General features: G+C 71.8%; 46 protein-coding genes and 1 pseudogene (1 of these 47 running past the window's edge). 25 read left to right on the top strand and 22 right to left on the bottom strand.

The features are described from left to right. The 3 genes in view from NMK44_RS36760 to NMK44_RS36750 are tightly spaced (at most 49 nt apart) and all read left to right on the top strand, a layout consistent with a single transcriptional unit that may run on beyond the window. A protein-coding gene (locus NMK44_RS36760; protein ID WP_254751552.1) for a carbohydrate ABC transporter permease crosses the window boundary here: on the top strand, positions 1–177 show its 3' end. 687 nt of this gene lie to the left of the window's left edge; 177 of the gene's 864 nt are visible here — the last part of the coding sequence; its start codon lies beyond the left edge, outside the window; its stop codon occupies positions 175–177. Continuing rightward, a complete protein-coding gene (locus NMK44_RS36755) occupies positions 174–1,229 on the top strand; it encodes an NAD(P)-dependent alcohol dehydrogenase (RefSeq protein WP_254751550.1) in 1,056 nt (351 codons plus the stop codon). The genes NMK44_RS36760 and NMK44_RS36755 overlap by 4 nt, the downstream gene beginning before the upstream one ends. 49 nt (positions 1,230–1,278) lie before the next feature. Next, positions 1,279–2,436: a hypothetical protein gene (locus NMK44_RS36750; RefSeq protein WP_254751545.1), complete on the top strand. Its 1,158-nt coding sequence runs from the start codon at positions 1,279–1,281 to the stop codon at positions 2,434–2,436. Here NMK44_RS36750 and NMK44_RS36745 read toward each other — a convergent pair. Then, positions 2,400–3,053 carry a TetR/AcrR family transcriptional regulator gene (locus NMK44_RS36745; RefSeq protein WP_254751540.1) on the bottom strand — a complete coding sequence of 218 codons (654 nt, stop codon included), beginning with the start codon at positions 3,051–3,053 and terminating at the stop codon, positions 2,400–2,402. The two genes, NMK44_RS36750 and NMK44_RS36745, sit on opposite strands and share 37 nt — an antisense overlap. A gap of 108 nt (positions 3,054–3,161) precedes the next feature. Between NMK44_RS36745 and NMK44_RS36740 the strand changes: the two genes are divergently transcribed. Next, on the top strand, positions 3,162–4,112 hold the full coding sequence (locus tag NMK44_RS36740) for a serine/threonine dehydratase (RefSeq protein WP_374215395.1): 951 nt from the start codon (positions 3,162–3,164) through the stop codon (positions 4,110–4,112). Between the two features lie 66 nt (positions 4,113–4,178). Here the strand turns inward: NMK44_RS36740 and NMK44_RS36735 are convergent, their stop codons facing one another. After that, positions 4,179–4,661, bottom strand: a complete 483-nt coding sequence (locus tag NMK44_RS36735; protein WP_254751533.1) for a VOC family protein — start codon at positions 4,659–4,661, stop codon at positions 4,179–4,181. Between the two features lie 57 nt (positions 4,662–4,718). Then, complete coding sequence (locus NMK44_RS36730; RefSeq protein ID WP_254751531.1) at positions 4,719–5,450, bottom strand: MerR family transcriptional regulator; 732 nt, start codon at positions 5,448–5,450, stop codon at positions 4,719–4,721. Positions 5,451–5,584: 134 nt separating this feature from the next. On the opposite strand from NMK44_RS36730, the gene NMK44_RS36725 reads away from it, so the two are divergent. Further along, entirely contained in the window at positions 5,585–7,924 is a 2,340-nt protein-coding gene (locus tag NMK44_RS36725; RefSeq protein ID WP_254751529.1) for an ATP-binding cassette domain-containing protein, read from the top strand. 49 nt (positions 7,925–7,973) lie between these two features. Here the strand turns inward: NMK44_RS36725 and NMK44_RS36720 are convergent, their stop codons facing one another. Continuing rightward, entirely contained in the window at positions 7,974–9,239 is a 1,266-nt protein-coding gene (locus tag NMK44_RS36720) for an MFS transporter (protein ID WP_254751527.1), read from the bottom strand. A 57-nt stretch (positions 9,240–9,296) separates the two neighbouring features. Here NMK44_RS36720 and NMK44_RS36715 point away from each other — a divergent pair, with 57 nt between their 5' ends. From NMK44_RS36715 to NMK44_RS36695, 5 genes are all read left to right on the top strand, one after another. After that, a complete protein-coding gene (locus tag NMK44_RS36715; protein ID WP_254751525.1) occupies positions 9,297–9,851 on the top strand; it encodes a CGNR zinc finger domain-containing protein in 555 nt (184 codons plus the stop codon). Between the two features lie 92 nt (positions 9,852–9,943). Further along, positions 9,944–12,502: a LuxR C-terminal-related transcriptional regulator gene (locus tag NMK44_RS36710; RefSeq protein ID WP_254751523.1), complete on the top strand. Its 2,559-nt coding sequence runs from the start codon at positions 9,944–9,946 to the stop codon at positions 12,500–12,502. Positions 12,503–12,675: 173 nt separating this feature from the next. Continuing rightward, positions 12,676–13,110, top strand: a complete 435-nt coding sequence (locus NMK44_RS36705) for an acyl-CoA thioesterase (RefSeq protein ID WP_254751521.1) — start codon at positions 12,676–12,678, stop codon at positions 13,108–13,110. A 268-nt stretch (positions 13,111–13,378) separates the two neighbouring features. Beyond that, positions 13,379–14,611, top strand: a complete 1,233-nt coding sequence (locus NMK44_RS36700) for an acyl-CoA dehydrogenase family protein (protein ID WP_254751519.1) — start codon at positions 13,379–13,381, stop codon at positions 14,609–14,611. Beyond that, on the top strand, positions 14,608–15,735 hold the full coding sequence (locus NMK44_RS36695) for an acyl-CoA dehydrogenase family protein (RefSeq protein WP_254751514.1): 1,128 nt from the start codon (positions 14,608–14,610) through the stop codon (positions 15,733–15,735). The genes NMK44_RS36700 and NMK44_RS36695 overlap by 4 nt, the downstream gene beginning before the upstream one ends. A gap of 99 nt (positions 15,736–15,834) precedes the next feature. Here NMK44_RS36695 and NMK44_RS36690 read toward each other — a convergent pair whose 3' ends face one another. The 4 genes from NMK44_RS36690 to NMK44_RS36675 all read right to left on the bottom strand — a co-directional run bounded on the left by NMK44_RS36690 (position 15,835) and on the right by NMK44_RS36675 (position 23,445). Beyond that, entirely contained in the window at positions 15,835–18,636 is a 2,802-nt protein-coding gene (locus NMK44_RS36690) for an AAA family ATPase (protein WP_254751512.1), read from the bottom strand. Between the two features lie 121 nt (positions 18,637–18,757). Continuing rightward, complete coding sequence (locus tag NMK44_RS36685; RefSeq protein WP_254751510.1) at positions 18,758–20,941, bottom strand: 3-hydroxyacyl-CoA dehydrogenase NAD-binding domain-containing protein; 2,184 nt, start codon at positions 20,939–20,941, stop codon at positions 18,758–18,760. A gap of 88 nt (positions 20,942–21,029) precedes the next feature. Continuing rightward, positions 21,030–22,235 carry an acetyl-CoA C-acetyltransferase gene (locus NMK44_RS36680; protein WP_254751508.1) on the bottom strand — a complete coding sequence of 402 codons (1,206 nt, stop codon included), beginning with the start codon at positions 22,233–22,235 and terminating at the stop codon, positions 21,030–21,032. Positions 22,236–22,296: 61 nt separating this feature from the next. Further along, on the bottom strand, positions 22,297–23,445 hold the full coding sequence (locus NMK44_RS36675) for a CaiB/BaiF CoA transferase family protein (protein ID WP_254751504.1): 1,149 nt from the start codon (positions 23,443–23,445) through the stop codon (positions 22,297–22,299). Positions 23,446–23,943: 498 nt separating this feature from the next. On the opposite strand from NMK44_RS36675, the gene fabG reads away from it, so the two are divergent. Then, positions 23,944–24,705 (top strand): 3-oxoacyl-ACP reductase FabG, encoded by a 762-nt coding sequence (gene fabG, locus NMK44_RS36670; RefSeq protein WP_254751496.1) that lies wholly within the window; start codon positions 23,944–23,946, stop codon positions 24,703–24,705. A gap of 58 nt (positions 24,706–24,763) precedes the next feature. After that, on the top strand, positions 24,764–26,683 hold the full coding sequence (locus NMK44_RS36665) for an AMP-dependent synthetase/ligase (RefSeq protein ID WP_254751585.1): 1,920 nt from the start codon (positions 24,764–24,766) through the stop codon (positions 26,681–26,683). An 89-nt stretch (positions 26,684–26,772) separates the two neighbouring features. Here the strand turns inward: NMK44_RS36665 and NMK44_RS36660 are convergent, their stop codons facing one another. From NMK44_RS36660 to NMK44_RS36640, 5 genes are all read right to left on the bottom strand, one after another. Beyond that, positions 26,773–27,915 (bottom strand): serine hydrolase domain-containing protein, encoded by a 1,143-nt coding sequence (locus NMK44_RS36660; RefSeq protein WP_254751491.1) that lies wholly within the window; start codon positions 27,913–27,915, stop codon positions 26,773–26,775. A gap of 163 nt (positions 27,916–28,078) precedes the next feature. After that, complete coding sequence (locus NMK44_RS36655; protein WP_254751489.1) at positions 28,079–29,668, bottom strand: sodium:solute symporter family transporter; 1,590 nt, start codon at positions 29,666–29,668, stop codon at positions 28,079–28,081. Then, positions 29,665–29,916: a hypothetical protein gene (locus NMK44_RS36650; protein ID WP_254751487.1), complete on the bottom strand. Its 252-nt coding sequence runs from the start codon at positions 29,914–29,916 to the stop codon at positions 29,665–29,667. The genes NMK44_RS36655 and NMK44_RS36650 overlap by 4 nt, the downstream gene beginning before the upstream one ends. A 474-nt stretch (positions 29,917–30,390) precedes the next feature. After that, positions 30,391–31,701 (bottom strand): PucR family transcriptional regulator, encoded by a 1,311-nt coding sequence (locus NMK44_RS36645; RefSeq protein WP_254751485.1) that lies wholly within the window; start codon positions 31,699–31,701, stop codon positions 30,391–30,393. Between the two features lie 287 nt (positions 31,702–31,988). Continuing rightward, a complete protein-coding gene (locus NMK44_RS36640) occupies positions 31,989–32,435 on the bottom strand; it encodes a spore-associated protein A (protein WP_254751483.1) in 447 nt (148 codons plus the stop codon). Between the two features lie 219 nt (positions 32,436–32,654). On the opposite strand from NMK44_RS36640, the gene NMK44_RS36635 reads away from it, so the two are divergent. From NMK44_RS36635 to NMK44_RS36625, 3 genes are all read left to right on the top strand, one after another. Further along, on the top strand, positions 32,655–33,509 hold the full coding sequence (locus tag NMK44_RS36635) for a lytic polysaccharide monooxygenase (RefSeq protein ID WP_254751481.1): 855 nt from the start codon (positions 32,655–32,657) through the stop codon (positions 33,507–33,509). Between the two features lie 167 nt (positions 33,510–33,676). Continuing rightward, a complete protein-coding gene (locus tag NMK44_RS36630) occupies positions 33,677–34,573 on the top strand; it encodes an endonuclease/exonuclease/phosphatase family protein (protein WP_254751479.1) in 897 nt (298 codons plus the stop codon). A gap of 587 nt (positions 34,574–35,160) precedes the next feature. Further along, positions 35,161–36,393: a cytochrome P450 gene (locus NMK44_RS36625; RefSeq protein WP_254751477.1), complete on the top strand. Its 1,233-nt coding sequence runs from the start codon at positions 35,161–35,163 to the stop codon at positions 36,391–36,393. Positions 36,394–36,436: 43 nt separating this feature from the next. Here NMK44_RS36625 and NMK44_RS36620 read toward each other — a convergent pair whose 3' ends face one another. Then, positions 36,437–37,648, bottom strand: coding sequence for an MFS transporter (locus NMK44_RS36620; protein WP_254751475.1), 1,212 nt, complete (start codon positions 37,646–37,648; stop codon positions 36,437–36,439). A 254-nt stretch (positions 37,649–37,902) separates the two neighbouring features. On the opposite strand from NMK44_RS36620, the gene NMK44_RS36615 reads away from it, so the two are divergent. From NMK44_RS36615 to NMK44_RS36590, 6 genes are all read left to right on the top strand, one after another. Then, positions 37,903–38,976, top strand: coding sequence for a mechanosensitive ion channel family protein (locus tag NMK44_RS36615; protein ID WP_254751473.1), 1,074 nt, complete (start codon positions 37,903–37,905; stop codon positions 38,974–38,976). Positions 38,977–39,190: 214 nt separating this feature from the next. Next, positions 39,191–39,385: a putative ATP-grasp-modified RiPP gene (gene tgmA, locus NMK44_RS36610; RefSeq protein WP_254751583.1), complete on the top strand. Its 195-nt coding sequence runs from the start codon at positions 39,191–39,193 to the stop codon at positions 39,383–39,385. Positions 39,386–39,400: 15 nt separating this feature from the next. Beyond that, complete coding sequence (gene tgmB / locus NMK44_RS36605; protein WP_254751468.1) at positions 39,401–40,342, top strand: ATP-grasp ribosomal peptide maturase; 942 nt, start codon at positions 39,401–39,403, stop codon at positions 40,340–40,342. 118 nt (positions 40,343–40,460) lie between these two features. Continuing rightward, complete coding sequence (locus NMK44_RS36600) at positions 40,461–42,299, top strand: glycoside hydrolase family 15 protein (RefSeq protein ID WP_254751466.1); 1,839 nt, start codon at positions 40,461–40,463, stop codon at positions 42,297–42,299. A 61-nt stretch (positions 42,300–42,360) separates the two neighbouring features. Next, entirely contained in the window at positions 42,361–42,981 is a 621-nt protein-coding gene (locus NMK44_RS36595; protein WP_254751463.1) for a hypothetical protein, read from the top strand. A gap of 15 nt (positions 42,982–42,996) precedes the next feature. Continuing rightward, entirely contained in the window at positions 42,997–44,271 is a 1,275-nt protein-coding gene (locus tag NMK44_RS36590; protein WP_254751458.1) for a DUF1266 domain-containing protein, read from the top strand. Positions 44,272–44,307: 36 nt separating this feature from the next. Here the strand turns inward: NMK44_RS36590 and NMK44_RS36585 are convergent, their stop codons facing one another. The 5 genes from NMK44_RS36585 to NMK44_RS36565 form a co-directional block, all read right to left on the bottom strand. Then, on the bottom strand, positions 44,308–44,934 hold the full coding sequence (locus NMK44_RS36585) for a hypothetical protein (protein WP_254751456.1): 627 nt from the start codon (positions 44,932–44,934) through the stop codon (positions 44,308–44,310). A gap of 75 nt (positions 44,935–45,009) precedes the next feature. Continuing rightward, complete coding sequence (locus tag NMK44_RS36580) at positions 45,010–46,623, bottom strand: GMC oxidoreductase (RefSeq protein ID WP_254751453.1); 1,614 nt, start codon at positions 46,621–46,623, stop codon at positions 45,010–45,012. 122 nt (positions 46,624–46,745) lie between these two features. Then, entirely contained in the window at positions 46,746–47,405 is a 660-nt protein-coding gene (locus NMK44_RS36575) for an NADPH-dependent FMN reductase (protein ID WP_254751449.1), read from the bottom strand. Between the two features lie 128 nt (positions 47,406–47,533). Further along, on the bottom strand, positions 47,534–47,866 hold the full coding sequence (locus NMK44_RS36570) for a putative quinol monooxygenase (protein ID WP_254751447.1): 333 nt from the start codon (positions 47,864–47,866) through the stop codon (positions 47,534–47,536). A 151-nt stretch (positions 47,867–48,017) separates the two neighbouring features. Next, positions 48,018–48,788, bottom strand: coding sequence for an IclR family transcriptional regulator (locus NMK44_RS36565; protein ID WP_254751445.1), 771 nt, complete (start codon positions 48,786–48,788; stop codon positions 48,018–48,020). 253 nt (positions 48,789–49,041) lie between these two features. Between NMK44_RS36565 and NMK44_RS36560 the strand changes: the two genes are divergently transcribed. Next, positions 49,042–52,419 (top strand): pyruvate carboxylase, encoded by a 3,378-nt coding sequence (locus NMK44_RS36560; RefSeq protein WP_254751443.1) that lies wholly within the window; start codon positions 49,042–49,044, stop codon positions 52,417–52,419. A 46-nt stretch (positions 52,420–52,465) separates the two neighbouring features. After that, positions 52,466–53,413 carry a hypothetical protein gene (locus NMK44_RS36555; protein ID WP_254751441.1) on the top strand — a complete coding sequence of 316 codons (948 nt, stop codon included), beginning with the start codon at positions 52,466–52,468 and terminating at the stop codon, positions 53,411–53,413. Between the two features lie 211 nt (positions 53,414–53,624). On the opposite strand, the gene NMK44_RS36550 is transcribed toward NMK44_RS36555, so the two are convergent. Together NMK44_RS36550 and NMK44_RS36545 are read right to left on the bottom strand one after the other, a co-directional pair. Then, positions 53,625–55,103, bottom strand: a complete 1,479-nt coding sequence (locus NMK44_RS36550) for an MFS transporter (RefSeq protein WP_254751439.1) — start codon at positions 55,101–55,103, stop codon at positions 53,625–53,627. Continuing rightward, positions 55,100–55,684 carry a TetR/AcrR family transcriptional regulator gene (locus NMK44_RS36545; protein ID WP_254751438.1) on the bottom strand — a complete coding sequence of 195 codons (585 nt, stop codon included), beginning with the start codon at positions 55,682–55,684 and terminating at the stop codon, positions 55,100–55,102. Before NMK44_RS36545 ends, NMK44_RS36550 begins: the two co-directional genes overlap by 4 nt. Before the next feature lie 170 nt (positions 55,685–55,854). On the opposite strand from NMK44_RS36545, the gene NMK44_RS36540 reads away from it, so the two are divergent. Both NMK44_RS36540 and NMK44_RS36535 read left to right on the top strand, forming a co-directional pair. After that, positions 55,855–56,991 (top strand): epoxide hydrolase family protein, encoded by a 1,137-nt coding sequence (locus tag NMK44_RS36540; protein WP_254751436.1) that lies wholly within the window; start codon positions 55,855–55,857, stop codon positions 56,989–56,991. A 104-nt stretch (positions 56,992–57,095) separates the two neighbouring features. Further along, positions 57,096–57,548 (top strand): DUF3662 domain-containing protein, encoded by a 453-nt coding sequence (locus NMK44_RS36535; RefSeq protein ID WP_254751430.1) that lies wholly within the window; start codon positions 57,096–57,098, stop codon positions 57,546–57,548. Between the two features lie 15 nt (positions 57,549–57,563). On the opposite strand, the pseudogene NMK44_RS36530 reads toward NMK44_RS36535, so the two are convergent. Next, positions 57,564–57,671 (bottom strand): annotated as a pseudogene (locus NMK44_RS36530) (IS5/IS1182 family transposase); the annotation flags it as partial.

Genomic DNA, 57,671 nt, shown 5'->3' with positions numbered 1-57,671 from the left:
CCACGCACCCAGACCCTGCCCATCGCCGCCAGCCAGCTGGTCACCCAGACCGGTATCGACTGGGGCCAGCTGACCGCCATCGGCACTGTCGTGGTGGTCCCGATGATGCTCGTCGGCCTTGCCGTACGCCGGTGGCTGGTCACCGGCCTGACCATGGGAGCCGTGACCGGAGAATGACCGCCGACACCCTGCCCCCCGACATCCCCGACACCATGCGCGCCGCGGTGCTGTGCGCGCCGAGGCGGCTGGAGATCCAGCGGCGCCCGGTGCCCCGGCCCGGCCCCGGTCAGGTCCTGGTCCGCGTCGAAGCGGTCGGCATCTGCGGTTCGGATGTGCACTACTACGAACACGGCAGGATCGGCGACTTCGTCGTCCGCGCCCCCATGGTGCTGGGCCATGAGCCCAGCGGCACCGTGGTGGCCGTCGGCCCCGGGGCCCGGCGGCTGGCACCCGGCCAACTGGTGTCCCTGGAACCGGGGGTCCCGTGCGGCCGGTGCGCCCAGTGCCGCCACGGCCGCTACAACCTCTGTCCCGAGGTGTCCTTCTACGCCACCCCGCCGGTGGACGGCGCCCTGTGCGAATACGTGGCCGTCGACGAGGACTTCGCCCATCCGGTGCCCGAGGCGCTCGGCGCGGACGCGGCGGCGCTGCTGGAACCGCTGTCCGTCGGGGTGTGGGCCTGCCGCAAGGGCCGGGTCAGCGTCGGCTCCCGGGTGCTGGTCACCGGCGCCGGGCCGATCGGTCTGATCGCCGCCCAGACGGCGCGGGCGTTCGGTGCCACCGAGGTCGTGGTCACCGATGTGGAGCCCCATCGGCTGGCCGCCGCCCGGGAGTTGGGAGCCACCGCCACCGTGGACGTGACCACCACCCCGCTCGCCGACACCGGTTTCACCCCTGATGTGCTGGTGGAGTGCTCCGGGGTCCCGGCGGTGGCCGACGAGGCAATCCGCACCCTGGGCCGATCCGGACGGGCGGTGCTGGTCGGGATGGGCGGGGACTCCGTACCCCTGCCACTGGCGCATGTGCAGAACTTCGAGATCGAGGTCACCGGCACCTTCCGGTACGCCAACACCTGGCCGACCGCGATCGCGCTGGCGGCCTCCGGTGAGGTGCGGCTCGATCCGCTCGCCACCCATCACTACGATCTCGCGGAGTCGGAACGGGCCCTGACCGTGGGCGCCCAGGATCCGACGGCGCTCAAGGCGGTGGTGCGTCCGCACACCGTCTGAGCCCCTCCACCACCCCGTTGTCCGGGCCCTGAGCTGCTAATCTCCGCGGATGCGGCGCAAGGTGACCCGGATAGCGGGTGTGGTGGCACTGGTTCTGGCAGTGGCGGCGGGGTGGCTGTTCCTGAGCGGTACCTTCGGCCGCTGGCAGGACGACCGCGCCCTGGACGAGGCCTGCGGCGGGACGGTGGACCCCGGCGAGGCGAAGGACCTGCTGGGAGCTGACCGGTTGAAGACCGCGACCCGGTACGGCCGCCACGGAGAGCACAACACCTCGGGCGCCCCGGTGATCTGCTGGCTGGACGTGGACGACGGCTACCGCAAGCGCGCCGTCGTGCGGATGGAGTGGCGCTCCCGGGCGTGGGCCCCGCACACCGAGGCCAAACGGGACCAGAACAACTACCTCGCGCTGATGTCCACCCCCATCGGCCACGGCTGGTCGGGGATGATGAACCACTGGCGGGACGGCGACCGGGACGAGGGCAACGCCACCGTCGTGATGGACTGCCGCAACACCTCGGGGCCGCGCAAGGGGGACAGCCTGACCACATCGGTGGTCGGCTGGACCGACCGCTCCTACGAGACGGCCGCCCACCGTACCCATCTCGCCCGGCTCACCACCGGTATCGCCGAGCGGGCGGCCCGCTCCTGGGGCTGCGACGCCCGTCCCGGCCGTGCCGTGACGGCCATGGCTCCGCTGGTCTCACCGGAAGCGGCGCGGCCGGAACAGACCGCGCCGCCGGCGGAGGCGAAGGGCACCTGTGCGGGGATCCCCGGCACCCCGTCCCTCCCCCGGAGTCTGGGCACCGCGGCGGACCGCGCCCCGATCGAGGACTGCTTCCTGCTGGCGAAGGCGTCGGGGAAGAAGACGAGCGAGCCGGTCTACCGGCTGTCCGCGTTCTACGGCACCTTCGCCGACGACCAGCGCGGGCTGACCTCGTCGAAGGAGCGCCGCGGCGCCGACGACCCCCTGCTGACGAGCTTCGCCGACCGGGCGACGGCCCGCTGTCCCGGCACCCCGGCCACCGCGGTCTACGCCATCAGCAGGATGAACACCCTCCACAGGAGCGAACCGCACCGCTACACCCGCGCGGCGCTCACGGCGTTCGCCGAGCGGTCCGCGAAGCGGCACGGCTGTACGGACGTCCGGGTCCACCAGGGCGCTTCCGGCGCTCACAGATGGTCGGCCACCGCGGCGTCGATGAGCTGACGCAGTCCGTCCCGGTAGACCCCGGGGTCGGTCAGCGCCGGGAGAATCACGTCCAGATGGCCGGTGAGTACGGGGAAGTCCTCGGGGTCCAGCGCGGCGAACGCGGTGCGGGCGGTGGCCGCCGCGCTCCTGTCGTCACCGTGGTCCACGAAGGCGACGGCGCCGAGGGTGAACAGGTACATCCGCCGATAGGTCTCGATCGCGGCCTTCGGCGCCATCCCGGCGGCGAGGCTGTGGGCGAGCTGCGGTTCGACGAGACGGCCGAGCAGCCGCGGGCCGAACCAGGCGTGGCCCGCGCGCAGCGCCGCGAGCCCCGGATGTGCGCAGAGCAGCGCGTGGAGTGCCTGGAACCGGGTCTCGGTGGCGGTGGCCCAGTCGGTGTCCGCGGCCACCTCGGGCAGCTTCTCGGCGAGCCGGTCGGCGCAGGCGGCCAGCAGTCCGTCCAGATCGCCGCAGCGCCGGAAGACGGTGGCGTGGGAGACACCGAGGCGCTGCGCCACGGCGCGGAAGCTCAGGGCCTCGGGCCCGTCCTCGTCGATCACCGCCAGGGCGGTGTCCGCGATGGTGTCCAGGGTCGGCCGCTCGGCTTCCCGGGGTCTGCTGCGTGCGCTCCTCACGGGGCAAGCGTAGCGAACGTACGGAACGACGGAACATACACTGTTCGATACAGTGTTTCAGCGGCAGGTGTCCGTGTGTTCCAGTGGCCAGGAGGTGCCCCGGTGACCGTGAGCTTTCAGGACGTACGGGCGGCGGCGCAGCGGGTGGCGGGGCACATCCGGCCCGTCGCCCTCGCCCCGCTGGAGGAGGGTGCCCTCGGCGCGGCGCGGGGCTGGCTGGCGCTGGAGTTCCTCCAGCACACCGGCTCCTTCAAGGCGCGCGGCGCGTTCACCTTCCTCCGTGGCCACGCCGAGGCGGGCACCCTCCCGGAGGCGGGCGTGGTGATCGCCTCCGGCGGGAACGCCGGTCTCGCGTGCGCCTGGGCCGCCGCCCGCCATGCGGTGCCCGCCGCGGTGTTCGTGCCCGAGACCGCGCCCGCGGTGAAGGTGGCCAGGCTGCGCGGACTGGGCGCGGAGGTCCACCAGGTGGGCACCGAGTACGCGGACGCGCTGGACGCCTCACGGACGTACGCGGCCAGGACCGGGGCGCTCGCGTCCCACGCCTATGACCATCCGCTGATCGCCGCCGGGGCGGGCACGCTGATGGAAGAGATCCACGAGCTGCTGCCGGACCTGGACACGGTCGTGGTGTCGGTCGGTGGCGGTGGCCTGTTCACCGGGGTCGCGGTGTCGGCGCTGGAGCACGGTGTCCGGGTGGTCGCGGTGGAGCCGGAGCGCTGCCGTGCGCTCAACGCGGCGCTGGAGGCGGATGAAGTGGTCGACGTACCGGTCGACTCGGTCGCGGCGGACTCCCTCGGGGCGCGGCGGGCGTCCGCGACGGCGCTGGACTGGGCCCGCGCGGACGGGGTGCGGTCCGTGCTGGTGTCCGACGAGGCGATCGTGGCGGTGCGGCAGGCGCTGTGGGACGACCGCAGACTCGCGGTGGAGCACGCCGCGGCCACCGCGCTGGCGGCCGTCACCTCCGGTGTGTATGTCCCCCGCCCCGGGGAGCGGATCGCGGTGGTGCTGTGCGGTGCCAACACCGATCCGGGTGATCTGGTGCGCGGCGCCGCCCGCTGACGGCACCCGGCTCCGGTCCGGAACGCTGCGGGACCGGCCCGGAGCCGAACGGGGTGGGCGGTGCGGTCATCCGCCCGCGTGGGCCTTCTTCAGCGCGGCGATGTCCAGCTTCTTCATCGAGAGCATGGCCTCGGTGGCGCGCCTGGCCTTCTGCGGATCCTCGTCGGTGACCAGGTCGAGCAGCACGGAGGGCACGACCTGCCATGACACTCCGAACCTGTCCCTGACCCAGCCGCAGGCGACCTCCTCGCCACCGCCCTCGGTGAGCCTGGCCCAGTAGTGGTCCACCTCGTCCTGGTCGGCGCAGTGGATCTGGAACGACACGGCCTCGTTGAAGGTGAACTCGGGGCCGCCGTTGAGCGCGACGAACTTCTGGCCGTTGGCCTCGAATTCGACGGTCAGCACCGAACCGGCGGGGCCGGGCCCGGCCTCGGTGTAGTGGCTGATCCGGCCGATCCGGGAGTTCTTGAAGACCGAGACGTAGTACCGGGCCGCCTCCTCGGCCCGGCCGTCGAACCACAGGCATGTGGTGAATCCGTCAGTGGCCATCGGTGCCTCCTGCACGTTGGAGTGTTTACCTGTACCGACCGCCGTCGCCGGACAAACTCATCGCTCCTCGGGCGCCTCATGCGCCGTGATGTAGTCGTGCAGCCGCCCGGAGCCCTTGAGCATGGCCGTGGCCCGCAGCGTCAGCTCCTCGTGGCGCCGGGCGATGGCGGCGCGCAGCGCCTCGCTGCTGCCCGTCCGGCGCAGTCCGTCCAGGACGGGCCGGATCTGGGGCAGCGGATAGCGGCCCTGGCGCAGCAGGCTGACCATCCGCGCGTCCCGTACGTCGACCGGGGAGTAGCGGCGGTACTCGGTGATGGGCTCGCGCTGCGGGGTGAGCAGTCCGAAGGACTCCCACACCCGCAGGGCGGAGGTGCGGACCCCGAGCCGGGCGGCGACCTCCCCGATCCGCAGCCCCGAGCGGGGGACCGAGGTGGTGTCCGGGGACTGCTCGGCGATCGTCTCCAGCGCCTCGCCCGCGGCCTGGAGGGAGAGCCGCTGTTCGTGGAGGGCGGCGTGGGCGGCGTTGACGAGGGTGAGGGCCCGCGGCAGGTCGTCCTCGTGGACGGCGCGCATCACGGCCCGGGCGGTGTCCGCGCCGTACCCCTTCATCAGGGCCCGGTGGGTGAGCAGCGCCCTGCGGTGCCGGGTGTCGAACCTGCGGTAGCCGGAGTCGGTGCGCTCGGTCGGGGGCAGGATGCCCGCGTCGACGTAGTTGCGGATCTGCTGGGTGGAGACACCCACCAGACGCGCCAGGTCGATCGGGCGCAGGGCGGTGTGCTGGACGCTCATGGACACGGTCTCCCGGCGGGACTCTTCTGTACGGGCTTCACGGTGAGTTGAAGGTTATCGCCCCACTCCCCCGGCCCGTGGTGGCGGACCGCGGCCCAACCTTCTACGAGCTCTTCAATGAAACACTTGAAGCCATGGAGCTCAGCCACGACCACTCCGCTCTGTCCCCCTGCCCTCAGCCGATTTCGGCTCCGGTGCCCCCTGCCCCGGACCGCACCGCCGCGGACACCCACGATGTGATCCAGGTGCGCGGCGCCCGGGAGAACAACCTCACCGGTGTCTCCCTCGACCTGCCCAAGCGACGGCTCACCGTGTTCACCGGGGTCTCCGGATCCGGTAAGTCCTCGCTGGTGTTCGACACCATCGCCGCCGAGTCACGGCGGCTGATCAATGAGACCTACGCGGCGTTCGTCCAGAACTTCATGCCGTCCCAGTCCCGGCCCGATGTGGACGCGCTGCGCAACCTGAGTGCGGCGATCATCGTGGACCAGGAGCGGATGGGCGCCAACTCCCGTTCCACCGTGGGCACCGCCACCGATGCCCACACCCTGCTGCGGATCCTGTACAGCCGGCTCGGCTCCCCCGCGGCCGGAGCGCCGATGGCGTTCAGCTTCAACACGGCCGAGGGGATGTGTCCCTCGTGCGAGGGCCTGGGCCGGGTGTCCGAGATCGACGTCGATCAACTCGTGGACCGTGAGCTGTCGTTGAAGGAGGGCGCGATCACCGCTCCCGGCTTCGCGGTGGACAGCTGGCACTGGCAGGTGATGGCGAACTCCGGGCTCTTCGACCCCGACCGCAAGCTCAAGGACTACACCCCCGAGGAGTGGCAGGACTTCCTCCACAAACCCGCCACCAAGATCAAGACCGGTGGGCAGCAGCTCACCTACGAGGGTCTGGTCACCAAGGTGCGCAGGCTGTATCTGGCCAAGGACCGGGAGACGATGCAGCCCCAGGCGCGGGCGTTCGCCGACCGGGCGGTCGCGCTCACCGGCTGCCCGGACTGCCGGGGAACCCGGCTCAACGAGGCGGCCCGGTCCTGTCTGATCGACGGGCGCTCGATCACGGACTGTTCATCACTCCAGATCAGCGATCTGGCCGCGTTCGTACGGTCACTCGACGACGAATCCGTCGGACCGGTCCTGGAGACCCTTCAGGAGACGCTGGACTCCCTGGTGGAGATCGGTCTGGGCTATCTGAGCCTGGACCGGGAGTCCGGCACGCTCTCCGGCGGTGAGGCCCAGCGGGTCCGGATGGTCCGCCATCTCGGTTCGGCGCTCACCGATGTCACCTACGTGTTCGACGAGCCCACGGTGGGTCTGCACCCGCATGACATCGAGCGGATGAACGGGTTGCTGCTGCGGCTGCGCGACAAGGGCAACACGGTGCTGGTGGTGGAGCACAAACCGGAGACCATCCGGATCGCCGACCATGTGGTGGACCTCGGTCCCGGGGCGGGCGCCGCCGGAGGGCGTCTCACCTACACGGGAGACCTGGCCGGACTGCGCGCCTCGGACACCTCGACCGGGCGCGCTCTGGACCGCCGGGTCCCGCTGCGGGAGAAGGCGCGGCAGCCGGTGGGACACCTCCCCATCCGGGGCGCGCGCACGCACAACCTGCGCGATGTGAGCGTGGACATCCCGCTGGGGGTGCTCACCGTGGTCACCGGGGTCGCCGGATCCGGCAAGAGCTCGCTCATCCATGGCTCGCTCACGGGGCGCGAGGGGGTGGTGGTGGCGGACCAGTCGGCGATCCGCGGTTCGCGCCGCAGCAACCCCGCCACCTACACCGGGCTGCTGGATCCGGTCCGCGCGGCGTTCGCCAAGGCCAACCGGGTCCGGCCGGGGCTGTTCAGCGCCAACTCCGAGGGCGCCTGCCCCGCCTGCAAGGGCATCGGGCTGATCTACACCGATCTCGGCATGATGGCCGAGGTGGCGTCGGTGTGCGAGGAGTGCGGGGGCGAACGGTTCCGGCCGGAGGTACTGGCGTACCGGCTGCGCGGGAAGAACATCGGCGAGGTCCTCGCGATGCCCGTCACCGACGCCCGTGACTTCTTCACCACCGGCCACGCCCGGGTGATCCTGGACCGGCTGCTCGCGGTGGGGCTCGGCTACCTCGGGCTCGGCCAGCCGCTGTCCACCCTCTCCGGTGGCGAGCGCCAACGGCTCAAGCTGGCCATCCACATGGCCAGGAACGGGACGACCTACATCCTGGACGAGCCGACCACCGGACTCCACCTGGCCGATGTGGACCAGTTGCTGGAGCTGATGGACCGGCTGGTGGACGACGGGAACACGGTGATCGTGATCGAGCACCACCAGGCGGTGATGGCACACGCCGACTGGATCGTGGACCTCGGTCCGGGGGCCGGACACGACGGCGGCCGGGTGGTGTTCACCGGTACCCCGGCCGAACTGGTCGACACCGGTTCCACCCTCACCGCCCGCCATCTGCGCGCGTACACCGGGCGGGAATAGCCACCGGTGGTCCCGGGGACCTCCCCGGGGCCACCGGACGCCGGGCGGCCTACGGCGCGGTCGCGGGCGGAACGGTGTCCCCGAGGCGCGCGGGATCCCGCCCCGGGGCAGGGGGTTGCGGTGACCGACGGGACATCAGACCGTTCACGAGCGCCGCGAGCACCCCGAATCCGGCCGCGGCGATCAGCGCACCCGGCAGGGTGTGAACGGCGAGCGCCCCGGCCAGGCCCGCGCCGAGGGCGAAGCCGGTGATCTTCAGACTGGCCCCTGTGGTGACGATCCGGCCGCGCAGCCGCTCCGGCGCTTCCCGGTGGCGCACCGCGAACAAGGCGGTGAGACCGGGCCCTTCGGCGGCACCGGCGAGCAGAGCGGCGGCGATGACCATGGCGGGGGCTCCCGTGGCCGCCAGCAGCGCGGCCACGGCCAGGACGAGGGCGCTGCCCCCGATGACGGCGTCGGGGCGCGGCAGTCGCGCTCGGCGGGCGAGCAGCGCGTTCGCGACGAGCGACGCGGCGGCGGAGGCGGAGAGCAGCAGCGCCCCGCGGTCCGCCCCGCCGAGGGCTCCGGCACCGAGCAGCGGACAGCAGGCGAGGAACGCACCCTCGCCCGCGCAGAGGACCACGGAGGTGGCGGTGGCGCGGGCGAGCGGCCGGTTGCGGAGGATCGCCCGTACTCCGGCGGTGAGTTCGGCCAGAACGGCCGGCGGGAACGCGCGGCCATCCCCGGGCGCGACCGGGCGCCCCGGTGGCGTCCGTCCGACCGGGGGCAGCGTCCAGGCCGTCGGCAGCGCCAGGCAGAGCAGGGCGACGGCCGTCGCCACCGCGGCCGGGGCACCGGCCACGACCGCGACCAGCCCGGCGAGGGCAGGGCCCATCAGCGCTCCCAGGCTGAAGGTCATGGCGTCCAGCGCACCGGCTCTCGGCACCGCCTCCGGCGCCATCAGCCGGGAGAGCTGGGAGGTCCAGCCGCCCGACAGCACCGGCCCCGGCACCCCCGCGACCACCGCGATGGCGAAGGTGACCGCGAACGGCGCCCGGCCCAGGCTCAGCAGGATCGCGGTCAGCGCCAGGGCATGCAGGGCGAGCGCGGCGGCCAGTACCCGGCCCGGCCGGGCGGACCGGTCGAGCAGCGCCCCGATCAGGGGGCCGCCCACCGCCGCCGCGACCGTACAGCCCGCCAGCAGGAACGACGCCGAGGCCGCCGAGCCGGTGAGCGCGAGCCCGGCCAGCAGCAGCGCGGGGCCCGCCGTCTCGTCCCCGGTGCGGCCGACGGCCGCACCGAACAGATACCTCCTGAGCGAGTAACGCTTTTCCATGCTCTGCACGTTACGCAGGTAACTCAAAACTGCACCAGGTGCGTTACATTGGGGCCCATGGCGACCGCGAACGACGACTGGTCCACCCGGCATTCGGTGCAGGCGACCGCACACCGCACCGCAGCCCTGATCAACGCCCTCACCGAGGAGCGGCCCGACCCCGCCGCGGTCGCGGAGGTACTGCTCACCCATGGCGAACCGGCCCCCCTCGACCTGACCGCCGAGGACATCGCCGCGATGCGCGGCGCCGCCGCGCTGCTGCGCACGGTGTTCGCCGCCGAGGACACCGACCGCGCCGCGTCCGTGCTCAACGGCCTGCTGCGCAGGGGGACCGGCCGGATCCGGCTCAGCTCGCACGACGGCACCTCCCCGTGGCACCCCCATCTCGACAGCGATGACGACGCCCCGTGGGGCGAGTGGTTCCTCGCCTCGTCCTGTATGGCGCTGACCGTGCTGATCTGGGACCGCCAGCGGCCGCCCGGCGGTGTGTGCGCCTCGCCGAGCTGCGGGAACGTCTTCCTCACCCTGGGCAGTGGGCCCGAGCGCCGCTACTGCTCCCGGCGGTGTGCCACCCGTGAGCGGGTCGCGGCACACCGGCGCGCCCGGGCCTGAGCATCAGGAGACCGGCACCGGTAGTTCTACGGATGCGGTGCCCCCAGTGGTGACCGAGGCTGATGTCTCTCTCGATGTCTGAAAGAGGCAGCATGACTTCAGCCGTGCGCGCGGCGGCGTCCCCGATTCCCACCGGTTCCGCGCCGGGACCGCTCGGCCCGGTGGTGTCCGACCGTCCGTCCCTGGCCGGACGCGAGCGTGAACTCGCCCTGGCTCTGGGGGCGTTGAACGGCGGCTCCGGAGGTGTCTGGATCACGGGCGGCCCCGGAGTGGGGAAGACCCGGCTGGCCCAGGAGATCACCACGATGGTGACCAGGGTGGAGTGGATCACGCCCGTCGAGACGCCCGAGGAGGTGTCGCGGCTGCTCCGGCACCACCCGCGCGGTCCGCGTGTGGTGTGTGTCGACGACGCCCCCCAGCTCTCCCGCGAGGGTGTGGACGCACTGCTCCTGCTCGCCGCCCGGGCCACGGTCAAGCTCCTGGTCACCGGGGACACCGAACGGGTCGACCCCCGGCTGCACACGCTCTGGAAGGACCAGCGGCTGAGCCGGCTGGAGCTGGCGCCGCTGGACGCGGTGGGCGCCCGGCGGCTGGCCGGGACGATGACGGGCGACCGGCTGACCCGGTCCAGCGTCATCCGGTTCGCGGCGATGTCGGCCGGGAACCCGCTGCTGCTGCGGGAGGTGCTGCGGGCCGCGATCGGTCAGGGGCTGCTGTCACGGCAGGGCGCCCACTGGCACCTGGCCGATGACACCGTCCCGGTCTCCGGCGCCCTGCGCGATCTGGTGGCACAGGACCTCGACGCCCTCTCCGAGGTGCGGCGCGACGCCCTGCAACTGATCGCGCTGGCCGAACCGGCACGGCTGGAGGTCCTGGAGGACGTGGTCGGCGTTCCGGCGCTGCTCGCCCTGGAGGACCAGGGGCTGATCCGGGCGGTGGGCGGCCATGGCGCGGAGGCCGTCCGGCCGGTGTCCACGGTGACCGTCCGCCACCCCTATCTGGGCCATGTGCTGCGGCAGGAGGCGGCGGCGCTGCGCAGCAGGCACTGGCTGGACACCTGGGCCGCGGCGCTCCAGGCGCGTGGCGACGCCCGGCCCGCGGAGTGGGTGACGGTGGCGAGGTGGCAACTGGACACCGGCTGCGTACCGGTCGAACCGGTGCTGCTGGACGCCACCCGGTACGCTCTGCGCGCCTATGAACTGCCCGTCGCCGCCCGGCTGGCACGGGCCGCGTGGCACACCTACCGCACACCGGATGCGGCCGGGCTGCTCGGCCGGGTCCTGCTGGCCGAGGCGGAGTTCGAGGCGCTGCGGCGGCTGGCGGCCGAGGCACAGGCCCTGCCCGGGGGCAAGGACATCCGGGCCCGGCTGGATCCGCTGGTGGCACGGGCGCTGATCCTCCAGGGCCGCTACCGTGAGGCCGAGTTGCTGACGGCGCGGCTGCCGGAAGAACAGCGGGAGGCCGCCGAGGGGTTGGCCGCGTACTTCCGGGGGCGGTTCCGCAGTACGCCCACCGAGGTGCCGCCGCAGGTGCGCCGCTCCCCCGCGCGCACCACCGAGGCGACGCTGCTGGCCATGGCCACGCTGTGCCGCCAGGGGCGTCCGCTGGACGCGCTCGACCTCCACCACGAACTGTTCGGCACCGGGTCGGCCGACCACTGCGACCGCGGCTGGATGGACGAGATGTACTCCATGGCGCTGCTGTACGCGGGCCGGCTGGAGGAGGCCGAGTCACTGCTCACCAGGGCGTACCGGGAGGCGACCGAGGGACACCGGGTCCGGGTCGACGCCCAGCGCGGACTGGCCCTGGGCTGGGCCCTGCACGAGCGCGGCAGACTGCATGAGGCACTGCCCTACGTCAGCTTCACGCCCGCCTACCAGGTGGGGTGGCAGGCATGGCAGGACCAGGCGCTCATCTGCGCCGCGCTGGTGCGCGGCGGACTGCCCGCCGTGCCCGGCCGCGCCGGGACCGCGTCGGCCGAGGACGCGCTGCGCGACGTGGAGCCGGGCCCGCACGCCACCGCGCTGGCAGTGGCGCGGGCCCGTACCGCACACCGCGACGGTGACCAGGTGGCGGCCGCCCGGCTGCTCGAAGGCGCCGTGGAGGTCGCGCTGGGCGAAGCCGCGTACGGGGACGCGGTGATGGCGCTGCACGAGGGCGCCCGGCTGGGTGTGGAACCGCATACGGCCGTCCGTGACGACCTGCCGGTGCAGGGTCCGTATCTGCACGCGCGGCTGCACTACGCCCGCGCGGTGTCCGCCGGGGACGAGCGGATGCTGAGCCGGGTCTGCCGGACCCTGGCCGAGTGCGGAGCACAGTTGTACGCGGCCGAGGGGTACGCCGAGCTGGCCCGGCTCCAGCGGCGGGCCGGCCGGGCCCGCGCCGCCACCGCGGCCACCACGCAGGCCAGGACGCTGCTGCGCGGCTGCGGTGAGGTGATCACTCCCCCGCTGTACTTCCTGGGCGAGGGCCCGACGCTGTCGCCGCGGGAGCGCACGGTGGCGGCCCTGGCCGCGCGTGGCCTCACCGACAAGGAGATCGCCGCCCGGCTGGTGGTCTCACCGCGTACGGTCGGCAACACGCTGTACCGCGTGTACCAGAAGCTGGGGGTCGGCGACCGGCGTGAGCTGAGCGCCCTGCTGCCCGCCTGAACTCCCCGCGCCCCGGACCTCTTCCGGCCCCCTTTCCACTCCCCTCCCGGCCCTCCCCGTCGCCCCCGTCGTCCCGGCGCGGGGCGCGATGGAGTACCCATTGCTCATCGCCGTGTCCGGCGCACCCCCTAACGTGAGTTGATCAGCACGGCGGAACAGGGAGACAGGCACGGATGACGGAGTTGGCGGTCACCTACCGGGGCACGGTGTACCCGTGGCACTGCGACCACATGGGACATATGAACGTCATGTGGTACGTGGGCAAGTTCGACGAGGCCACCTGGCAACTGCTCGCCTCCATCGGGCTGACCCCGGACTATCTGCGGTCCGAGGGCCGTGGCACCGCGGCGGTGGACCAGCGGATCTCCTACCGGCGGGAGTTGCACGCCGGGGACACCGTGGTGATCCGCTCCGCGTTCCTGGAGGCGAAGAGCAAGGTGGTGCGCTTCTGCCACCGGATGGAGCACGCGGTCACCGGTGAGCTCTGTGCCGTGACCGTGCTGACGGGGGTGCATATGGACACCGTGGCGCGCAAGGCGGTCCCGATGGCGGATCCCCTGCTGGAGGCGGCCCGGAAGGCGGTTGTGGAGCTGGATCCCTGGGCGTGATGTACGCCTCCCCGCGGAGCGCCACGATGGAGTAGCGATCACTCCACGTCATGGTGCGGGACGGTGGTCCACTGGAGACGGCGGCCGGGCCGTGGGGACGGAACCCAGGCCGCGAAGCCCCGGCGGTGTCAGGCCGGCCAGGGGCTATCCCGCTCCGCCCCCGAGCGGGGCCGAAGCGGCGGCCCCCGGGGGCGGCGCGGGTCCTTCCGCACCGGATCAGTGCGCCGGGCCGTCGAGCCCGGCGCCCGCCCTCCGAAAGGCAATCCGCATGGCATCAGCACAACCGGCGCGCGGCGCGCGGACGGACGGAGCGTGGACGGCCGACCGGCTCAGGTCGGCCGTCCAGGACTTCGTCTCCGCCCACGACCCGGCCACGACCGACCCGGTGGAGTTCCTGGGCGCGCTGTTCGACGCCGGACTCGCCTGGGTGCACTTCCCGCCCGGACACGGCGGGCTGGGCGCGCCCCGTGCCCTGCAGTCCGCGGTGGACGACGAACTCACGGCCGCCGGGGCACCGCCACGCGCCCCGGGGCTGCACACCATCGGGCTGGGTATGGCCGCCCCGGTGCTGCTCACCTTCGGTGACGAGGCGCAGAAGAAGCGGTTCCTGCGGCCGCTGTTCACCCGCGAGGAGGTGTGGTGCCAGCTCTTCAGCGAGCCGGGCGCGGGTTCGGACCTCGCGGCGCTGGCCACCCGCGCGGAGCCGGACGAGGCCACCGGTGACTGGGTGGTCAACGGCCAGAAGGTGTGGACCTCGGTGGCACACGAGGCGCACTGGGGGCTGCTGGTCGCCCGGACCGGTCCCGAACTGCCCAAGCACCAGGGCCTGAGCTACTTCCTGATCGACATGCGGGCCCCCGGGGTCGAGGTGCGGCCGCTGCGCCAGGCCACCGGTGAGGCCGAGTTCAACGAGGTGTTCCTGACCGATGTGCGGATCCCGGACACCCACCGGGTGGGCGCGGTCGGCGACGGCTGGAAGGTGGCGTCCGGCACGCTGATGAACGAGCGGGTCGCCATCGGCGCCGGGGCGATGCCCCGCGAGGGCGGTCTGGCCGGCGGACTGGCCCGGCTCTGGCGCGAGCGGCCCGAACTGCGCACCCCCGGGCTGCACTCCTCGGTGGTGCGCGCCTGGGTGGACGCCGAGGCGCTGCGGCTGACCGCGGAGCGGCTGCGCCAGCAGCTCGCGGCCGGACATCCGGGTCCGGAGGGCTCCGCCGCGAAGATCTCGTTCGCCGGTCTCAACCAGCGGATGTCCGGGCTGGCCCTGGACCTCCTCGGTGAGGAAGGGCTCGGTTACGACGACTGGACCTTCCGGCGGCCGGAGCCCGACGACGACTTCTCCACCCGTTCGTACGGCTTCTTCTACCTCCGGACGAAGGGCAACTCGATCGAGGGCGGCACCACGGAGGTCCTGCGCAACGTGATCGCCGAGCGGGTGCTCGGACTGCCGCCGGAGCCCCGGACCGACAAGACCATCCCGTGGAAGGACCTCCCCAGGTGAGCGCCGAACCCGCAGCCGATCTGCTGTACAACGAGGTCGAGGACGAGCTGCGGATTCCGCTGCGCGCCCTGCTGGCCGACCGCTGCCCGACCGGCGCGCTGCTCACCCGGATCGAGAGCGACGAGCTGTACGACACCAAGCTGTGGGCCGCGCTCGGCGCCGAGCTGGGGATCACGGGCCTGAGCGTGCCCGAGGAGCAGGGCGGCGCGGGCGCGGGCTGGCGGGAGACCGCCGTGGTCCTGGAGGAGCTGGGCCGGGCGGTGGCTCCGGTGCCGTACCTGGGCAGCAGTGTGCTGGTGACGGCCGCCCTGATGGCCGCGGACGAGAGCCGGGTGCTGCCCGAGGTGGCGGCGGGCCGGCGGGCCGCGGCGCTGGCCGTGCCGTTCTCCACGAGCCCCGGCCGGTCCTTCCCCGACACGGTGCGGCTCAGCGGCTCCACCCTCAGCGGTACGGTCACCAGCGTCGCCGACGCGCTGCCCGCGCGGGTGCTGCTGGTTCCGGCCACCGGTGAGGCGGGCCCCGGCCTGTATCTGGTGGACCTCACCGCGGCGGAGGACACGGTGGTCCTCACCCCGCGCCGTTCCCTGGACCTCACCCGGCAGCTTGCGGACATCACGCTGCGTTCGGCGCCCGCCGTGCCGGTGGCCCTGGGGACCGAGGCGATACGGGTCCTCGAGGTGGCGCTCACCACCGGCGCCGCGCTGCTGGCCTCCGAGCAGCTCGGGGTGGCCGAGTGGTGTCTGACGACCACGGTGACGTATGTGAAGGAGCGTCATCAGTTCGGCAGGCCGGTCGGTTCGTTCCAGGCGGTGAAGCACCGGCTGGCCGATCTGTACGGCCTGGTGTCGCAGGCGCGCGCGGTCGCCCGTAACGCCGTCGCCGCGCTGGACGCCGGTTCGCCGACGGTCGCGCTGGAGGCATCGCTGGCGCAGGCGTTCGTCTCGGAGGCGGTGGTGGAGACCGCCGAGGCCGCGCTGCAGTTGCACGGCGGGATCGGCTTCACCTGGGAGCACCCGGTGCACCTGTATCTGAAGCGGGCCAAGAGCAGCGCGCTGGCGCTGGGCACGGCGGACCGGCACCGGTCGCTGGTGGCACTGCTGGCGGACCTGCCGCCCGCGGTCTGAAGCCTGACCGGCCGACGACGGGCCGTCGCCTTCGGGGCGGCGGCCCGTCGTCGTCTCCGCGGTTCTCCCGCGCCGTGCTGTTCACCCAGGCTCGGCCCGTCAGTCGAAGAGCAGGGGGTCCTCGAAGTACAGCCGGGCCAGATCGGTCCGCGAGGTGATACCCAGCCGGGGGAAGATCTTGTACAGGTGGTACTCGACGGTCCGGGGGCTCAGGAAGAGCTGGGCGGCGATCTCCTTGTTGGTGCTGCCCTCGGCCGCCAGCCGGGCAATCCGGATCTCCTGCGGGGTGAGCCGTTCCCCGGTGCCCCGGGCGGCGGTGCCCGCGCGGGCCGACTCCCCGGTGGCCCGCAGCTCCTGACGGGCGCGCTCGGCCCACGGGTCGGCGCCGATGCGGTCGAACGTGGCCGCCGCGGACCGCAGATGGGCACGGGCGTCCCGGCGTCGGCGGGCCCGCCGCAGGGTCTCGCCCAGGTACAGCTCGGTACGGGCCTTCTCGATCGGCACACTGCCGCTGTGCAGCGTCAGCGCCTCCTCGAAACAGCTGATCGCGGTGGCGTCGTCGGGAGCCAGCAGCGCCCTGGAGCGCGCCAGCAGCGCGCGGGCCTCACTGCGCACCGAACGGGCCTGCCAGCGCTCCAGGGATTCCAGCGCCTCCTGGGCGGCCTGCCGCTCCCCGGAGCGTACGGCGGCCTCGATCCGGTCCGGCAGGGAGAAGAACGCCACGATGGGGTGTCCGGCGCCCGGTTCGGCCACCGCGACCTGTTCCAGCAGCCGCAGCGCCTCGGGATAGGAGCCGCGCATCAGGGCCAGGGAGGCGAGGGCGTGCCGGGCGGTGGCCACGGCGAGCCCGATCCGGCGGCGCAGGGCGGTGCCCAGGGCCTCGTCGGCGGCCTCCCGGCACTGCTTCTCGTCGCCGCGCAGGGCACACATGAAAGCGCGCCGGGCCAGGTGGATGGCGGCCAGGTTCTCCTGGCCGGATTCGCGGGCCAGCCGCAGCCCTTCGTCGGTGAGGGCCTCCGCGTTGGCCATCCGCCCGCTGAACATCTCCAGCTGGGCGGTGAACTCCAGATTGCTCGGCAGCACACCCACGTGGCCGGTGGCCCGCGCCCGTTCGGCCACCTGCTCGAACAGGGCGAACCCGGTGGCGGCTTCACCGAGGTAGAGCGAGCCGACCCCGGCCCAGGCCACGAGCAGCGGATCGCCGGACCGCTGGGCAGCCTCGACCCCGGCGGTGATCAGCTCGGTGCCGCGTTCGAGGTCATGCTCCATCACCTGGTCGATACCGGTCAGCAGCAGCCGGGTGCCATCGGTCACCGGCGTCCCCCCGGCCAGCTGTCCGGCCGCCACGGACAGCTCCCTGAAGCGGGCGGGGTCACCTGCGTGGGACGCGCTCTCCGCCGCCTGGATCAGACAGTGGGCGGCCTCGTCGGGGAACTCGGCGGCGAGCGCCTCCGCCGCCGCGCGCAGCGCCCGGAAGGCGTCGGTGAGCACACCGCCGCGCGCCCTCACCGCGCCGCGCAGCTGGAGCAGCCGCCCGATGACCACCGGCTGGTCGGCGATGGCCAGGGCGTCGCGCACCAGGTGTTCGGTACGCGCCGCCTGTCCGGCCTGCCAGGCGGCGCGCGCAGCCTCCAGCAGCCGTTCGGACCGGCGGACGGGGTCGGGGGTCAGCCGGGCGGCCCGGTCCAGCAGGTCCGCCGCGGCGGCGTACTGGGCCCGGGACCGCGCGTACTTCGCGGCGCGGCGCAGCTCCCCGGCCACCTCCTCGTCCGGACCGAGTGCGGCCGCCGCGCGGTGCTCGGCCCAGCGGCCGTCCCGCTCGTGGGGGCGCACCACCTCGGCGAGGGCGAGGTGGCAGCGGCGGCGGCGGGCGAGGCCGGCTCCGCTGTGCAGGGCGGTGCGCAGCGCGGCGCTCGGGAAGGCGATCTTCCGCCCGATGACGGTGATCAGGCCGGTCTCCTCGGCCTCCTCCAGACAGGACGGGTCCAGCCCGAGCCGGTCCAGGGCCGCGGCCACCGTGGTCAGGTCACCGGTCTCCTCGGCGGCGGCCATCAGGAGCGCCAGCCGGACCGGTTCGGGCAGGGAGCGTTCGGGGCCGAGGAACGCCCGGCGGGTCCGCGGGCCGAGCGGCAGCGGGATGGGCAGGGTTTCCTCCCCCTGGATCTGCCGTGTGGTCAGGAGGGTGCCGAGTTCGGCCAGGGACAGGGCGTTCCCGCCGGTGCGGGCGGTCAGTTCGCGGGCGACGGCGGCCGCCGGACGCGTTCCGGCGGAGGCGGCCAGCAGGTCGGTGGCGGCGTGCTCGTCGAGGCCGGGCAGGGCCAGCCGGGCCAGTGCGGGGTCCTCGAGCACCTCCGGTCCGGGGTCCCGCTGGGCCAGGAGCAGCGCCACACCGTCCGAGCGCAGCCGGCGGGCGGCGAACAGCAGCGTCTCCAGGGTGGGCCGGTCCACCCACTGCACATCGTCCAGCAGGCACACCAGACCGCGCGGCCCCACCGCGCCGCCCTCGGCCGCGGCCGCGGTGAGCAGGGTCAGGGCGGCCATCGACACCGGTGCGGGGTCGGCGGGCGGGGGGCCGGTCAGCCGGAGCGCGGAGGACAGCGCCTCGGCCTGCTCCGCCGGGAGCCGGGGCAGCCGTGTCAGCAGGGGCCGCAGGAGCTGGTGCAGGCCCGCGTAGGCGCAGCCGGACTCCTCCACGGCGCCGCACACCTCGAGGACGGCCGGGCCGAGCGCGGTCGCGCGCCGCCGGGCGTGCTCGAGCAGGGCGCTCTTGCCGCTGCCCGGCTCGCCGCGCAGCAGGAGCAGGCCGCCGCGGCCCGCCGTGACACCGTCGAGAACACGGTCGATCACGGCCAGCTCGGTGTCCCGGCCGTACAGCCCGTGATACGTGTGGTTGATCCTCATCCTCCGGTCCGCGCGCTGTTCTCATCGTAGAACGTGCTGGTCAGCGAAGCGCGCAGAAGACCGGGAGCGGTCCTTGTCAAGACCGCTCCCGGTCGTGTCACGCCTCCGCGCGCCTACGCGGTCACTCGTAGAGCTCTCCGCGCTCCGCGCGCTCCACCAGGGAGACCGGCGGCTCGAACCGGTCGCCGTAGGCTTCCGCGAGTTCGCGGGCGCGGGCGACGAATCCGGCCGGACCGCCCTCGTACTGGTTGACGTACTGGAGCACACCGCCGGTCCAGGCGGGGAAGCCGATACCGAGGATCGAGCCGATGTTGGCGTCGGGCACCGAGCGCAGCACCCCCTCGTCCAGGCACTTCACCGATTCCAGCGCCTCGACGAAGAGCATCCGCTCCACCATGTCGGTCAGCGGGATACGGGCGGTACCGGCGCCGAAGGCGTCGGCCAGGCCCGGCCACAGCCGCACCCGCTTGCCGTCGGCGTAGTCGTGGAAACCGGCTCCGTCGAGGCGGCCGGGCCGCCCGAACTCGTCCACCATGCGGTCGATGACGTCATAGGCGGCCTGGTGGGGCAGGGTGCGTCCCTCGGCCGCGTACGCCTCGATGGCCTCCTTGCGCACCTTCTGCGACAGCTTCATGTTGAGCTCGTCGCACAGGGCGAGCGGCGCGGTGGGGTATCCGGCCTGGAGTCCGGCCTGCTCCACCGAGGCCGGGGCGGCACCCTCGGCGATCAGGTTGAGGGCCTCGTTGAGGAAGGTGCCGATGACCCGACTGGTGAAGAAGCCACGGCTGTCACCTGCCACGATCGGGGTCTTGCCGAGCTGGCGGGCGATGTCGTACGCCTTGGCCAGGGTGGCGTCGGTGGTCTTCTCACCGACGATGATCTCCAGCAGCGCCATCTTGTCCACCGGGGAGAAGAAGTGCAGCCCGATGAAGTCCTCCGGGCGGCTCACCCCCTGCGCGAGACCGGTGATGGGCAGGGTGGAGGTGTTCGAGCCGAGCACGGCGCCGGGCGCCAGATGCGGTTCGATCTCGGCGAAGACCTTCTTCTTCAGCTCGGCGTTCTCGAAGACCGCCTCGATCACCAGATCGGCCCCGGCGGCGTCCTCGGCCCGGGTGCTGGGGGTGATCCGGTCCAGCACGGCGGTGCGCTCGGTCTCACCGATCTTGCCCCGCTCCACGGCCTTGTCCAGGATCTTCTGCGAGTACGCCTTGCCGCGCTCGGCCGCCTTGAGGTCCACGTCCTTGAGGACGACCTCCATCCCGGCCTTGGCACAGGAGTAGGCGATGCCCGCGCCCATCATCCCGGCGCCGAGCACGACCGCCTTGCGGGCCTGGTGACGGGGGTGTCCGTCGGGGCGGCCGCCGCCCTTGGCGATGTGCTCGGAGTCGAAGTGGAACGCCTTGATCATGTTCGACGAGATCTGGCCGCAGGCCAGTTCGGCGAGGTAGCGGGTCTCGATGGCGAGCGCGGTGTCCACGTCCACCTGCGTGCCCTCGACCGCCGCGGCCAGGATGTGGTGCGGGGCGTCCATCGGAGTGCCACGGCCGCGGTTGCGGACGGTGGCCGAGAACGGCACCACGACCTGGGAGAGGAACGTGTGCGAAGTGGCACCGCCACCGGGGATGCGATAGCCCTTGACGTCCCACGGCTGCGCGGACTCCGGGTGGTCCAGGACCCAGCGCCGCGCCTGGCCGAGCATGTCCTCGGGCGAGGCGGCGACCACGTCGACCAGACCGTGCCGCTGGGCGTCGCGCGGCGGGAACAGCCGGCCGGTCAGCACGATGTCCGCCAGCGCCTTGTGCAGGCCCAGCATGCGCACCGTACGGGTCAGGCCGCCCGCGCCGGGCAGCAGTCCGAGGGTCACCTCGGGCAGACCGATCACACTGCCCTCGGTGTCCAGGGCGATCCGGTGGTGGCAGGCCAGGGCGACCTCCAGGCCGCCGCCGACGGCCGTGCCGTTGACGGCGGCCACCACCGGCTTGCCGAGGGTCTCCAGACGCCGCAGCAGCCCCTTGAGGTCATCGGAGACCCGGGCGAGTTCGGGAGCGCGCTCGGGGGCGGTGCGCCGCAGCACGGTGAGGTCGGCACCGGCGAAGAAGCTGCGCTTGGCGGAGGTGAGGATCACGCCCGCCAGCGACTCGCGCTCGGCCTCCAGCCGCTCCACGGTGCTCTTCAGCGACGCGGAGAACGAGTCGTTCATCAGGTTCACCGATTGCGCCGGGTCATCCATGGTGAGGACGACGATGCCGTCCTCGTCCCGGTCCCAGCGGATCATGCTGTCGGTCGTTTCGGCCCTGTCGGTCATACGAGGAGTCCTGTTCGTTCGCGGGGCGCGCGGTTCGCGGTCGCGCGGGCGGAGGGAGCGGAGAGGTGGAGCGGGGAGCGGGCGGGGGTCACAGCCGCTCGATGACGGTGGCGATGCCCATACCGCCGCCGATGCACAGCGTCACCAGGGCGCGGCGGGCGTCGCGGCGCTCCAGCTCGTCCACGACCGTGCCGACGAGCATGGCGCCGGTCGCGCCCATGGGGTGGCCCATGGCGATGGCGCCACCGTTGACGTTGACCTTCTCCATCGGCAGGTCGAGCTCCTTGACGAACTTCAGCACCACCGAGGCGAACGCCTCGTTGAGCTCGAAGAGGTCGATGTCGTCCACGGTGAGCCCGGCCAGGTCCAGCACCTTGCGGGTGGCGGGGGCCGGGCCGGTGAGCATGATGAGCGGGTCGGTGCCGGTGAGGGCGGCCGCCACGATCCGGGCCCGCGGGGTCAGGCCGAGCTCGGCGCCCGCCCGTTCGCTGCCGACCAGGACCAGGGAGGCACCGTCCACGATGCCGGAGGAGTTCCCGGCGGTGTGCACATGGTCGATCCGCTCCACCCAGTGGTAGCGCTGGAGGGCGATCGGGTCGTAGAGGGTGCCGGGCTCGGTGAACGAGGCCCGCAGCTTGCCGAGGCTCGCCAGGGTGGCATCCGGACGGACCAGTTCGTCGTGGTCCAGCATCGGGACGCCGTGGTCCACCACCGGGACGACCGACTTGGCGAAGTAGCCACCGGCCCAGGCGGCCGCCGCCCGCCGCTGGGACTCGAGCGCGTAGGCGTCCACGTCCTCGCGGCTGAAGCCCTCCAGGGTGGCGATGAGGTCGGCGCTGACGCCCTGCGGGATGAACGCGCCCTTGCGGCTGGTCTCCGGGTCGAACGCCCAGGCACCGCCGTCGGCGCCCATCGGCACCCGGGACATCGACTCCACGCCGCCGGCCACGATCAGGCTGTCCCAGCCCGAACGGACGCGCGCGGCGGCGGTGTTGACCGCCTCGAGCCCGGAGGAGCAGTAGCGGTTGAGCTGCACACCGCAGACGGTGTCCGGCAGCCCGGCGGCCAGCGCCGCGGTCTTGGCGATGTTGCCGCCCTGGTCGCCGACGGGCATGACGGAGCCCAGGATGATGTCGTCGATCGCGGCCGGGTCGAGACCGGAGTGGCGGCTGAGCAGTTCGTCGATGAGCCCGGTGAGCAGGGTGATCGGCTTGGTGCCGTGCAGCGCGCCGGTCTTCTTGCCGCGCCCGCGCGGGGTGCGGATCGCCTCGTAGATGAATGCTTCGGTGGTCACAGCGAGTCCTTTGCCTGGGATCCGGATGTACTCGTGGGTGGTCTGCGGTGGGCTACGGCGGTCAGCCGGCCTCGTCCGGGGCGGCGACCGCTCCGGTGGCCAGGAAGTCCGCGATCTCCTCGGGGGCGTAGCCGTACTCGGTGAGCACCGCCGCGGTGGCCTCACCGGGCCGGGCGGCGCGGGTCGGCGGCCCACAGGGCGTGCCGCCGAACCGGGGCGCGGGCGCGTGCTGGAGCAGCCCCTCGTGGGACACGAAACTGCCGCGCGCGATGTGGTGCGGGTGGTCCGGGACTTCATCCAGGGTCAGGACGGGGGCGAAGCATGCCTCGACGTCCTCGAACACCTGGCACCACTCGTCACGGGTGCGCCCCCGGATCACCTCGGCGATCCGCTTCTTGTACTCCGGCCACCGGGTGGGCTCGTACGGCTGGGGGAAGTCGGCCGGATCGAAGCCGAGGGTGTGCAGCATCGCCTGCTGGAACTGCGGTTCCACGGCGCCGAAGGACACATGGCGGCCGTCGGAGGTCTCGTAGGTGTCGTAGAAGTGGGCACCGCCGTCGAGCCAGTTGGTACCCGGCGTGGGCGACCAGCTGCCCTGCTGAGCCAGCGCGTAGAAGATGCCCATGAGCTGCGCCACGCCGTCGGTCATCGCCGCGTCCACCACCTGGCCGCGGCCGGTGACGGTGCGGGACTGGAGGGCGGCGAGGACTCCGACGGCCAGCAGCATGCCGCCGCCGCCGAAGTCGGCGAGCAGGTTCAGCGGGATCACCGGACCGCTGTCGGGCCGTCCGATGACCGCCAACGCGCCCGAGAGCGCGGTGTAGTTGATGTCATGACCGGCGGTCCGGGCGAGCGGTCCATCCTGGCCCCAGCCGGTCATCCGGCCGTAGACCAGCCGTGGGTTGTGCTCCAGACAGGCTTCGGGGCCCAGGCCCAGACGCTCCATGACACCGGGCCGGAAGCCCTCGATGAGCACATCGGCGTAGCCGATCAGCCGCATCGCCACCGCGGCGCCCCGCGGGTCCTTGAGGTCGATGGCCACCGAGCGGCGGCTGCGGCCCAGGATCACATCGTTGAAGTCCTTGCCCACCTGGGCCGGGCGGTCGATCCGGATGACCTCGGCTCCGAGGTCGGCCAGCACCGTCGCACCGAACGGTCCGGGCCCCTGGGCACCGATCTCGACTACCTTCAGGCCGGTCAACGGCCCCATGTTCGCCTCCTTGCGCCGCACCGCCGGGGCACACCCCACCGAGACTCGGACGGTGGGGGCCGCGGGGTGCGGAAGACAGTGACATTCCGTGCCGGCCGGTATCGCGGGGACACGGGTGGGAAGCGACCGCGGATCCGGGAGGGCCCGCCCGGCCGGTGCGCACGGAGGCGTACCGGAGGTGTGGGGCGTGGTGGCCGGAGTGATCCCGCGGTGGGTGACCGCCCGCTCGGCGGGCGCCGCTGGGCTCAGTGTTACGAGCCGCCGGCCACGTTGTCCAGCCGTCCGTGGCACCCCGTGCCGGGACCAGTGGTCCTACGGATTCGGGTCCCCGGCGGCGGACGTTGGATGGCGGAAGCGTCAACGGTGCCGCCCAGGGTGACGGCGCCACCGTCGAGGTGAAGGGCCACGGCAGGCCGGGCTGAACAGCCCCGCCGTACCGGGCCGAACGCAACCGAAACGTCGCTCCGCAGCGACCCATCGCTTCGCAGGAGGAACACCATGCCGGACTCCCCCCGCCGCGTCGCCGTCGTCACCGGTGCCGCCCGTGGCATCGGCGCCGCCACCGCCAGACGACTGGCCGCCGACGGTATGGCGGTCGCGGTCTGGGACCTGGACGGGACCGCGTGCGCGACCGTGGCCGACGAGATCACCGAGACCGGGGGCACGGCCCTGGCGGTGAGCGCGGACGTCACCGACAGCACCCAGGTGGAGGCGGCCGTCACCCGGGTGGCGGCCGAGCTGGGCCCCCCGGTGGTCGCGGTCAACAACGCCGGGGTACTGCGCGACAACCTGCTGTTCAAGATGTCCGAGCCGGACTGGGAAACGGTGATGGGCGTCCATCTGCGCGGCGCCTTCCTGGTGACCCGCGCGGTCCAGCGGTACATGACCGAGCAGCGCTGGGGCCGGGTGGTCAGCCTGTCCTCCACCTCCGCACTGGGCAACCGCGGCCAGGCGAACTACTCGGCCGCCAAGGCGGGCCTCCAGGGCTTCACCAAGACGCTCGCCATCGAGCTGGGCAAGTTCGGGATCACGGCCAACGCGGTGGCCCCGGGGTTCGTGGACACCGAGATGACCCGGGCGACCGCGGCCCGGGTGGGCCTGGACTTCGAGGAGGCGCGGCGGCAGATGTGCGAGCAGATCCCGGTGGCCAGGATCGGACGGCCGGAGGACATCGCACACGCCGTGTCGTTCCTGGTGGGCGAGGACGCCGGGTATGTGTCCGGACAGGTCCTCTACGTCGCGGGCGGCCCCCAGGGATGAGCGGACCGGGTACGCGTACCACCGGCGCGCCGCGCCGCCACCCTTCTGAGAGGTGACCGTGAACCAACCGCCGTCCACCGCCAACCGCCCGGTCTCCCTCGCCCACTTCTTCCTCTCCCGGGTGCGGGCGACCCCCGACGCGGAGGCGTACCGCTTCCCGGTGGTCGCCGCGCCAGGAGGGAGCCCGCCCGGTGAGGCCGGGCCGGGCGAGGAGGAGTGGCATGCGCTGACCTGGGCCCGCACCGGGGAGCGCGCGGCGGCGATCGCTGCCGGGCTGATGGCCCTGGGTGTCCGTCCGCAGGAGCGGGTGGCGATCGCCTCGGGGACCCGGGTGGAGTGGATCCTGGCCGATCTGGGGGTGATGTGCGCCGGTGGGGCGACCACCACCGTGTACCCGACCACCGACGCCGATGAGACGGCGTACATCCTGGCGGACTCCGAGAGCCGGGTGCTGTTCGCGGAGGACGCCGGGCAGCTCGCCAAGGTGCTGCGGCACCGCGCCGAGCTGCCCGCGCTCACCGCCGTGGTCACCTTCGAGCCGGTGGAACCGGCGGCGGCCGGGGACGGCCCGGAGGTGCTCTCGTTGGAGGAACTGGAGCGGCGCGGCGGGGAGTTGCTGGCCGAGCGGCCGGACGTGGTCGAGGAGGCGGTGTCGAAGATCGACCCGGAGGACCTCGCCACCCTCATCTACACCTCGGGCACCACCGGCCGCCCCAAGGGGGTGCGGCTCGCCCATGACTGCTGGTCGTTCCAGGCGCAGTCCGCGCTCGGGCTCGGCCTGCTGTCGCGGGAGGACCTGGAGTACGCGTGGCTGCCGATGGCGCATGCGTTCGGCAAGAACCTGCTGTGCGCGCAGATCGCGGTGGGCTATCCGCTCGCGGTGGACGGCCGTCTGGAGCGGCTTCCGGCCAATCTGCGGCTGCTGCGGCCGACGGTGATGGCCGCGGTCCCCCGGGTCTTCGAGAAGATCTACAACTCGCTGGCCACCGAGGCCCGGCGGATGGGCGGGACCAAGCTGCGGATCTTCACCTGGGCGGCGCGGGTGGCCCGTACGTACGCCCGCGCCGCGCAGAGCAAGGGCGCGGAGACCGGACAGGGCATGGAGAGCGGCAAGTCGCTGGTGCCCTTCTGGCTCTCGGTGCAGCATGTGATCGCCGACCGGCTGGTCTACGCGGGTGTGCGGGAGGTCTTCGGCGGCCGGATCCGCGGCTGTACCAGCGGCAGCGCTCCGCTCGCACCCGAGATCGGGCTGTTCTTCTCCGGCGCGGGCATCCCGATCCTGGAGGGGTACGGGCTCACCGAATCCTCGTGCGGCGCGTCGATGAGCCTGCTGGAGTACCGCACCGGGGTGGCGGGCCGTCCGCTCCCCGGGGTGGAGATGCGGATCGCGGACAACGGGGAGATCCTGCTGCGCGGTCCCAACATCATGCGCGGCTATCACCACCTCCCGGAGAAGACCGCCGAGGTGCTGGACCCCGACGGCTGGTTCCACACCGGCGACCAGGGTGAGCTGACCGAGGACGGCTATCTGCGGATCACCGGCCGGATCAAGGAGCTGATCAAGACCTCCGGCGGCAAGTACGTGGCACCGCTGGAGATCGAGAGCCGGCTGAAGGGCGCCTGTCCCTTCATCAGCAACGTGGTGGTCGTGGGCGACCACCGCCACTACTGCAGCGCCCTGATCACACTGGACGAACCGACGCTGACCGCCTGGGCGCGGGAGCAGGGCATGACCGGCCTCGACTACCGCGCGCTGTGCGGTTCGGAGGAGGTGCGGGCCATGGTGGCGGGCTATGTGGACGGGGTCAACGCCGGTCTCCAGCGCTGGCAGACGCTCAAGAGGTTCACGGTGCTGCCCCGTGACTTCGACCAGGCGCACGGTGAGGTGACACCGAGCATGAAGGTGCGCAGGCCCCAGGTGCAGCGCAGCTTCGCCGCGGAGATCGACGCAATGTACGAGGACGCCCCCGGCTCCTGACCCTCCTCGCTCCTTCAGTCCCCGCGTGGGACATGACGGTGGCCGTGCGGTTGAACCGCACGGCCACCGTCGCGTTCCGGAAGCGGGGCTCAGCCGGCCAGGGAGCCGTAGGCCGCGGCGAGCAGCGTCATACAGCGGTCGTCGGTGGCCGCGCCCTCGTCGACCATACGGTTGGGCACATAGGAGAAGGCCATCCGGGCGTCGAGGTCGACGATGCAGCCGGAGCCGCCCGCACCGCCCCAGAAGCCCGCGCGCTGGTTGGGCGAGAGCGGGAACGCCTCGGTGGGGAGCGCAAAGCCCAGACCCCAGCGCACCGGGAACTGGAGGATCAGGTCGAGGCCATCGGTGCGGGTGCGGAAGACGGAGTCACAGGTGGCCTCGGAGAGCAGTCGCACCCCGCGGGCCTCGCCGCCATTGGCGAGGACGGACTGGATCGCGGCGATCGACTCCGCGTTGCCCTGGCCGCCGAAGGCGGGCAGTTCGGCCTCGCGCCATTCCGGTGTCCAGGCGACCTTGTGGCCGGTTTCGAAAATCGGCGGATTGTTGAGCGCCTGGGCCATGGGATGGTCCATGTCGATTCCACCCGCAATCCGCGGCGGGGGAATCACCGGGGAGATCCGGTGGTGCTCCGCACGCTCGATGCCGAAGTGGAAGTCCGCGCCCAGCGGTCCGGCGATCTCATCGGCCAGAAAGCGCCCGATGCTCACACCGGTGACCCGGCGGACGACCTCGCCGATGAGGTGGCCCTGGGTGTAGCCGTGGTATCCGCTGACGCTGCCGGGCGTCCAGCGCGGGGTCTGCCGGGCCAGCAGTGAGGTCGACTTCTCCCAGTCGTAGACGTCCTCGAACGAGACCTTCTCATCCCAGGCGGGAAGTCCGGCGGAGTGCGAGAGCAGGTGCTCGACCAGCACATCCTCCTTTCCTGCCTGGGCGAACTCCGGCCAGTAACGGGCCACCGGGGCGCTCAGGTCCAGCGCCCCGCGGTCGGCGAGCACCAGGGCGCACAGCACGGAGACGGTCTTGCTGCTGGAGAAGACATTGGTGAGGGTGTGCCGTTCCCAGGGCCGGGTGCGATCGGCGTCGAAGGAGCCGCCCCAGAGGTTGATCACGGGCTCGCCGTCCAGATACAGGGCGACGGAGGCGCCTACGTCCGTGCCGTTCTCCAGGTTTTCCTGGAACACCTTCTTGACGGCCGCGAAACGCTCGTCGCAAGAGCCATGAATTTCGGTCATGGCGGCCAATGTAGATCTGTCTCAGGGCGTCGACCTCGGCCTTGGCCTGGGATTTTTGAATTGGAGTAGCCCTTACTCACCGAGCGGTGCGCGAAAACCGCGGGGGCGGGAGAAAAGACCGCACGGGGACCGGCCGGCCTCGGTTCGGCCGGCCCCCGTGCGGTCAGCCCGGGTAGGTGGCGTAGGGCTCCGGTTCGGGCGCGGGCCGCCGCACATGGCGCGGCCGCGGACCGAAGCGGGAACCGGCCCAGCCGAGCGCGAAGCCCGCGGGGATGGTGACCAGACCGGGGTTGTGCAGCGGGAACCACTGGAAGTCCTGGTCGGGGAAGACCGCGAGCGGGGCGCCGGAGACGGACGGGGAGAAGGTCATGGTGACGACGGTGAGGACCAGTCCGCCGTACAGCGACCAGCGCAGTCCGGTGACGGTGAACCCGGACCACATCGTGCCGTAGAACAGCGCGGGCAGCAGGGCCGAGGCGGCGGCCGCGAAGGTGAAGGAGAGCAGCACCTGACGGTTCCAGTGCTGGGTGACCACCGCCAGCACCACGGCCAGCACACCGACGACCACGATCGCCGTACGCGCGGCCGCCAGCTCCCGGTCCGGGGAGAGCTTCCCGCGGAAGACGACCTTGGCGAGGCCGTCGTGGGCGAGCGAGGCCGCGGCGGCCAGGGTGAGTCCGGCGACCGCCGCCAGCGTGGTGACGATGACCGCGCAGGCGACCACCGAGAACAGCAGACTGCGGTGGGCCGACTCGGTCCCGGGGTCGAGCGCCCGGGTGAGCACCAGCAGGGTGTCGTTCCCGGTGGGATCGGCGGTGCGCAGCCCCGCCCCGCCGACGATGGCGGCGGCCCCGGCACCCACGATCACGATCAGCACCAGCAGAGTGGTGACCGCGCCGACGGCCCAGGTGGTGGCGGCGCGGGCGGCCCGCAGACCGCGGATCGGATGCATGCGCATGGTGAGGTGGGGCATACAGCAGGCGCCCAGGGCGATGGTCAGCTGCACACTGAGCACATCCAGCCGCCCGGCGGCGGAGTCGCCGTACTGACGGCCGGACTGCCAGAAGGTGCCGCCGAAGCCACTGGCGTCCGCGGCGGTGCCGAAGAGACTGACCGGGTTCCAGGAGAACCGCTTGAGCACCAGCACCGCGAGCAGGACGAACGCGGCGAACAGCACGAAGGTCTTCACGATCTGGATGAAGCCGGTGCCCTTCATCCCGCCGAGCGCGGCGTAGCAGACCATCAGCGAGCCGATGAAGATGGTGCAGCCGGTGACGGCGGCACTGCCCGGGATGCCGAGCATCACCGCCATCATCGACCCGGCGCCGTTCAGCTGGACCAGCAGCAGGGGGAGGACGACCACCACACAGACGACGGCGGTGTTGACGCGCGCCGGGCGTTCGCTCAGCCGCTCCGCGAGCACATCGCCGAGGGTGAACCTGCCGTGGCCGCACAGCGGTCCGGACATCACCAGCATGAACATCAGGATCGACAGCACGGTGGACGAGGCGATGAGCACCCCGTCGAACCCGGCCAGCGCGATGGTGCCGGTGGTGCCGAGCACGGTGGCCGCGGAGATGTAGTCACCCGCGATGGCCAGGCCGTTCTGCATCGGGCTGAGGCCACTGGTGCCGAGGTAGAACTCGGTGGGGTCGTCATTGCCGGTGGCCGCGAGGATGCACAGCAGGAACGACACCGCGATGAAACAGGCGAAGAGCACGAACGCCAGGGTCCGCGGATCGAGGAAACTCATCTGTCCGGCTCCCCCTCGTCGAGGGACTGCCGGTGGGTCCGGGCCAGCACGGTGAGCAGGACGGTCGCGTCCACGGCCACCAGCAGGGCGCCCAGGGTGAACCCGCCGCCCTCCCCGATGTCGACCACACCCTCGGCGGCGCAGTTGACCACCACCGCTGCCACATGGCAGGTCAGTGCGGCGCAGGCGGCCCGCGCCGTCCACGGCCACGGCCGCTGCCAGGGTGTCCGCCGCACTGCGTGGGACACCCTCGGGGGGTGAGTCGGCATCGGGGGGACGGGGGGTGCCGAAGCCCCGGCACGGGCCGGGGGCTCGGCCGCCGTCGGGAACACGGCCGGTGCCGGGGGTGTGGCCGCGATTCCCGACATGGCATAGATGGCGGGCATCGCCTGCCGGGCCGACATCGCCGTCCTCGCGGGCGGCGGTGGCACGGCGGGGCGCCCGGACGCGGTACGACCTGCCGGTGCCGTGTGACGTCCGGGCGCGGCCGCAGTGGTGCGCATCGGACGGGGCCTCACGGGCGGCGCCCAGGGCTGATCGTGATCGGACATGTCGTTGGCTCCTCATGGGGGTCCCGTCCCGGTACCCGGTAGGAACGGGACCGCCACGACAGCAGCTCACCAGGGAGCTCGTACACCCCGCCGCCGAACCGCGTGGCAGGGGCACATGATCCACGCCGAAGGGTTGTGCACGCCCACATCACCCCCGGTCGCGGGCTGTGATCAGGTGTTCAGCAGTCGGTGTGCGGACAGCGCGAGGGACAACTCCACGACGTCACGCGGGCGGTCCAGCGAGCGCCCGCTCAACTGCTCGTAACGGCGGAGCCGGTTGAGCACCGTGTTGCGATGGCAGAACAGCAGCTCCCCGGCGCGGCGCGCCGATCCGTCGGCCTCCAGCCAGACGGCCAGGGTGGCCAGCAGCACATCCCGGTCGGCCGGTTCGAGGGTGAGGACGGGGCCGAGCATGCGGGTGGCGAGGGCGGAGGACAGCTCCGGGGAGGAGACCACCAGCGCCGCCGGGTAGTGGTCCTCCAGCAGCGCCGCCTGTCCGATACCGGGGCAGGCGCGCAGGGCAGTATCGGCCAGCCGCCGCGCGGTGTTCACCGCGGCCAGGCCGTTCACCTCGGGGCTGACCCCGGCCCGGCCGCTCGGTGGCACCCCCAGCTCCCGCACCAGGTCCGCCGGGGAGGTCCCTTCGGCCAGCAGCACGATGGCGTGGGCGCTGCCCTCCCGGGTGTGCCACACCGTACGGCTGCCGCCGCGCACCTCCGGCGGACGCGGGGCGCGGGGTGAGGAGTCATTGCCCTCCAGCGCCACGACCACGTAGCGCCCCTGCTCGGGGAGTCCGAGAACGGCCTCCGCCTCCGGGAAGTCGCTCACCCGGGCGGTGCCGTCCAGGAGGGCGGCGACGATGATCCGGTAGCGGTTCTCCCGGTGCCAGGCGAGCTGCCGTCCGACCTCGTGGTACGCCTCGGCCACCAGGGTGCAGTGCTCGTCGACGAAGTTCCAGACGTCGGCCGCGACGTGGACCAGCGCCCGCGCACCGTGCGGATCGTCGCGCGAGGCGGTGTCCAGGAGGTGTTCCCAGACGACGGTGCAGCCGATGCGGTACGCGTGCAGCAGCGCGTCCAGCGGGAAGCCCTGGGCGGCGCGGTCGGCGCCGATCCGCCAGGACACCGAGCGGGCCGCTTCCCGGGCCTCCTTGGGGTTGAGCAGCGAACGGACATTGTTGCTCAGCGAGTCGTGCACCTCGCGCCACAGCTCATGCGGATCGACACAGGTGGCCCGGTAGGCGGGCTCCCGCTCCTTCATCAGGGCGACGATCCGGTCCGTCAGCCGGGGCAGTTCGTCGACCATCACCAAGGTGGTGCGGTGCAGCAGCGCGATGGTGTCCGTATCGGCCCGGGAGCGGATCGGCGGGCGGGCGGCGGGCATCCGGGGCAGCGCCCGGACGCGGTCGGTGGCCAGGCGGGGAGCGGGTCGTCCCACGGCGGGGACGGAGGGGCGGGAACCGGAGACGGTGACTGGGTGCATGACGTTCCTCCACCTGTGACGTGCAGTGCCGCTCCGCGCGGCGTGATGAGACAGGGGCCCGCTCCACGGCCGGTGCCTCATCGCTATTGCACCACCGGCATACCACCTGGTCGGTGCCTTCCGCGATTTCGTTACCGGTCCGCCGCCCCGCTCCCACTATCGATCATGACTTCGCCGCAACGGAACACACCCCTCCTCTTAGCCTCCGCGGTTCTCGCACACGACGGCGGGGGCACCGCGATACGGTGCCCCCGCCGCTGTCCCGGTGATGTGCGACCGGGACCGGATCACCAGCCCTTGGTGACGCGGTGCGCTGTCAGCGAGCCGCAGTTGGAGCCATAGGTCCAGGTGGACTGGTTGTCGATGCCCCCGGCCCAGTCGACACACTTGCCGCGCCCGTAGGTGTAGACCGGTCCGGCGTAGGAGCGGTAGAGGCCGCTGTCCTCGACCGACTCGGAGGCGCCGTGTGCGTAGAGGTAGGCGAACATCGAAACCGGTGAGCCCGCCGTGTTGCGCACGGTGACCACGCAGTTCTTGCCCTTGGAGGAGTTGTAGGTGAGGAAGACGGTGCCCTTCGACCCGATCGGTGCCGAGTTGACCACCTTGTAACCGCTTCCACAGGCCCCGTTGTACGCGGCCTTGGCGGCGGCTGACGCCTGCGGGGCGAGGGCCGCGGTGCCGGCGATGGCGGAAGCCAGGACGGCGGTCGCGGCGATGCCTCGAGAAATCTTCATTTATCCCCCTTGTCTCCTAGACGCTTCTTGCGTCTGAAAAAAGTGACATGTGTCGACCGAAGATGGTTGTACCGCGTTGAACCGCTTCTTCGTTCGACCTATGGCCCGACCGTGGCGCGGCCCTGATCCGGAATGAACAACGGACCGCCACGCCGCGTACCGGATGAGCGAGGCGGGGCCTGACCCCGCTGTGAACCGGAGCCTGGAGGGCCGTATCGGATGACCTCGTACCGCACCGCCGCCGCGGCCGCCCTGCTCGGGGCCCTCCCCTGTCTGCTGACGGCACTGGCCGCCGGGCCCGCCGCGGCGCACGGCGCGCCCACGGACCCGGTCAGCCGGACGGTGGCCTGCTCCCCCGCGGGCGGGAAGGACGCGGAGTCGGCCGCGTGCGAGGCCGCGGGCCGGGCCTCCGGACCGGGTGCGGAGCACTGGGACAACCTGCGGGTGGCGGGTGTGAACGGAAAGGACCGGCAGAGGATCCCGGACGGAAAGCTGTGCAGCGCGGGGCTCGACGCCTACCGGGGGCTCGATCTGCCGCGCGACGACTGGCCGTCCACCCGGCTGACCGCAGGCGAGGACCTCACGCTCACCTACCGGTCGACCATCCCCCACACCGGGACCTTCGAGCTGTACCTCAGCAAGGAGGGCTACGATCCGAAGCAGCCGCTGACCTGGTCGGACCTGGAGGCGAAGCCGTTCGCCACGGCCACCGACCCGGCGCTGAAGGACAACGCGTACCGGATCAGGGCCACACTGCCCGCCGACCGGACCGGCCGTCAGATGCTGTACACGGTCTGGCGCAACACCAGCACCCCCGACACCTACTACTCCTGTTCGGACGTGGTGCTGACGGCGCCCGCCGACGCCACGGCATCCGGGGACCGGCCGGAGGAACCCCCGCGCACCTCACCGGCCGGACGGACCCCCGCCGCCCGCGCCGCGGCGGCCGGGGGCGGTGCCGACGGCGACGACGGGGACTCCACCGCCCCGGTACTGCTGGCGAGCGGGGCCGCGGTGCTGGTCCTCGGCGCGGGGGTCGCGGCGACCGTACGCCGGCGGCGGCCGCACCGCTGACCCCAGCGGGCGCGGCGGGTGGCTCACCGCCGCCGGATCCGGACGCCCCGTGCCCCTTGAGGCCGTCGGCGCGTGGTCATACGTTCCCCCACGCGGCCCCCGCAGGACACTCCGCCCACACCGTGCGGCCCGAGACTGAGGGGTCACCGCCGGACCTTGGAGGAGCCATGCCCGCATCTGTGTTCAGCCGTCGTCACGGCGTACGCGCCGCGGCCGTCACCGCCCTCGCGCTCCCGCTCATCGCCCGGACCCCGCACGCCGCCGCGGACAGCCCCTCGGGGGACGGTCCAGGGCTGACCACCATGACGTTCAACCTCCGCTACGCCTCCGACACCGAACCCAACTCCTGGGCCCGGCGCCGCCCCGCCATGCGCGAACTGCTGCGCCGCGCCCGGCCCCATCTGCTGGGCACCCAGGAGGGGCTCTACGGGCAGTTGCGCGATATCGCCCATGACCTCGGTCCGCGCCACGCCTGGCTCGGCACCGGGCGCGCGGGCGGCAGCAAGGACGAGTTCATGGCGGTGTTCTACGACACCGAGCGGCTGGAACCGCTGGAGTACGACCACTTCTGGCTCTCCGACACCCCGTATGTGATCGGCTCGAACACCTGGGGCGGGGCGGTGGTCCGCATGGTCACCTGGGTCCGGTTCCTCGACCGGACCACCGGCCGTCGGTTCTACGCCCTCAACACCCATCTGGACCACCGCAGTCAGCACGCCCGGGAGCGGGCCGCCGCACTGATCACCGAGCGGCTGCACGGGCTCGACGGCACCCTCCCCCGCGTCGTCACCGGGGACTTCAACGTGGCCGCCCACGGCAATCCCGTCCATGACGCGATGCTCGACGGCGGGGCGCTGGTGGACACCTGGGACACCGCCGAGCGGCGCGGGAAGCAGTACGCCACGTTCCACGGCTACGGACCGCTGGTGCCCGACGGCGACCGGATCGACTGGATTCTGACCTCACCGGGGGTGCGCACCCGGCACGCCGTCATCGACACCTTCTCCCTCGACGGACAGTTCCCCAGCGACCATCTGCCGGTGCGGACGGTGCTGGAGCTCTGACCGGGGCGGGGGCGGCACGCCCAGCGGAGCCGGGGATGCCCGAACGGTCATCCACCGGATGACCTGACGCCCGAAGTGCCACCGGGGGTGCCCGACCGGCGTGGTCCGCACCGGCAATGCGCAACCGGCGACGAATGACCCCGGATTCAGCGTCGTTCGGCCCTAGAGTATGCGACTGGCGTCGCCTCCATTGCAGTCACGAGGAATCGTGAAATCCTCAACGATGGCACGGAATTGGCCAGTCGTCTTATGCGTGTCATCCCCGTGGCCGACCCTCGGGCGTCCGGAGGCCGACGACTGGCCCGGACCCACGACCACTTGATTCGCGCAGGTCCGGGCGGCGCCAGACACCCTGTCGACCATCGACGAGGAGCGCGGACCGCGTGTGCCGCGGTGCCACCGGCCGGAGAATCCTGAGCGGGGCGTTCACCGTGGGCACGCAATGACCGAATACGCCGGGGACGACTTCGGCGCTATTCACGTGGTCGCGATGGACGGCGCACACCTCATGGAAAACATCCACCGGAAAAGTACAAGTGAAATACATAAGGTGGGAGAGAACCGATTGACGGATGAGAGAGGGCGCCATGACCCAGTCCGCAGACCGGCCCCCCGAGATGGCACCGCACCCGCCGTTCCCCATGCGGCGCGCCTGCCCCTTCAGCCCGCCCCGGGAGTACGCGGAGCTGCGCCGGGAGCAGCCGGTGTCCCGTGCCACCCTCAAGGTCAACGGCAGGCCCACCTGGCTGGTGACCAGGCATGAACATGTGCGGAGGTTACTCAGTGACGCACGGGTGAGCTCGAACCCGAAACTGCCGGGCTATCCGCATCAGTTACCCGTCCCGGAGCAGACGCTCCAGCAGCTGCGGCCGATGCTGCTGTCGATGGATCCGCCGGACCACACCGCGCAGCGCCGGATGCTGATCCCCGAGTTCACCGCCCGCCGGGTCCGGGAGATGCGGCCGCGGGTACAGGAGATCGTGGACGATCGGATCGACGCGATGCTGGCCGCGGGCGGACCGGTGGACCTGGTCACCGCACTGGCGCTGCCGGTGCCGTCCCTGGTGATCTGCGAACTGCTCGGCGTCCCGTACGAGGACCACCCGCGGTTCGGGCGGTGGTCGGCACACCTGATGAACCACGGCCTCGGCCCGGAGGAGTACGGGGCCTCCATGACGGCCCTCGACACCTATCTGGACACCTTGGTCACCATGAAGGAGGAGCGGCCGGGCCACGATCTGCTCAGCCGGTTCATCGAGAGGAATCGCGAGGAGAGGATCGCCGACCACACGGACATCGTCACCATGGCCCGGCTGATGCTGGTCGGCGGGCAGGAGACCACCGCCGGCATGATCTCCCTCGGGGTGCTGGCGCTGCTGGAACACCCCGAGCAGATGGAGTCCCTCCGCAGCGATCCTTCACTGCTGCCCGGGGCCATCGAGGAGTTGCTGCGCACCTTCGGCATCTCCGACTCCGGCACCGCGCGCGTCGCCCTGGAGGACATCGACCTCGACGGCACCGTGATCCGCGCCGGTGAGGGCATCCTCGCCCTCAACAACGCGGCCAACCACGACGAGACGGTCTTCCCCGACCCGGACACCTTCGACATCCGCCGCACGGAGGCCCGTGAACACCTGGCCTTCGGCTACGGCATCCACCAGTGCATCGGCGCCAATCTGGCCCGGGTGGAGCTGGAGGTGGTCTACGGCACCCTGCTGAGCAGGATCCCCGGTCTGAAACCGGCCGTGACGATGGACCAGTTGCGCTTCAGGGACGACGCCGTGGTGTACGGCGTCCATGCGCTGCCCGTGACCTGGTGACCCCCTGCTCGCCCCCGGCCGGGGGCGAGCACCGTCCGGGGCGTCACGCTCCGGGGCGCGGCGGATCGTCCAGGTCGCCGTCGCGGAGCAGCCGGAGCAGGGTGGCGGTGGCCAGCAGCGCCACACAGCCGGTGAAGACCAGTCCGGCGGTGCGTACCCCAACGGTGACGGACAGCGCGCCCACACCGATCACCGGGATCGAGATGGCCAGGTACATCAGCACGAACAGCGCGGAGGTGACCTCGGCGCGCCGTTCGGCCGGGCTGCGCTGGGTCACCGCCCGTACGGCGGCGTGGAACGAGAGCCCCTGCCCGGTGCCCGCGACCACCGCGCCGAGCACCAGCAGGAGCAGCGAGGAGGCGGCCAGCGAACCCGCGATGGCGGCCATGCCCGCCACCAGGAGGAAGCATCCGCCGGGCAGCGCCCGCCGGATACCGAGGCGCTGGGCCAGTAGCTGACCGCCGAGGGAGGCGGCGAACACCGAGAACACCACACCACCGGCGACGGCGAGGTCCCGCACCCCCTCCACGTCCATCAGGAAGGTCGGGGTGACGGAGGTGAACAGCCCCAGGGTGGCGAAGCCCGCGAACCCGGCCATGGAGGCGGCCACGAAGGTGGAGCGCATCTCACGGGGCACCCGCAGCCGTTCCGGCCGCAGCGGGGGGCGGCCGGTCCGCCGTACGGTCTCGGGAAGGCCCAGCACCCCGGCCGCGGCCACCGCCACCAGGACGAGGTCCACCACGAACACCAGCCGCAGCGGGGCCGGTGCCCACTGCGCGAGCGTGCCCGCGAGGAGGGAGCCCAGGCCCAGCCCGCCCAGGTTGGCGACGGTGGCGACGAGGGTGGAGGAACCGCGCAGCCGCGGGGGCGCCAGTTCGATGACGGTCACCGTGGCGGTGCCGGTGACCAGCCCGGCCGAGAGCCCCGACAGGGTGCGGCCCGCGAAGAGTTCCGGCAGCCCGTCCGCGTCGAGGAAGCACAGGGCGCTGGCGCCCGACAGCACCAGGGCCGCCAGTATGACGGGGCGTCGGCCGACGGCATCGGACAGATGACCGAACAGCAGCAGCGCGGCGATGACGCCGAGGGCATAGACGGCGAAGATCACCGTGGCCATGAACGGGGAGAAGCCGAGCCACCGCTGGTAACTGTCGTAGAGCGGGGTCGGCAGAGTGGTGCCGACCATGGTGACCACAAAGGCGTAGGCGGCCACGACGAACGGCCAGGTCCGGTCCGCTTCGTATGGCTGAGTCCCCATGCTGCGTCATTTCACCACAAAGAGACGCGATCCCCTTGGCCCCGGACCGCCGTCCGGCGCAGCGTCGCCCTCCGGGCCGTGCGGCGGCCGCCGTCCGGGAGCACTCACCGTATGGGGCAGGATAGGCATCTTGCGCGGGGCCGAACGGATGTGCCCCGACGCGACCCGTAGTTCCCGGCTCGAGCAGGTGACAGCGTGACAGAACAGCACTCCGGACGGCCTTCCACCCCGGTGGAGACAGGGGGTGGTGACCGGTGAACCGTGCACTGACCCTGCACGACATCATCGTGGTCGGCGCGGCGCTGCTCGCCAGCGTGGCGGTCGGTCTGCTGTTGCGGGTGGCCCTGCGCTGGCTGGGGGTGCGCGCCCGGCGGACCCGGTGGAGCGGCGACGACATCATCGTCGACACCCTGTGCAGCCTGGCACCGTGGGCGGCGCTGGCCGCCGGCTGTTCGGCGGCCGCCGCGGCGCTGCCGCTGACCTCCGCGGTCCGCCACGACGTGAACCAGATACTGGTCGGGGTGCTGATCCTGGTCACCACGGTGACGGCGGCCCGGGTGGTGGCCGATCTGGTCCGGACGGTGGCGCTGTCCCGCTCCGGAGTGGCCGGAACGGCCACCATCTTCGTCAACATCACGCGGATAGCGGTGCTGGCGATGGGGGTGCTGGTGCTGCTGGAGACGCTGGGCGTCTCCATCGCCCCGCTGCTGACGGCGCTGGGGGTGGGCGGACTCGCGGTGGCCCTGGCCCTTCAGGACACTCTGGCCAATCTGTTCGCGGGCGTGCACATCCTCGCCTCCAAGACGGTGCAGCCGGGGCACTACATCCGGCTCAGCAGCGGGGAGGAGGGCTATGTCGTGGACATCAACTGGCGCAACACGGCGGTGCGTCAGCTCTCGGACAACCTCGTCATCATCCCCAACGCCAAACTGGGCAATACCATTATGACCAACTATCACCAGCCGGAAGAGCAGATGTCCGTCATGGTGCAGGGCAGGGTCGGTTACGGAAGCGACCTCGCCCATGTGGAACGGGTGACGCTGGAGGTCGCCGGGAAGGTGATGGCCGCCGTCGCGGGCGGGGTCGCCGACCACGAGACGACCGTGCGGTTCCACACCTTCGGCGAGTCGGGCATCGACTTCTCGGTCTTCCTGCGCGCCCTGGAGTTCAGCGACCAGTACCTGATCAGGCATGAGTTCATGAAGGAACTCCACTGCAGGTTCCGTGCCGAGGGCATCGAGATCCCGCTGCCGACGCGCACCCTCGTCCTTCCCCAGCAGGAACAACCCCTGGGCGGACCGGGGTTCATCTCCTCTTCCTCACTCTGAGTCGCCACTTCATCTCATACGTACTCCACATGACTTCCCGTCCGGCGATGAAGTGGTCATGACCCGGTGTACCCGAATGAGCACAGGGTTCCCCTTGTGACGTATTTCATACCGGCATAGAAATGACATAACAGTTCGTAGAGAGTCTCCTACACTTTTGGTGCGTACTGTTGCGTGACGGTTGGAACAATTCATGGAGCACCAGAGGTCACTCATGCAGCCTTTTGCACTGAGCCACGCAATCCCGGCCGACGACCAATCGCCGGCGATTGTGCCCTACTCGTATAACGTCGCCCTGCAGTTGAATGTCCTTTCCGACGGGCGTCCGGCCATCGCCGACCGTGCGGTGCTTCTTGCCACTGGCACGACCACCTCAACGGCGGGTTCGAAGACGCACTTCGACGACTGACCGATAAGAACTTCGATGACGGTACTCATCCTGACGTGCCGCCAGGATGTGACGGCGGACCTGGTGGTGGCGGAGCTGCGCGAACGCGGCGTCCCTCTCGTCCGCTTCGATCCCGCGGACCTGCCCGGGGACGCCGCCATGTCGGCGGACTTCGACCGCGGCGACTTCACCGGCTATCTGTCGACCGGGGGGCGCCTGATGAGCATGCACGGCCTGCGCTCCATCTGGGTGCGCAGGCCGGGACAGCCCGCGGCGCACGCCAAGGAGCCCTCGGAGTGGCTGACCGCCGAGTGCGGTCAGGCTCTCTACGGGATGCTGTACGCCACGACGGCCCGGTGGATGAACCACCCCGGGGCCGCCACCCTGGCCCGCTGCAAACCCTTCCAGTTAAGGATTGCCCAGCGGAGCGGTTTCGCCGTGCCGGCCACTCTCGTCACCACGTATCCCCGGGCGGCCCACGAGTTCGCGACCGAGTTCCGCGACATCGTCGTGAAATCCACTTCCGGTCCGCCCAGCGTCGATCCCCCGGTCACCCTCCCGACCACCCGAATCGGGCCTGAAACGGATTTCTCGGACGTCGCGGCGGGGGCCACCCTTCTCCAGCGGTTCATTCCTAAACAAGCTGACATCCGGCTGATCTGTGTCGGTGACCAGTTGTTCGCAGCGCGTAAGGTCTCCGCCGCCGACCAGGTGGATGGCCGCTTCGGCCACCATGGACATCTGTGGGAACCGGTGGAAGTCCCGGACAGAATCGCCCGCTCGGTCTACGAGTACATGTCACTGACGAATCTCGCCTACGGAGCCTTCGACTTCGCCGAGGACGAGGATGACGTGTGGTGGTTCCTGGAGTGCAATCAAGGCGGTCAGTTCGGGTTTATCGAGCTGGAGACCGGCCAGCCCATCGCGGCGGCCGTGGCGGCCTGGCTGGCCGCGCCCCGCACCTCCGAAGGCTGCTGACCCGCACCGCCGACGGCTGACCCGCGCCGCCGCCCGGCGGCGACCGACTCGTCGCCCCGGCCGGCCGGTCGTACCCTGAAACCGAGAGCTCCTGCCCCCTCAAGCGCGGGAGGTCCGGATGACCGCGCCCGAAGGACTCCTCCGCCCCAGCGGGGTGGACGCCTCGCGCTACCTCCCGATCGCCGAGCACGGCCTGATCGGCGATCTGCGGACGGCGGCGCTCGTCGGCACCGACGGCACCATCGACTGGTACTGCTGTGGCCGGTTCGACGCCCCCAGCGTCTTCGCCTCCATCCTGGACGCGGACCGCGGCGGGTGCTTCGCGCTCGCCCCGGACGTACCGGTGCGGAACAAGCAGTTCTACTTCCCCGACACCAATATCCTGATCACCCGGTTCTTCGCCGACGACGGGGTCGCCGAGGTACAGGACTTCATGCCGATCGTGGACGACTCCCGGGAGGCCGACCGGCACCGGCTGATCCGCCGGGTGCTGTGCGTCCGCGGTTCGATGCCGTTCACCGCGCGGGTGGCCCCCCGCTTCGACTACGGACGGCGGACCCACACCCTGGACATCGGCCCCACCCACACCGTCTTCAGCTGCCCCGGTCTGTCGCTCGCGCTGACCTCCAGCGTCACGGTCGAGGCCGACGGCCAGGACGCGGTGTCCACCTTCAAACTCGTCGAGGGCGAGAGCGCGGTCTTCGCACTGGACCGGATCGGCGACTCGGTCCAGCCCCGGTCCTGTCCGCTGGCCGAGGCCGAGGAGCAGTTCGGCGCGACCGTGCGGTACTGGCGCCGCTGGCTGTCCCAGTCCCGCTACCGGGGGCGCTGGCGCGAGATGGTGCACCGTTCGGCGCTCACCCTCAAGCTGCTCACCTACGCCCCCACCGGCGCCATCGTGGCCGCGCCCACCACCAGCCTGCCGGAGCTGGTCGGTGGCACCCGCAACTGGGACTACCGGTACGTCTGGGTCCGCGACGCCGCGTTCTGCATCTACGCGATGCTCCGGCTGGGCTTCACCCAGGAGGCCGAGGACTTCGTCCGCTTCCTGTCCGAGAACATCCGCTTCCACGAGGGTGCCCGCGGACCGCTCCAGATCATGTACGGCATCGACGGCCGCAGCGACCTCCCCGAGGAGGAGCTGTCCCATCTGGAGGGATACCGGGGCTCGGCCCCGGTCCGGGTCGGCAACGGGGCGGTCGAACAGCTCCAACTGGACATCTACGGCGCCCTGGTGGACTCGCTGTACCTCTACGACAAATGGGGCCAGCCGCTGTCCAGTGCGCACTGGGACACCATCGCCGACCTCGTCGGCTGGGTCTGCGACCACTGGGACCAGCCGGACCGCGGGATCTGGGAAGCCCGCAGCGGCGACCAGCGGTTCCTCTACTCGCAGCTGATGTGCTGGGTCGCGATCGAGCGGGCCATGCGGATCGCCTCCCGCCGCGGACTGCCCGCGGACACCCTGCGCTGGGCGCGGGCCCGGGACACCATCTACCGCCGGATCATGCGCGACGGGTGGTGCGCGGACCGGCGGGCGTTCGTCCAGCACGAGGGGGCCGATGTGCTCGATGCCGCGGTGCTGATGATGCCGCTCGCCAAGTTCATCTCCCCCACCGACCCCAAGTGGCTGTCCACCCTGGACGCCCTGGGCGAGGAGCTGGTGTCCGACTCACTGGTCTACCGCTACGACCCGCAGCGCAGCCCGGACGGACTGCCGGGCGAGGAGGGCACCTTCTCGATCTGCTCGTTCTGGTACGTCGAGGCGCTGTCCCGGGCGGGCCGGGTGGACGAGGCCCGGCTGGCCTTCGAGAAGATGCTGACGTACGCCAACCACCTCGGGCTGTACGCGGAGGAGATCGGGCGCACCGGTGAGCAGAGCGGCAACTTCCCGCAGGCGTTCACCCATCTCGCCCTGATCAGCGCCGCTTTCAACCTCGACCGGGCACTGGGCTGAGCGGGTCGCGCCGGACGATAGGTTTGACCTGTTCATGCGTAAGTCTTTCCAAGGGACGTTCATGTCACAGCCACCACCGCCCGGAAACCCCTACGGCGCGGTTCCCGGTGCCGGATACGGCGCGCCCCAGGCCCCGGCGGCCCCTCAGGTGCAGCAGGCACCGCAGCCGGTGCCCGGCGCCCCGGCCCACCCCGGTGCGTACGGCGAGCCGGGTCCGTACGGCCTGCCCGGCGGCCATCCCCAGCCCGGGGCGTACCCGCAGCCCGGGGTCCATCCCCAGGCCGCGGCCCACGGTCAGCACACCTGCCGGGTCTGCGGCGGATTCCCCGCCGCGGACGTCACCTTCCGCAGCCACCAGGGGCTGGTGCTGATGATGGCCTTCCGCAAGCTGGAGGGGCCGTTCTGCCGGATCTGCGGCACCTCGGTGTTCCGCGACATGATGAGCAGGACGCTGTGGCAGGGCTGGTGGAGCCCGTTCTCCGCGGCGCTGTTCAACCCGTTCACCATCATCGCGGACCTGGTGGCGCGCTCGAAGGTCAACAAGCTGCCGGACCCGGGACATGACCAGTTCGGCGCGCGCCCGGCCGTCGGGGAGCCCGTTTTCCGGCGTCCTGCGTCGTTCGTGGTCCTCCTGCCGGTGTTGTGGGTGCTGTCCCTGTTCGTGCTCGCCGCGCTCGGATAGATAGGGTTGGCCGTCATGGGGAACGGGGAGGGGCTCGCCGCCGGGCCGGAACAACACGGCGGTCACGGGGCGACGACGGGCTGGCAGGCACCCAGCCGGGTCGAGCGGGAGCTCTACGCGGCGAAGAGCCGTGGTGACTGGCCCGCGTACTTCGATGTGCTGGCGCGCACGGACCTGTTCGTGGCCGACTCGTACACCCGGCTCCAGACACATCCCAGGACCGTGCGGTTCACCCCGTACTGGTACCAGCAGGTCGGGGCGGAGTGTCTGCCGGTGTTCACCGAGGGCATGCTCCCCGCTCCCCATCCGGAGACGGTCTTCCTCTCGCAGTCGCTGGAGTGGTTCGCCGACGAGTGGCGGCCCGGTGATCCGCCGTGGATCGTCATCAACCCCGGCACACCGTGCGAGACGTTCTTCCCCGCGGGGCCCGCACAGCGCGCCCTGTGGAAGCAGCACGCCCAGAACGCCCCGGGCTGCGGCCACTCCCATCTGGAGCTGCGCGGACTGGACTCCGGCGGGGCCACGGAGGGGCCGGTGGCCCATGGTCTGGCCTGCGCGGCACTGCTGTTCGTGAAGAACGGCGAGCTGTGGAACGCCATGGCCTACCACGGCGGTGGCTACACCAGCGAGCGCAACCGGCTCAAGGAGTGGTGGGGGGTCACCAGCCGCGCGGAGTGGCAGCGCACCCAGGAGGTGCTGCTCACGGCCGAAATGATCAGCGGTGTCTGGGAGTTCGCGCTGGGCGTCCGCCGCTCGCTGGCCCTGGACTTCGCCGGGCCGGTCGGGGTGGACCACTGGCGGGCGGTGGCCGAGCGGGTGCTGCGGCGCAATGCGGCCGAGGCCGAGTTCCAGATCACCCCCGACGGGGTCACCAAGACCGAGCCGCGGGAGAACGCGGAGGTGGAGGCGCAGGTCGCGGGTGTTCAGCGGCTCATCGGGCGGATCGCCCGGTACGAGGCGCGGTTCCGGGCCGACGGACTGCTGGCCGACGGCAAGTTCATCCGCACCGTGGAGGCATGGGACTACGGCCGGGCCTCGGGGATGGCCCGCTGGGGGCTGGCCGCCCGGTTCTGCACCCTGCCGGAGGCCGAACACGCGGTGCTGCGGGCGAGCCGCGCGGCACAGGCCAACTACCGCTCGTGGGAGGAGTTCTCCGCCGCCTACGTCCTCGGACGCTGTCTCCACTTCGACGAGGAGGAGTTCGGCAGCTGGTACGAGGACATGCTCACGGCGCACCGCATCCTGACCACCGACCCGGCCAGCCCCTGGCTGACCATTCCGTTCAGCTAGGTCCTGTCCTGTACACCAGGGCGGTCGGTGCCGGTGTCAGCGCCGCCGCTGCCCCGCGAGGAACACGCCGGCTCCGGTGAGTGCGAACAGTCCGGCGGTCACGGCCAGTCCGGTGATGTCGGGGGCGCGGTTGCCGGGGGTGTCGGCGAAGGGTTCGAGCAGCCCGGCGGGGTCCTTGTAGAGGGTCACGTGCTGACCGGTGCGGAACTGGCCGAAGCAGTTCTGCTGCTGGGAGATGTGGTGCACGGCGCCCGAGGGTTCGGCCACGGTGCAGCTCTCCAGCGGCTTGTGCCTGATGGACTCGCGCTGCCCGGTCGCGGTCACCACGGCGTCGACCGCCTCACCGGCCTGCTTCGCGTAGACCTCGTAGAGCACGGGCCCGGCGAAGAAGGCGAGCACGAACGCACCGATGCACACCGCGGTGGCCACGCCCCCGCGGTGCCACAGGCCCCCGACGACGACCGCCGCGGCACCGGCGGTGAAGAACGTGAGCGGGATCCCGAGCCACATACCGTGCGGGTACTGGGCCAACCAGCTCGCCAGGGTGCTCGACACCGGGATGAGCAGCGCCCACTTGAGCGAGCTGGGCCAGGTGCGGGAGGGCCCCGACACCAGCGGTGTCCCGGCCCTCCGGGTGTTCCGCGCGGCCTCGGCCGTTGCCATCTGTCCTCCGCCGCCTCGGTCACCTGATCGTGCGTCCGACAACATACCCGCCGACCAGGGACGCGGGGACGGGGGCTACCGCCCCACGTCGTCCTCGGCCAGCACCCGGGCCATGGTGCGTTCGGCCAGGGCCGTGATGGTGACGAACGGATTGACCCCGATGGATCCCGGGATCAGCGAACCGTCGGTGACGTAGAGCCGCTCGTACCCGGTGGCGCGGCCGTAGGTGTCGGTGGCCCGGCCCAGGACACAGCCGCCGAGCGGGTGGTAGCAGAAGTCGTCCGCGAAGGCCCGGGTGTCGCCGAAGAGGTCGTACCGGTAGATGGTGACATTGGCGAGGTTCATCCGGTCGAAGAGGGCCTTGGCGGCGGCCACGGAGGGGGCGCTCTGGCCGCGGGTCCAGTTCAGGACGGTGGTGTCCCGCGCGGCATCATAGGTGAAGGTGGCCCGTTCGGGGTTCTTGGTGATGGCCAGGTAGAGACTGACCCAGGTCTCCAGACCGGCGGGCAGCGGAGCGATCTCGGCGAACACCGGATTCCTGTCCGACCAGGCGTCGATGGCCATCACCGGGATGGTGGACTGACGCGACCCGGTGGGGTTCCAGACGTGGTTGGCGCGGCCGAGCATCACATTGCCGTTACCGCCCCAGCCCCGGCCGACCTCCGCGTTGAGCCGGGGCAGCGCACCGGTCTCGCGGGCCCGCACCAGCAGTTCGGAGGTGCCGAGGCTGCCCGCGCCGAGGAAGAGCGAGCGGCAGGAGATCTCGTCGGTGGCGGTGACGTGACCGGTGTAGTCGATGCGGTCCACGGTGAGGACGTAGGAGCCGTCGGCGTCCTGCCGTATCGCCCTGGCCCGGCTGAGGGTGTGGAGGGTGACATTGCCGGTGCCGAGCGCGGCGGCGAGATAGGTCTTGTCGAGGCTGCGCTTGCCGAAGTTGTTGCCGTAGATGACCTCCTGGCCCAGGGCGGACTTGGTGGCGGTCCCGGCGGCCTCGCGCTGCATGTAGTCGAAGTCGTACACATTGGGCACGAACACGGTCTTCAGCCCGGCGCGCTGTGCCTGGGAGCGCGCGACCCGGGCGTAGGCGTACCACTCGGTGGACTCGAACCAGGCGGACGGCACGGTGGAGGTGCCGAGCATCCGGTTGGCCAGCGGGAAGTAGGTGCCGTACATCGTCTGGGCGTCGACGCCCGGCAGCACCTCCTCGAAGTACGCGCGCGGCGGGGTGACCGCGATCCCGCCGTTGACCAGGGAACCCCCGCCGACCCCGCGTCCGACGTAGACGGACATCCCGGGGTAGCGGACCCGGTCCAGCACACCGGGGTAGGGGGCGATGTCGCGGTTGATGACGTCCAGCCACAGGAGCGTGGACAGGGGCGCCTCGGTGCGCTTCTTGAACCACATGGAGCGCCCGTCGGGGGAGGTCATCGGGCAGTACACCCGGCCGTCCCCACCGGGGGCGTCCCACAGCCGCCCCATCTCGATGACCAGGGTGCGGATGCCCGCCTCGCCCAGCCGCAGCGCCGCGACCGCGGCCCCGTAGCCGGATCCGACCACGACCGCGGGGACGTGGTCGGCGCTCGAGGCGGCCGCCGCCGGGGTGAGACCGATACGGGTGAGCCCCAGGGCCGCGGCGCTCTGCAGCGCGGCCAGCCCAAGAATGTGACGACGCGTCAGATTCGCTGCCATGGCGGCATGATGAGCGGAGAACCCGGAATTGGCCATGACCGGGCGCATGGTCGTTTTCCGCCGCCGCGTCCGCCTTCCGGATGGCTGGGCCCTGCCCTGCCGGTCTTCGCGGGCCCGCGGCGTCAGTCCTCGGCACGCTGGGTGACGGGCGCCCCGGTGCGGTCGCCCAGGAACTCGTACCACCGGCGCTGCAGACAGCCGTAGCGGAGGTCCGCCTCGACCAGGCCGAGGAAGCCGTGGACGGTGTCGGTGAGCCGCTGTTGCAGACCGGGGTCGGCGAGGTCCCCGTCCTCGGTGAACCCCTCGTGCGCCCGGGCGAGGCTGAACATGTCCGGGTAGACACGGGTGCCCAGATGCTCCAGCGGAACCCGCAGCACCCACAGCCCGCGGTTGCCGCCCGCCATCGACGGGGAGGCGGACACCAGCAGCGCGTGCTTGGTCTTGAACGGCTGCGGCCGGACCCGGGAAACCCAGTCGATGGCGTTCTTCAGCACCCCGGGCACCGAGGCGTTGTACTCGGGCGACGCGATCACGAAGGCGTCGCTCGACTCCAGCCGGTCGCGGAGGGCCAGCGCACCCGGTGGCAGCCCATGGGCCTCCTCCACGTCGGCGTTGTACAGCGGCATGTCGAACTCGGGCAGCGGGGCGAAATCGGCGACCGCACCGTGGCCGTCGATCAGACGCGCCACCAGGGAGGCGAGCCGGACATTGGTCGAGCCCTGGCGCAGCGCGGCGCCGAGGACCAGGACCCGCAGCGGACCGGGCCGGGGTTCGTCCGTCATGGCGGTGTCCTTCCGCGTGCGGCGCTTCCACAGGGCTCCCGGACGGGGCCGGACATCCCCGCGGACCAGTCTGGTGGGCGCCCGGCCGTCCCGCCATCGGACCGGCCGGGCACGGCCGCGGACCGGGCTCAGGCCGGGTTGCGCGGGGTCAGCTCGGCCATGGTGTTCCAGCCCTGGCCCGGGACCTCCACGTTGATGATCTCCGGGGTGGTGGCGATGGCCTCGGCCATGGTCTCCATGGCGGCCGTGAAGTGCGCGCTCCGGACGTGCGCCGCCCCCGCGTCGGCGTCGGCGAACGCCTCCAGCAGGACGAACCCATGCGGGTCGTCCACGCTGCGCGACCACTCGAAGAAGAGATTGCCCGGCTCCTCGCGGGTGGCACGGGTGAAGCCGTCGACGAGGTCGAGCCAGTCGGCGCTGCGCTCGGGACGGACGGTGAACTTGACGGCGATGAAGATCATGGAGGCTGCTTTCGCGCTGGTGCGGACCGGACACGGAACTGCGGCAGCCGCGCGGGCGCGGCGTGTCCTGCCACTGTGCTGCCGGTGCCCGCCATCCGCACCTCACGGGTGCGCCGATTCCGCCACAGTCGGAAAACCGGCCGGCAGGCGGCTACGGGCACGGGCCGCCGGAGACCGAGCGGGCCGCCTCCCGGGTCAGTACCGCCCGCACCTCGCCGTGCCGCCGGGGGAAGTCCTCGGCGGGCAGGGAGACCGACAGGGCGTGCGCCACCCGGCCCGGCCCGCCGTCCCCCGGCGGTGTGAGGGGCACCGCGAGACACGCGTACGCCGGATCGGCCTCACCGATCGAGACGGCCACGCCGTCCCCGCGGACCCGGACCAGCTCGGCCTCGAACCGCTCGGCGCCGGTGATGGTCCGCTCGGTCAGCCGGGCCATGCCGTGGGAGTCCAGATAGCGGTGGCGGACCGCCCGGGGCAGCTGGGCCAGCAGCATCTTGCCGTGTGCGGTGGCGTGCGCCCGCACCTCGGGACCGGGCACGAAGGGGTCGTCCTGCGCGGTGGCCGGGGTGGTGGAGTCGATCATCGTGATCCGCCCGTCCCGGTACACGGTGAGATACGCCGGGAGCCCCGCGGTCTCCCGCACCCGGCGCAGCAGCTCGGCCGCACCGGGGCCCGCCCCGAGCTGCCGCTGGAAGGAGCGGTGCAGCGCGACGGCCCGCGGTCCGGGCACATAGCCCTCGCCGGTGCGGGTCAGATGGCCACGGCCGGTCAGCGGGCCCAGCAGGTGGTAGACGGTGGACAGCGAGCAGCCGAGCCGCCGTGCGAGCGCCTTCGCGGTGACCGGGCGGTCGGCGTCCGCCACGGCGTCCAGGATGTCCAGCGCACGGTCCACGGAGCGCGGACCGGAGGCGGGGGCGGGCATACGGGGCGGTCCTCTCAAGGGGCGGACACCGGCGTACCACCGTAGACGCGCCGGGTAGCGTGACGGTTGCCACCCAGGCGTCTCACATAGTGGCGGGATGTTTCCGGTCGGCTGGGTAGGAGCACCGCATACGTCACGAGAAGTGGATCACACGAGGGCGGCCGCCGGACAACTCGGCAGTAGTGTCGCCCGCGAGCTCATGCCCCCACCGGGCGGGCTTGTGGTCGTACCGGGCAGGTAGAAGGGATCGGGCATGTTCCGCAAGGTGCTGGTCGCCAACCGTGGAGAAATCGCCATTCGCGCCTTCCGCGCCGGCTATGAGCTGGGGGCGAGGACAGTCGCGGTCTTCCCGCACGAGGATCGCAATTCGCTGCACCGGCTCAAGGCGGACGAGGCGTACGAGATCGGGGAGCCCGGCCACCCGGTGCGCGCCTATCTGTCCGTCGAGGAGATCGTCGCCGCCGCCCGCAAGGCCGGGGCGGACGCGGTCTACCCGGGATACGGCTTCCTCTCCGAGAACCCCGATCTCGCACGGGCGTGCGAGGAGGCGGGGATCACCTTCGTCGGCCCCAGCGCGGACACCCTCGAGCTGACCGGGAACAAGGCGCGCGCAGTGGCCGCGGCCCGCGCCGCCGGGGTTCCGGTGCTCGGCTCCTCGGAGCCCTCCACCGACATCGACGAGCTGGTAGGGGCCGCCGAGGAGCTCGGCTTCCCGGTGTTCGTCAAGGCGGTGGCCGGTGGCGGCGGGCGCGGAATGCGCCGGGTCGAGGACCCCTCGACGCTGCGCGAGTCCATCGAGGCCGCGTCCCGCGAGGCCGACGCCGCCTTCGGCGACGCCACGGTGTTCCTGGAGAAGGCCGTCGTCGAGCCGCGCCATATCGAGGTGCAGATCCTCGCCGACGGCGAGGGCAATGTGATCCACCTCTTCGAGCGCGACTGTTCGGTGCAGCGGCGCCACCAGAAGGTCATCGAGCTCGCGCCCGCGCCCAACCTCGACCCCGGACTGCGCGACCGGATCTGCGCCGACGCGGTGAAGTTCGCCCGGCAGATCGGCTACCGCAACGCAGGCACCGTGGAATTCCTGCTCGACCGCAACGGCCAGCACGTGTTCATCGAGATGAACCCGCGCATCCAGGTCGAGCACACGGTGACCGAGGAGATCACCGACGTGGACCTGGTCCAGTCGCAGATGCGGATCGCCTCCGGGCAGACCCTGTCCGACCTCGGGCTGGCCCAGGAGTCGGTGTACACCCGCGGGGCCGCCCTCCAGTGCCGGATCACCACCGAGGACCCGGCCAACGGCTTCCGCCCGGACACCGGCATGATCAGCGCCTACCGCTCCCCCGGCGGCTCGGGCATCCGTCTGGACGGCGGCACCGCCCACGCCGGTACCGAGATCAGCGCCCACTTCGACTCGATGCTGGTCAAGCTGTCCTGCCGGGGCCGCGACTTCGCCACCGCCATCGGCCGCGCCCGGCGTGCCGTCGCCGAGTTCCGGATCCGCGGGGTGTCCACCAACATCCCGTTCCTCCAGGCGGTGCTGGAGGACCCGGACTTCCAGGCCGGGCGGGTGACCACCTCCTTCATCGAACAGCGGCCGCATCTGCTGACCGCGCGCCACTCCGCCGACCGCGGCACCAAGCTGCTCACCTACCTCGCCGACGTCACGGTGAACAAGCCCCACGGCGAGCGGCCGCACCTCATCGACGCCGCCGACAAGCTGCCGCGGCTGCCCGCCGGCGAACCGCCCGCCGGTTCCAAGCAGCGGCTCACCGAGCTCGGTCCGGACGGCTTCGCGCGCTGGCTGCGCGAGTCCCCCACCATCGGCGTCACCGACACCACCTTCCGGGACGCCCACCAGTCGCTGCTGGCGACCCGGGTGCGCACCAAGGACCTGCTGGCCGTCGCCCCCGTGATGGCACGCACCGCGCCCGAGCTGCTGTCCCTGGAGTGCTGGGGCGGCGCCACCTACGACGTGGCGCTGCGCTTCCTCGCCGAGGACCCCTGGGAGCGTCTTGCCGCCCTGCGCGAGGCGGTGCCGAACATCTGTCTGCAGATGCTGCTGCGCGGCCGGAACACGGTGGGCTACACGCCGTACCCCACCGAGGTGACCACCGCCTTCGTCCAGGAGGCAACGGCCACCGGGATCGACATCTTCCGTATCTTCGACGCGCTCAATGACGTCGGGCAGATGCGGCCCGCCATCGAAGCGGTCCGGGAGACGGGCACCGCGCTGGCCGAGGTCGCGCTCTGCTACACCTCGGACCTGTCCGACCCCTCGGAGCAGCTATACACGCTGGACTACTACCTCCGGCTGGCCGAGCAGATCGTGGACGCGGGCGCCCATGTGCTGGCCATCAAGGACATGGCGGGGCTGCTGCGCGCCCCGGCCGCGGTGAAGCTGGTGTCCGCGCTACGCCGGGAGTTCGACCTGCCGGTACACATCCACACCCATGACACCGCCGGTGGCCAGCTGGCCACCTACCTGGCGGCGGTCCAGGCCGGGGCGGACGCGGTGGACGGGGCGGTGGCGTCAATGGCGGGGACCACCTCGCAGCCGTCGCTGTCGGCGATCGTGGCCGCCACCGACCACTCCGACCGGCCCACCGGGCTCAGCCTGGAGGCGGTCGGCGCGCTGGAGCCGTACTGGGAGGCCGTGCGCAAGATCTACGCACCGTTCGAGGCGGGGCTCGCCTCGCCGACCGGACGGGTGTACCACCACGAGATCCCCGGTGGCCAGCTCTCCAATCTGCGCACCCAGGCCATCGCGCTCGGACTCGGGGACCGCTTCGAGGAGATCGAGGCGATGTACACCGCCGCGGACCGGATCCTCGGCCACCTGGTGAAGGTCACCCCGTCGTCCAAGGTGGTCGGCGACCTGGCGCTGCATCTGGTGGGGGCGGGTGTGTCGCCGGAGGACTTCGAGGCCGAGCCGAACCGCTTCGACATCCCGGACTCGGTCATCGGCTTCCTCCGCGGTGAGCTGGGCAACCCGCCCGGCGGCTGGCCGGAGCCGTTCCGCACCCGGGCGCTGGAAGGCCGCGCCGCGTCCAAGCCGACGGACGGCGAACTGTCCGCGGAGGACCGGGAGCAGCTGGCGAAGGAGCCGCGGGCCACGCTCAACCGGCTGCTGTTCCCCGGGCCGACCAAGGAGTTCGAGACGCACCGCGAGGCGTTCGGCGACACCAGCGTGCTGGACAGCAAGGACTTCTTCTACGGGCTGCGCCCGCGGCAGGAGTACACCGTGGACCTCGACCCCGGTGTCCGGCTGCTCATCGAGTTGGAGGCGGTGGGCGACGCGGACGAGCGCGGTATGCGCACGGTGATGTCCACGCTCAACGGCCAGCTCCGTCCGATCCAGGTGCGGGACACCTCGGCGGCGACCGACGTCCCGGTCACCGAGAAGGCCGACCGGTCCAACCCCGGCCATGTCGCGGCCCCGTTCGCGGGTGTGGTGACCCTGACGGTGTCCGAGGGCGACGAGGTGGAGGCCGGTGCCACGGTGGCCACCATCGAGGCGATGAAGATGGAGGCCACCATCGCCGCTCCGAAGGCCGGAACGGTGTCCCGGATCGCCATCAACACGATCCAGCAGGTGGAGGGCGGAGACCTGCTCGTCGCCCTGGACTGAGACACTTCCTTCCGGCACTCGACCGGATGGAAGGACATGGTGTCGCATGGGGGCACGGGGCAGGCTGCGCGGTATCGGTGACGCGGTGACATCCGCCGCCGGCACGGTGACGTCGGCGGCGGGCGCGGTGACGTCCGCCGCCGCCGGTGCAGGCAGGACGGTGCTGAACCGCGGTGCCGCCGCGGGCCGTTCGGGGATGGCGGCGTCCGGCGACTGGGCGGTCGGCGTGCTCGGCACGCTGCCCGCCCCGGCCGCTCCGGCCACCGAGGAGTGGGAGTTCTCCCTCGGGGCGCTGGTCTGCCGCCATCCGCGGGTGCCCGCCGTCACCGCGCGGGCCCTGCGGCCGCTGGACTCGATCGGCGCGCTGCGCTTCGGTCCGGAGTCGGTGGGCTTCGACGGGGAGGACATCCCGTGGCAGCAGGTGGTGCGGCTGCAACTGCACGATGCCTTCAGCGCGATGACCACGGACGGCTTCGACGCCGAGATCGACCGCGTCCGTGATCTGCTGCCGCCGCTCCCCGGCCGCAAGTGGGCGGTGACCAAGGTGGTCGAGGGCCTGGGCGCGGTGGCCCTCGCCGCCCTGGAGACTTCCGGTGACCAGCGGCTGGACTCCCGGGAGGTGGCCTGCGAGATCGTCTACCGGGGCGCGTTCGGCCGGGAGAAGACGCTGCGGGCCCATCTGTTCACCACCGCGCTGCTGGCGCAGCAGCCCGAGGTGGCGCACAGTCTGGTCGTCACCGCCGAGTCCCTGGGGGTGCCGGTCCTCCCTGCGGCACCGGGGCGGCTGGAGGTCGGGGCCGCCGAGCGGGTGCGCGCCCTGCGGCGCCGTACGGACGCGGTGGCGGCCCAGTTGAGCCGGGCCGCGGAGGACGAGGCCACCACCGCTGTGGAGGGGGCGAGCGGCGCCGATGAGCTCCCCGCGCCACCACTGACGGATACGCGGCCGGACGCCGGACCGCACGGGCAGGGCGCCTCGGTCAGCACTCAGTCGTAACGGCCCGGCCGCTCCGCGCGGTTGACGTCCCACCGAGCGGGGGTGTCCCGCGGTCCGCACGCAGCCGTTCCGGCGGCGGCCGCCACGGCCGGTGTCCACCGCGCCGCAGAGTGCTTTCCCCCGCCCGGGGGCTGTTGGTGTCCCGTGGTGTCACCGCCCTTCCGGACATTCCCCAGGAGGGCGGTGAACCGGTGATCGACCGTCGGTGGTCTCAGGTCCGTGCCGCCGGATCCGGATCGGAGGCCGCCGTCCCGGAAGGCTCCGACGCCTCGGGCCGGAGCAGAGTGCGTCCGGGCAGCCGGCCGGCCAGCACGGCGCCGACCGCGGCCACGGCCGCGAGGGCGAGGAACGTCGGCCGCATGGCGGTGAGGAAGGCGTCCGCGGACAGATGTGGCCCCTCGCCCGCACCCCGGTCACCGGCTGCGCCGCCGGGCGCGATGAGGGTCATCAGTGTGGTCGCCGCCGCGACCCCGAGCGCGGGACCGATGTTCATCGCCGTCTGCTGAAGTCCACCGGCCACCCCCGCGGTGGCCACGGACGCCTGACGCACGATCACATGGGTAGCGGTGACCATCACGGTGCCGAACCCGGCCCCCAGCAGCAGGAAGCAGCCACCGGTGGCCACGACGGACGAGGACCGGCCGAGACCGGACATCAGCAGGACGCCGAGCATCACGAGCACCATCCCCGCGGTCACCGTCCGGCGGGCTCCCTGCCACCGCAGCAGTACAGCCGAGGCGGGCGCGCTCGCCACCATCATGACGGCCAGCGGCAGCGACCTCAGTGCGCTGTGCAGGGGGTCGAGGCCCAGTACGTCCTGGAGGTAGTACGTCCCGACGAACAGCGTCCCGAACAGCGCGGCCGACGCGGTCACCAGGACGCCGAGCGCCGAGCTGACGGGAGTCGAGCGCAGTACACCGGGCGCTATCAGCGGGCTCGCCGTCCGCCGTTCATGCCGTACGAAGGCCACGCCGACCACGACGACGGCGGTGAGCCCCAGCCAGGTGGCGGCCGTCCAGCCGTCATCCGGCAGCGCCACGAGGGTGTGCACCAGGGCCACCAGGGCCACCGCGAGCAGACAGGCGCCGGACAGGTCGAGCCCCCGGGCACCGTCCGGAGCGGGCTTCGGCTCCGGTATCCGGTCAGTGAGGGCCAGGACACCCACGGCGACTGCGGGGAGGACATTGAGGAAGAACACCGCCCGCCAGCCCGACTCGGCGACGAGCGCGCCACCGAGGACCGGACCGGCCGCGGCCGACACCCCGATGGCGGCCGTGCGCAGCGCGATGGGCATACCGAGCTTGTCGGGCGGATAGGCGGCACGGAGCATGCCGAGCGTGGCAGGCTGCAACAGCGCACCGCACACCCCCTGGGCGACGCGCAAGGCGATGACCCAGCCGATGTCGTCCGCCAGTCCGATACCGGCCGATGTGGCGGCGAAGCCCAGCACTCCGACGGCGAAGATCCTGCGGTGGCCGTAGACGTCACCGAGGCGGCCCGCGAACACCAGCAGACTGGCCACGGCGATGAGGTAGCCGGTACTGGTCCACTGGACCTCGGCGTAGCCCGCGTCGAGGTCCCGGCCCAGGGCGGGCTGGGCGACCGTCAGCACGGTGCCGTCCAAGGCGACGATGACCGCTCCGGTGATGCTGCTGACAAGGGTGAGGCGCCTGCGGCCTACGGTGCTCATCGGCCCTCCGGTCCGAGGTGGGCGTCCACCGCGGCGCGCAGCAGCGGTTCGATGTCCTCGGTGCCGGTGGCGAGCTGGAGGCTGCCCCAGCCCCACAGCTGGGCGATGCCATGCAGATTCGCCCACAGCGCGGCCGCCACGACGGCCGGTTCGGCACCGGAGGACGGCCGAGCTCGGGCCACGAGGTCCACCAGCACCCCGAACAGCGGCAGGCTGGTGTCCCGCAGCCGGAGTTGGCCACTCTCCAGCAGATCGTGGCGGAACATCAGCTCGAACATGCCGCGGTCGGTGCGTGCGAAGTCGAGATACACCCGGCCCAGCGCCGTGATCTGGGCGCGCGCCGCCACCTCGGTGTCCGCCAGCGCCGTGGCGGTGCGGGCGGCGAGGTCGGCGAAGCCCTGCCGCGCGATGGCGGACAGCAGATCCAGATGGGTCGGGAAGTAGCGGCGCGGCGCACCGTGCGAGACCCCGGCCCGGCGTGCGATCTCGCGCAGGGTCAGCGCCTGCACCCCCTCCCTGGTCACCAAGTCGACTCCCACGTCCACCAGTCGGGCCTCAAGCCCTCTGCCGCGCTCATCCATAGACACTGTCTACCAGTCACGAGTAGACAGTGTCTACTCACGGCTCCGGAACCGGATGTCACAGAGACTCCGTAGAGGACAGATAGAGGTCACGATCTGACCTATATGGCCATTACCGTTCTTCACATCGCACGACGGACGCCCAGGAACTCCCCGTGGAGGACATGAAGATGAGCACCGAGATCCGCCCCTTCCGCATCGATATCCCGCAGGCCGACCTGGACGATCTGACCGACCGCCTGGCCCGTGCGCGCTGGACCCGGCAGTTGCCGGGCGAGGGCTGGAGCCGTGGTGTTCCCACCGCGTACCTCAAGGAGCTGGCCGACCACTGGCGCACCGGTTTCGACTGGCGCCGCCAGGAAGCCCGGATCAATGAGTTCCCGCAGTTCATGACCGAGATCGACGGGATCGACAGCCACTTCCTGCATATCCGTTCCCCCGAGCCGGACGCCCTGCCGCTGCTGCTGACACACGGCTGGCCCAACTCCTTCGTGGAGTTCCTCGACATCATCGGCCACCTCACCGACCCGCGCGCCCACGGCGCCGACCCCGCCCAGGCGTTCCATGTGGTGATCCCCTCGCCGCCCGGCTTCGGCTTCTCCGGCCCGCCGCCCGTCACCGGCTGGAATGTGGCCCGGGTGGGGAGCATGTGGGCCGAACTGATGCGCCGCCTGGGCTATGAGCGCTACGGCGTCCAGGGCGGGGACCTCGGGGCGTACATCGCCCCCGCGGTGGCCAAGGCCGCCCCGGACCATGTGGCCGGGGTCTATGTGATCGGCGGGCTCGGCTTCCCCACCGAGGCCGATGTCCCCGAGATGAACGAGGAGGAGCGGGCCGCCTTCGCCTTCCTGCAGAGCCAGGACTGGATGTCCGGGGTCGACCACCACAGGCTGCTGCGCGCCGCGCCGCAGACCTTCGCCCACGCCTGGCACGACTCCCCGGTCGGGGCGCTGGCCTGGATGGTGCAGAAGTTCAACGAGTTCAGCATGGCGGACAAGCTGCCGGACGAGATCCTCGACCGCGATCTGCTGCTGACCAACCTCACCCTCTACTGGCTCACCGACACCTTCGGCTCCTCCTCCTGGCCCATGTACGAGTCCACCGAGTTCGTCTGGCCGGAGGGTCAGAAGGCGGTGCCGACCGGTGTGTACAGCGGCCCGCCCGGGATCCGGCGGCTGGCCGAGCGCCACAACACCATCACCCACTGGCCGGAGGGCAACCCGGGCAGCCACCACTTCGTGGCCATGGAGCTGCCCGGCAGCGTCGCCGCCGACCTGCGTGTCTTCTTCGGTCCACTGCGCGGCTGACCAGGGCCGGAACAGCGGGGGCACCGGTCATCCGACCCGTGCCCCCGCATCCGCGCGGGCACCGACCGGGCATGAGGTGATCCTTTCAGGGAACCCGGGAGGCCATGGAGACGCTGAGCCGATGGGAACGAGCGATAGAGCGCTGGCAACAAGGACTGCTCGCCAAGATGTTCCGGAGCGAGCCCGTGGAACTCGTCGAAGCGCTGCGACGGGAGTGCGACGATCATGCCGTGGTCTGCGGACCGGAGCGGACGGTGGTCCCCAATGCCTATGACGTCGAACTGGCGGAGGGTGTGTACGGGGAACTGACCCGGCGTGGCTGCACGGTGGGACAGGTGCTCACCGACAGTCTGCTGCGCCACGCGGAGAAGCACGGCTACGAATGGGCGGGCCCGCTGACCGTCCACGTCACCTGGTCCCGCGAGGTGCCGAACGGACGCTACCGGGTGGCTGGACACCCCATGGCCCACATCCGCGCGGACGGGTTCACCGCTCCGGTGGCCACCCCGGTCCCCGCACCGGTGGCCGCCCCCGTGGCGGCCCAGGTGGCCGACTAGGCCGTTTCTTACGGATCACCTCGCGGCCCAGATGTGGATGGCCGCGAGGTGGAGTGCGGCCTGGTAGACGGTTGCGGTCTTGTCGTAGCGCGTGGCGAGGCCGCGCCACTGCTTGAGGCGGTT

Source organism: Streptomyces cucumeris (assembly GCF_024295805.1).
Lineage (GTDB): Bacteria > Actinomycetota > Actinomycetes > Streptomycetales > Streptomycetaceae > Streptomyces > Streptomyces cucumeris.
This window is presented reverse-complemented; position numbering and strand designations above follow the sequence as displayed.

Bases quoted from the DNA above. Each gene is read 5' to 3' on its own strand.
- NMK44_RS36755 (WP_254751550.1), top strand. From the start codon at position 174: ATGACCGCCGACACCCTGCCCCCCGACATCCCCGACACCATGCGCGCC.
- NMK44_RS36750 (WP_254751545.1), top strand. From the start codon at position 1,279: ATGCGGCGCAAGGTGACCCGGATAGCGGGTGTGGTGGCACTGGTTCTG.
- NMK44_RS36735 (WP_254751533.1), bottom strand. From the start codon at position 4,661: ATGGCCACTGACGGATTCACCACATGCCTGTGGTTCGACGGCCGGGCC.
- NMK44_RS36730 (WP_254751531.1), bottom strand. From the start codon at position 5,450: ATGAGCGTCCAGCACACCGCCCTGCGCCCGATCGACCTGGCGCGTCTG.
- NMK44_RS36725 (WP_254751529.1), top strand. From the start codon at position 5,585: ATGGAGCTCAGCCACGACCACTCCGCTCTGTCCCCCTGCCCTCAGCCG.
- NMK44_RS36720 (WP_254751527.1), bottom strand. From the start codon at position 9,239: ATGGAAAAGCGTTACTCGCTCAGGAGGTATCTGTTCGGTGCGGCCGTC.
- NMK44_RS36715 (WP_254751525.1), top strand. From the start codon at position 9,297: ATGGCGACCGCGAACGACGACTGGTCCACCCGGCATTCGGTGCAGGCG.
- NMK44_RS36710 (WP_254751523.1), top strand. From the start codon at position 9,944: ATGACTTCAGCCGTGCGCGCGGCGGCGTCCCCGATTCCCACCGGTTCC.
- NMK44_RS36705 (WP_254751521.1), top strand. From the start codon at position 12,676: ATGACGGAGTTGGCGGTCACCTACCGGGGCACGGTGTACCCGTGGCAC.
- NMK44_RS36700 (WP_254751519.1), top strand. From the start codon at position 13,379: ATGGCATCAGCACAACCGGCGCGCGGCGCGCGGACGGACGGAGCGTGG.
- NMK44_RS36690 (WP_254751512.1), bottom strand. From the start codon at position 18,636: ATGAGGATCAACCACACGTATCACGGGCTGTACGGCCGGGACACCGAG.
- NMK44_RS36685 (WP_254751510.1), bottom strand. From the start codon at position 20,941: ATGACCGACAGGGCCGAAACGACCGACAGCATGATCCGCTGGGACCGG.
- NMK44_RS36675 (WP_254751504.1), bottom strand. From the start codon at position 23,445: ATGGGGCCGTTGACCGGCCTGAAGGTAGTCGAGATCGGTGCCCAGGGG.
- fabG (WP_254751496.1), top strand. From the start codon at position 23,944: ATGCCGGACTCCCCCCGCCGCGTCGCCGTCGTCACCGGTGCCGCCCGT.
- NMK44_RS36660 (WP_254751491.1), bottom strand. From the start codon at position 27,915: ATGACCGAAATTCATGGCTCTTGCGACGAGCGTTTCGCGGCCGTCAAG.
- NMK44_RS36655 (WP_254751489.1), bottom strand. From the start codon at position 29,668: ATGAGTTTCCTCGATCCGCGGACCCTGGCGTTCGTGCTCTTCGCCTGT.
- NMK44_RS36645 (WP_254751485.1), bottom strand. From the start codon at position 31,701: ATGCACCCAGTCACCGTCTCCGGTTCCCGCCCCTCCGTCCCCGCCGTG.
- NMK44_RS36640 (WP_254751483.1), bottom strand. From the start codon at position 32,435: ATGAAGATTTCTCGAGGCATCGCCGCGACCGCCGTCCTGGCTTCCGCC.
- NMK44_RS36635 (WP_254751481.1), top strand. From the start codon at position 32,655: ATGACCTCGTACCGCACCGCCGCCGCGGCCGCCCTGCTCGGGGCCCTC.
- NMK44_RS36630 (WP_254751479.1), top strand. From the start codon at position 33,677: ATGCCCGCATCTGTGTTCAGCCGTCGTCACGGCGTACGCGCCGCGGCC.
- NMK44_RS36625 (WP_254751477.1), top strand. From the start codon at position 35,161: ATGACCCAGTCCGCAGACCGGCCCCCCGAGATGGCACCGCACCCGCCG.
- NMK44_RS36620 (WP_254751475.1), bottom strand. From the start codon at position 37,648: ATGGGGACTCAGCCATACGAAGCGGACCGGACCTGGCCGTTCGTCGTG.
- tgmA (WP_254751583.1), top strand. From the start codon at position 39,191: ATGCAGCCTTTTGCACTGAGCCACGCAATCCCGGCCGACGACCAATCG.
- tgmB (WP_254751468.1), top strand. From the start codon at position 39,401: ATGACGGTACTCATCCTGACGTGCCGCCAGGATGTGACGGCGGACCTG.
- NMK44_RS36600 (WP_254751466.1), top strand. From the start codon at position 40,461: ATGACCGCGCCCGAAGGACTCCTCCGCCCCAGCGGGGTGGACGCCTCG.
- NMK44_RS36595 (WP_254751463.1), top strand. From the start codon at position 42,361: ATGTCACAGCCACCACCGCCCGGAAACCCCTACGGCGCGGTTCCCGGT.
- NMK44_RS36590 (WP_254751458.1), top strand. From the start codon at position 42,997: ATGGGGAACGGGGAGGGGCTCGCCGCCGGGCCGGAACAACACGGCGGT.
- NMK44_RS36585 (WP_254751456.1), bottom strand. From the start codon at position 44,934: ATGGCAACGGCCGAGGCCGCGCGGAACACCCGGAGGGCCGGGACACCG.
- NMK44_RS36580 (WP_254751453.1), bottom strand. From the start codon at position 46,623: ATGGCAGCGAATCTGACGCGTCGTCACATTCTTGGGCTGGCCGCGCTG.
- NMK44_RS36575 (WP_254751449.1), bottom strand. From the start codon at position 47,405: ATGACGGACGAACCCCGGCCCGGTCCGCTGCGGGTCCTGGTCCTCGGC.
- NMK44_RS36570 (WP_254751447.1), bottom strand. From the start codon at position 47,866: ATGATCTTCATCGCCGTCAAGTTCACCGTCCGTCCCGAGCGCAGCGCC.
- NMK44_RS36565 (WP_254751445.1), bottom strand. From the start codon at position 48,788: ATGCCCGCCCCCGCCTCCGGTCCGCGCTCCGTGGACCGTGCGCTGGAC.
- NMK44_RS36560 (WP_254751443.1), top strand. From the start codon at position 49,042: ATGTTCCGCAAGGTGCTGGTCGCCAACCGTGGAGAAATCGCCATTCGC.
- NMK44_RS36555 (WP_254751441.1), top strand. From the start codon at position 52,466: ATGGGGGCACGGGGCAGGCTGCGCGGTATCGGTGACGCGGTGACATCC.
- NMK44_RS36550 (WP_254751439.1), bottom strand. From the start codon at position 55,103: ATGAGCACCGTAGGCCGCAGGCGCCTCACCCTTGTCAGCAGCATCACC.
- NMK44_RS36545 (WP_254751438.1), bottom strand. From the start codon at position 55,684: ATGGATGAGCGCGGCAGAGGGCTTGAGGCCCGACTGGTGGACGTGGGA.
- NMK44_RS36540 (WP_254751436.1), top strand. From the start codon at position 55,855: ATGAGCACCGAGATCCGCCCCTTCCGCATCGATATCCCGCAGGCCGAC.
- NMK44_RS36535 (WP_254751430.1), top strand. From the start codon at position 57,096: ATGGAGACGCTGAGCCGATGGGAACGAGCGATAGAGCGCTGGCAACAA.